Genomic DNA, 55719 nt, shown 5'->3' with positions numbered 1-55719 from the left:
GATCACAGCAGCCATATGCTGCTGATGATGCCGCTGATCGGCCTTGGGCTGGCGTTTGGGGCACGTCTGCACGTGATGGAGAAGGTCGGCGCCGGGGTAGGCTTCGCCAGTATTACCACCATCGGCATCATGTTCGGACAGAACATGCACCCGGACAGCGACCTGGTGTTCAGCGATCTGTACCGCATCACCTCCGTCACCTTCGCGCTGGTGGTCACCCTGACGATGGTCTTTCTGGTGCACCTGATCCTGAACCGCTTCGAGGCGACGCGCTACGTTATCGCGCCGCCAAAAGCGGATTAGTGCGCTAGCACGGCGGGCAGTTGCGAGAGTAAAAACAGGATCAGACCAATCGTCCCGCCTACCAGGGTGCCGTTTACGCGGATAAACTGTAGGTCTTTGCCTATGTTAAGCTCGATCTGGCGTGACATATCTTTGGCGTCCCAGCTTTTCACCGTGTCGCTGATATGGCGCGTCAGGAACGCCGCAAAATCCGGCGCGACACGGTGCGCCGCCTGTTCCAGATGCTCGTTCAGCGACGCGCGCAGGCTGGCATCATTCGACAGCGTCTCACCAAACCACAGCCCGGCGTTGGCAATGCGCTGTTTCACGCGCGAGTCCTCGCTTTGCATATCAGTCTTTAACCACTGGCGAAGGTCGGCCCACATTTCACCCAGATAACGGTTAAACGCTTCATCATTCTTCAGATAGTGCTTGATGTTGTCGGCTTTGGCCGCCATCTCCGGGTCGTTTTTCAGGTTGTCGATAAACTTCAGCGTGGCGCGATCAAATGCCCGGCGGATCTGGTGCGTACGGTCGTGGCTGATATCGTCCAGCAGCGTGTTGACCGCGTTCGACACCATCTCTGCGCTCTGATCGCCCAGCCACTCGGTGGGCAGCACCATCGCCTTGCGGGGATGCTCGGTTTTGAGCCAGTGGACGATCTGGTCAGAGATAAACTCCCGCGTGCTTTCCCGCTGAATCAGCGTTATCAGGCGGTTGATGATGGCGTCCAGCAGCACCTGATGGCGGTTGTTTTTAGTCATGCTTTCCAGCATCACGGCGCTGGTTTCGGTGAAATCGACCTTGTCGATAGCCTTATGCACCGCGCGTTTGAGCAGGCGCTGAATGCGCCCGTCGTCGGTCAGCTCAAGAAAACCGCTCATCACCTGCATCAGATGCAGCCCGACGCGCTGGGCGTTGTCGGGCTTGCTGAACCAGGCGCCAATCATCTGCGCCGGCTCGTAGCGGCGAATTAACGCGACCAGAGACTGGGTATCCAGAAACTTCTCCTGCACGAACTGGCCGAGATTGTCGCCAATCCGGTCCTTATTGCGCGGGATGATTGCCGTATGGCGTGAAATGAACGGAATGGGCACCCTGCGAAACAGCGCGACGACGGCAAACCAGTCAGCCAGCGCGCCGACCATCGCCGCCTCGGCAATGGCCTTCACGCCGCGTACCCAGAAGGTTTGCGGCAGGAACAGGGTGGTGATAAAGGTCGCAGCGGCAATCAGCAGCAGCGACAGCGCCAGAAGCTTGGCGCGTTTGAGTTCAGCTATTTTTTCCATGGGTTAAGGATAGAGTGAGACGGGGGGAATGTGCAAAAACCGCCACAGCACCCACCCGCCAAACCCCATCAGCACCACGCCCGCCGTGCGCTCAATCCACCACAGCGAACGGCTAAGCTTCTGTTGCACCGCCGATAGCCCCATCATCGACACCAGCGCCAGATCCCACGCCAGCACCACCATCACCATCCAGACGCCGCAGGTCGCCTGCTGAAGCAGCGTGACGTCCGGCCCGAGTAACGCCGTCATCAGCGCCAGGTAGAACAGCGCATTTTTCGGATTTAACAGCGCCGACCCCAGCCCCAGCAGGATCTGCTTCATCAGAGAAGGACACCGCTGTCGGGTTTCTGCAAGCGCCAGCGCCTGCGGTTGGCTGCGCACCAGATGCGAGCCGATCCACAGCAGATACAGCGCCCCGCAAAGCGCTATCAGCGTAAACAGCCAGGCAAACTGGCGCAGTGCGCTCCAGCCGATAATTACCAGTAAGATATACAGCCCGTTACCCGCGGCGATACCGAAGCACAACCCGGCGCTGCCGCGCAGTCGGTAGCGCGCGGCGTAGCCCACCAGCAGGAAGAAGTCCGGGCCCGGGCTTAACAGGGCGACAAAATGCGCCAGCGCCAGGGCGAGAAAAGCGGAAGGGAAGAACAGTTCCATAGCAACCTCGGTTAACAATCTGAGGTCAGCCTACGGTGATGCAAACGCTATTTATTGTCAGATATTGATCGGCCTGTCGCATACTGACGCGGCGTGGCCGCGGTATAGCTGACAAAGGTCTTATGAAAATGGCTCTGGTCGGCAAACCCGCTCTGGTAGCCGACGTCGGCAATGTCGTCTCCGGCACGTAGCCGCGCTTTGGCGAACTCCACGCGGGAGACGTTGAGAAAGCTGACCGGCGTCAGGCCGGTGTCCTGCCGGAAGGTGCGGATCAGCGTCTCCTTGCGCAGCGAGAATCGTTGGGCAAGGTCGTCAAGCGAAGGTGGTGCGGCCAGGTCGGCAAGAAATGCCTGCTGAAGGTGCTGACTGGTTGAGCGAAGCGCATCTGCGTTTTCCACACAGCGGGGAAGGGCTGAAAGCAGCGTGTCCACGGAGGCAGGCGACATCGCCTCAACGATATCAAGGTAGCGCTTAAAGAGCGCAGGGTCGCGAATCACCTGGAGCGCCAGAGGAAGAGCGGTGTCGTTATAGAGCATATGGTAGCTGCGCGGTTGCCCATTGACGGGGTTGCAGCTGTGCGGCGCGTAAGCCGGGATGACAATGAGGTCCCCGGGGTTGAGGATGTATTCTCTGTCATGACACACGCAGCAGGTCTGACCTTCCACAATCGCGCCGATGGAGAGCTGCGGATGACAATGACGCTTATAGGCCTGCGTGCTCTGCCACGTACTGCGCAGCTCTAGACCTGCGGCGCGATGAAAGGTCTGGCGGATGTGGCGGGTATCAGTCATAAGAGCTCCAGTGATGAGCTTTTTTTATACCATGTATGCGCCTGCCCTGGCAGCGCCTTACTAAGAACCTTCCGTATATACCCAACTTTACCTTCATAGCCAGTCACATTGACTACCCTTAATACCCTAAGCGGTAAAACAAGGAGATTCGATATGGCTTACCAGACAGTAAATCCTGCCACCAACCAGCTCATCAAAGAATACCCCTCACATACCGACGCGGATATTGAAGCGGCGCTGAAGGCGGCCGATGCGCTCTATCATTCGGACTGGGCGAAAGGCGACATCAGCCAGCGCCTGCCGGTGCTGCATAAGCTTGCCGACCTGATCGACGAGCGCACCGAGGAGCTGGCGAAAATTGCCAGTCAGGAGATGGGTAAGCTCATCGAACAAAGCCGCGGTGAAGTGAAGCTGTGCGCGCAAATCGCCCGCTATTATGCGGACAATGCGAAGCAGTTCCTGGCCCCGGTGAAGTATCCGTCTGAATTCGGGGAAGCGTGGGTGGAACATCACCCCATCGGCGTGCTGATGGCCGTAGAGCCGTGGAACTTCCCGTACTATCAGCTGATGCGCGTTCTGGCGCCAAACCTGGCGGCGGGTAACCCGGTGATCGCCAAGCACGCCAGCATCGTGCCGCACTGTGCCGAGACCTTTGCCCATCTGGTACGTGAAGCTGGCGCGCCGGAAGGGGCGTGGACCAACCTGTTTATCTCGTCCGATCAGGTAGCGAACATCATCGCCGACGATCGCGTACAGGGGGCGGCGCTGACCGGTTCTGAAAAAGCGGGTAGCGTGGTTGCGGCGCAGGCAGCGAAGCACATCAAAAAATCGACCCTTGAACTGGGCGGAAACGACGTGTTCGTGGTGCTGGACGATGCAGACCTGGAGAAGGCCGTGAAGATCGGCGTTAACGCGCGGCTTAATAACGCCGGGCAGGTCTGTACCGCGGCGAAGCGCTTTATCCTGCACGAGAGCATCGCAGACGCGTTCCTCGAGAAATTCACCGAGGCGTTTAAGCAGGTGAAGATCGGCGATCCGCTGGACGAAAGCACCACGCTGGGGCCGCTGTCATCGAAAGATGCGCTTGAAACGTTGACCAAACAGGTTAACGAGGCGGTCAAAAACGGCGCCACGCTGCACTATGGCGGCAAGCCGGTGCAGCGCGACGGGAGCTTCTTTGAGCCGACGATCCTGACGAACATCTCGCGCGACAACCCGGCGTACTTCGAAGAGTTCTTCGGCCCGGTGGCGCAGATGTACGTGGTAAAAAACGACGACGAGGCGGTCGCGCTGGCTAACGACTCACACTACGGTCTGGGCGGCGCGGTGTTCAGCCAGGATATCGAGCGCGCGAAGAAGATGGCGTCGCGTATCGAAACGGGGATGGTGTACATCAACTGGCTCACCGATACCGCGCCGGAGCTGCCGTTCGGCGGCGTGAAGCGCTCCGGTTACGGACGCGAGCTGTCGGACCTGGGGATCAAAGAGTTTGTGAACCAGAAGCTGGTGGTGGTGCGTAAGTGACGTAGTAATAAAAAACCTGCCGAAGGGCAGGTTTTTTTATCTATCAGGTGGCTTAGAAGCTCACGCCACCGCCAACATATGCGCCGTCAATCAGCGTGTGGTTTGGACGACCGTCTTTGCCATCAACGCTCACGTGGCGGTAGCCCACTTTCAGCGTAACCGGTTTGACCGGGGTCCAGCTTACGCCGCCGTTAGCTTCAACGTAGTTCTTCACGCTGTTGTTCAGGCCGTCTGGGGCAACGTAGCCTTCACCGAATACCCTGATGCTGTCGGTCAGGGCAACGTTCACACCACCGCCGACCGGGAACGCCACGCCGTTATCGCCTTTCTTCGGGCCAACGTAGAGGGCCTTAGCGCCTGCGTTCAGCATCACCGGGCCGACCTCGAAGTTGTAGCCTGCACCCACGCCACCGGTCGTGGTGCCGTCGTCGGTATTTTTCAGCCAGTTACCTTCGGTGTACAGACCAGAGGTAGATTTGCCCATTTCCACATTCAGGTTGGTAAAGTTTTTACCCTGCTCAATGCTGCCGCCCATTGCCAGTGCGGAGCCCGATACGGCGGTGAGTGCAGAAAGGATGAGAACGTTAAGCTTTTTCATGAGTGTTTCCTCGTCATCAAATTAATCTGAGGGCACCTTAACAAGGGATGTTTACGACTGCAAATGTGATGGGTATCGCAATTATATGCTGATTTTGTTGGGTTTTTTAACCTTAAATGTTGATGAGATGTTTGTAAGGCAAATCGTCAATCCCCAATCCATTCGCGTTTAGGGAAAGTTTATATTGTTGGCTAAACGTTTAATGAACGAGGTGAAGAAAGCCGTTTGAGGTGAATTAATTAAGTTTCTAATAATTTCCAAAAATATTTCAGCTGTCACAGATAAAGACAGAGGTTTACATTTCTGGTGACTGCTATACGTATTTCTTTGCCGATCCGCTGCCTTTACATGTCATTTTTCTGACACGTTTCTTCATTACGTTGTTGGCTTCACTTACTGGATGCTAACAATATGAAAAGAAAAATCATTCCTGTGCTAATCGGTTGTGCGCTCTCTTTCTCTGCCCTGGCGGGACAGCCAACCGCGGAGCGCTACGTCGTCAGCTTCCCCGAAGGCTCGCATGTCAAATACAGCGGTGCGTTTGCCAGCGCGTTTCCGAACGGGCTTCCTGTGGGGGTGGGTTCTGGTTTGCTGTTCACCGGCAAGCAGGGCGATACCCTGACCTTCGTGACCGTGACCGATCGCGGTCCAAACGCCGACGCGCCAAAGAAAGGCAAAAACGAAGCCAAAATTTTTGTTACGCCGGATTTCGCTCCGCTGCTGATGTCCATCCGCGTCCAGAACGGCAAAGCGGAGGCCGTGGATGCCCGCCCGCTGCATGATGATAAAGGCGAAATTAACGGCCTGCCGCTGGAAAGCGGCGTGATTGGCTCGACCAATGAAGTGGCGTTCAGCGACACCTTAAACGTGCTCAAAGGCGATAACCGCGGTCTGGATACGGAAGGCATCACGCCGGACGGGAAGGGCGGTTACTGGCTGTGCGATGAGTATGGTCCGTTCCTGATCAATATCGACAGCAAAGGGAAAATCCTCGCGATCCACGGCCCGCAGGCGGCGGAAGGGGAGAAATCCATTGCGGGCGGTCTGCCAAACATCATCAAATGGCGCCAGGCGAACCGTGGCTTTGAGGGCCTGACCCGAATGCCGGACGGGCGTATTATCGCCGCCGTGCAAAGCACGCTGGATATCGACGGTAAGAGCAAAAAGCAGGCGCTGTTTACGCGTCTGGTTAGCTTCGATCCGGCGACCGGGAAAACCGCGATGTACGGTTACCCCGTTGACAGCGCGGCCTACAGCAAAAACAGCGACGCTAAAATCGGCGATATCGTGGCGCTGGATAACCACACTATCCTGCTGATTGAACAGGGTGAGGATAAAAACGACGCGATGCGTAACCTCATCTACAAGGTGGATCTGAGCAAAGCGAGCGACCTGACCGCCTTCGACAAGCCGGGCGAGTACCCGGAGTTTGATGATGAGAAAACCCTGGCGCAGCGCGGCATTACCCTTGCTGCAAAAACGCAGGTCGTCGATCTGCGTGCTCTGGGCTGGCAGCAGGAAAAGGCCGAAGGGCTGGCGCTGATCGACGGCAAACGACTTGCGGTGGCGAACGATAACGACTTTGGCGTGAAGGTCGCGATGCAGAACCCGGTCGAGGGCAAGAAGCTGAAGGATTATCGGGTAAACGCGGAAGGCAAGCTGACGCTGGATGATAAACCGGTGGAGACTACGCTCAGCGTGACGCCGCTGAAGAAGCCGGAATCTGACAGCGAGCTGTGGATTGTGACGCTGCCGGAGGCGTTGAAATAGTACCTGGGTTTACCCCTCTCCCCAAAGGGGAGAGGGGATTGTTCGGTGCGGTTATTTCTTCAGCCCCGCAAACGCCGCCCGAATCTCCTCTTCCGGCAGCTGTATTCCAATAAACACCATCACGCTGTGCGGCGCTTCATCGCCCCATGGGCGATCCCAGTCGGCGCTGTACAGGCGCTGTACGCCCTGAAACAGCAGGCGGTTCGGTTCGCCGTCGATCCAAAGCATCCCTTTGTAACGCAGCAGCTTGTCGGCAAACGACAGCAGCAGGTTCTCCATCACGCGGGAGGCTTCGCTGATGTCCACCGGGTAGTCCAGCTCCACCACAATCGACGCCACGTCGTTTTGCCTGTCTCCCATAAAGTGGAAGCGCGGTTTCGTGGTGACGTTCTCTTCCAGCATAAAGCCGTTGGTATTGAACAGCTGTGACAGGTTGATATCGCCGTGCGTTACCGTGTAAATCGGCGCGCGCGAGTTAATGCGCGTCAGGCGCTCGCGGAGTTTTTCGCTGTCGCCTGCCACGTCGGTTTTGGTCAGCAGAATGCGGTCGGCGTAGCCCACCTGGGACTGGGCAATGGTGAACTGGTTCATCTGCTCGTCGGCGTGGACCGTGTCTACCAGGGCAATCACCCCGTCCAGCAGGTAGCGCTGGCAAAGAATATCGTGCGAGAAAAAGGTCTGAATAATCGGGCCGGGGTCGGCCATGCCGGTGCACTCGATCACCAGGCGGTCGAAGTCGATGTCACCGCGATCGCGGCTGTCGAGCAGGTCCAGCAGGGCGTCTTCCAGCTCGTTAGATCGGGTGCAGCAGATGCAGCCGTTGGTCAGGGTTTTGATTTGCGTGGCGCGGTCTCCGATTAATTGATCGTCAACGGAGACTTCGCCAAATTCGTTTTCGATGACGGCGATTTTGAAGCCGTGCTGCTCGTTCAGGATGTGGCGCAGCAGGGTGGTTTTACCGGCGCCGAGGAAACCGGTCAGCAGGGTAACGGCAATCGGGGTCATGGTCTCTCCTTTAGCAGCAGCGGACGCCGCCTTCTCCACTTCCGCCATAGCGCGCTTCCTGACGCTCGCGGAAGAATTCGGTGTAGGTCATGTACGGCTTATCCGGATGGTTAGTCTTCATATGCTCAACGTAGTTGTCATAGTCCGGAATGCCAATCAGCATCTTCGCCGCCTGACCGAGGTATTTTTTTGCTTCGCCTAAGTTACCAAACATAATGCATCCTGATAAGAAAAAGCCCGGCGGCGCGCAGCGATCCGGGCCTACAGTGACAGGCTTAATTAATGGTGGGAAGAGGTCTTCACGCCGCCTTCCGGCACCGGCACGTACGGGGTCTCTTTATCCGTACGGCCTTCGGCGTTGCGCACTTTCATCCAGGTTTTGATGCCGTAGAAGATAATGCTGTACACCACCACCAGGAACAGAATGCTCAGACCCGCGTTGGTGTAGTTGTTCACCACGATATGGTTCATGTTGGCAATCTGCTGCGCGGTCAGATCCGCGCCGCCTGCGGCAATCTTCTCTTTGTACTGGTTAGCCATGAAGAAGAAGCCTTCCAGCTGCGGGTTGGTGCTGAACAGCTTCAGACCCAGCGCCCAGGTGGTGCAGAGCAGCAGCCACAGCGCAGGAACCACGGTCACCCAGATGTATTCGGTGCGTTTCATCTTCACGAGAACAACGGTGCCCAGCACCAGAGCTACGGCTGCGAGCATCTGGTTAGAGATGCCGAACAGCGGCCACAGGCTTTTCACGCCGCCCAGCGGGTCTACAACGCCCTGATACAGCAGGTAACCCCACAGGCCTACGCAGCCCGCCGTACCCAGAACACCCGCCACCAGAGAGTCGGTTTTCTTCAGGAACGGCACGAAGTTGCCCAGCAGATCCTGCAACATAAAGCGGCCTGCACGGGTACCGGCGTCCAGCGCGGTCAGGATGAACAGCGCTTCGAACAGAATACCGAAGTGGTACCAGAAGCCCATGTCCGCCCACGGCAGCACTTTGTGGAACACGTGTGCGATACCTACTGCCAGCGTCGGCGCGCCACCGGCACGGTTCAGTACGGACGGTTCGCCGATGTCTTTCGCGGTCTGCATGATCTGCTCAGGCGAGATCACAAAGCCCCAGGAGCTGACGGTTGCCGCCGCGTGTGCGCTGGCCTCTTTCAGCTGGGCCATGATCAGCGCGGTATTTTCGCCGCCCATCTCATGCAGGTTTGGCATGGTGATGCCGAGACCCGCCGGTGGCGTGTTCATCGCGAAGTACAGGCCTGGCTCGATAATCGACGCCGCTACCAGCGCCATGATCGCCACGAAGGACTCCATCAGCATCGCGCCGTAACCGATAAAGCGCGCGTCGGTTTCGTTGGCCATCAGCTTCGGCGTGGTGCCGGAAGCGATCAGCGCATGGAAGCCTGAAACGGCGCCGCAGGCGATGGTGATAAACAGGAACGGGAACAGGGCGCCTTTCCACAGCGGACCGGTACCGTCAATGTACTGGGTCACCGCCGGCATTTTCAGCTCCGGGTTGATGATCACAATCCCGATCGCCAGCCCGACGATCACGCCGATTTTCAGGAAGGTTGCCAGGTAGTCACGCGGAGCCAGAATCAGCCATACCGGCAGCAGGGCGGAAACGAACGCGTAACCGATCAGCGCGAAGGTGATGGTGGTGTCCTTGAAGGTCAGCGCCGGGCCCCAGTACGGATCGTGCGCAATCACGCCGCCGAAGTAGATCGAGGCGACCAGCAACACGATACCGATGACCGACACTTCGCCCACGCGGCCCGGGCGCAGAAAGCGCATGTAGATGCCCATGAACAGCGCAATCGGTACGGTCGAGCAGACGGTGAAGACGCCCCACGGACTTTCGGCCAGCGCTTTCACCACGATCAGCGCCAGCACCGCGAGGATGATGATCATGATCAGGAAGCAGCCGAAGAGGGCAATAGTGCCCGGCACGCGGCCCATCTCTTCTTTGATCATCTCGCCCAGCGACGAACCGTTACGGCGCGAGGAGATAAACAGCACCATAAAGTCCTGCACCGCCCCCGCCAGCACCACGCCCGCCAGCAGCCAGAGCGTACCCGGCAGGTAGCCCATCTGGGCGGCCAGCACCGGACCGACCAGCGGACCCGCGCCTGCAATGGCGGCAAAGTGGTGACCAAACAGCACGTAGCGGTTGGTTGGCACGTAGTTCAGACCGTCATTGTTAATGACCGCCGGGGTGGCGCGCGTCGGGTCGAGCTTCATGACCTTTTGCGCGATGTATAAGCTGTAGTAGCGATAAGCCACAAGGTAGACAGAAACCGACGCGACCACGATCCACAGGGCGCTGACGTGCTCGCCCCGGCGCAATGCGACAACCGCCAGACAGAAAGCACCGAGGATCCCGAGTAAGGCCCAGGGCACGTGCTTGAGTAGTTTTTTAGTATCCATAGTAAGACCTGGTTTTTTATGTAAAGAAAAAAGGGTCAGGGTTCGTTGTGAGGAGGTATTGATTAATGCTGGAGCGATCGTGCCAGATCCCCGCGCGCGTAAAGCACGGTAAATGGGTGAGTGGTTGAAAGCGATGCGTGAGCGGTCAAAAGCGGGGGCGAGTGGTTAAGGCTCACCCCCGGCGGAAAGAAATATGTGATTGAGATCACTAAGGATAATCTGGCGCTTCGGGGCGTGGCCGTTCACGCCTGTGCGGAAACGCAGCGCTTTTTGTGCAATCGGATCAAACCGTGGCTTCCATCTCCATCATCACCGGGTGGAAACGGCGTTTGAAGTAGATCAGGCCGTGCCCCTCGCTGCTGAGAATGATGTTTTTTATTTCCACGAGATAGACCAGATGGGTGCCGATAGTTTGCACCTGGGTTATCTCCCCTTCCAGACTTGCCAGCGCGCCTTTCAGCACCGGCTGCGCCAGCGGGCCTTTCTGCCAGCAGGAGAGCGCAAAGCGCTCCTCCATGGCCATGCCCGTCATCCCGGCAAAGTGGCGGGCCATGATCTCCTGCTCGTGGTTCAGCACGTTCACGCACAGTTTGCCGTTGCCCTGAAAGACCGGGTTCATGGCGCTGTTGGCGTTGATGCAGACCATGACCGAGGGGGGAGTATCCGTTACCGAACAGACCGCGGTGGCGGTAATACCGCAGCGACCGGCGTCGCCCTCGGTGGTGACCACATTGACCGCCGCCGACAGGCTGGCCATCGCGTCGCGAAAACGCAGGCGTTCTTCAGATTGCATTGAAACCTCCCGCTGCGTTATTTCAGCAGCTTATCCAGCATGTTGATATCAGTGTTGTTGTGCAGGTGCGGCACGGTCCAGCCGTGCTGGTCGTACTCGGACATGCAGCGGTCAACCATCGCCATCATCTTGTCCATGTTGCCGGAGCTTTGCGCCTGACGCAGGCATTGCAGGCGGATCTCGTCCTGGCTTCCGGAGTAGTTAATCTCGTACAGCTCGTGGCGACCGCCAAATTCGCTGCCGATGGCGTCCCACATCAGTTTCAGAATCTTGATGCGCTCGACGTGATCCATCCCGTTGGAGCCGCGCACGTACTTCGCCAGATACTGGTCGATCTGCGGGTTGTTCAGGTCCCGCGCGCTGGACGGCAGGTAGATCAGCCCGGAGGTCACGTTGCGTTCGATGATGTTCTTGATCTTCGCGTAGGCCATTGGCGCCATCACGCGGTAGGTCTGCAATGCCGCGTGGTCAGGCAGGTACGCCCCGTTTACCCACGGCGTCGCTTCGGAGCACATGGAGTCGCTCAACGCCCAGAACATGTTGCGCCACGCCACCACTTCGCCGAGATCCGCCTGCACGCCGCGAAACTCCAGTGTACCGGTGCACTCCAGGGATTTCTTCAGCAGGGCGGTGATGAAGTCGAGCTTCACCGCCAGGCGCACGCAGGCCTGAAGCGGGTACATACGGGCGAAGCCACCCTCCATCGTCCAGCGACGGCAGCGGTCAAAATCGCGGTAAATCAGCACGTTTTCCCACGGGATCAGCACGTGATCCATCACCAGAATGGCGTCGTTCTCGTCGAAGCGGCTGGAGAGCGGATAGTCATACGGGGAGCCGGTTGCGCCTGCCACCATCTCGTACGAGGCGCGGGAGATCAGCTTCACCCCTTCGGCGTCCATGGGGGCGACGAACATCAGCGCGAAGTCCGGGTTTTCGCCCATCACCTGCGCGGAGCCAAAACCGATCATGTTGTAGTGGGTCAACGCCGAGTTGGTCGCCACCACCTTCGCGCCGCTGACAACGATCCCGGCGTCGGTCTCTTTCTCCAGCTTGATGTAAACGTCCTTCACCTCGTCCGCCGGCTTATGGCGATCGATCGGCGGGTTGACGATGGCGTGGTTAAAGTACAGGCCGGTTTCCTGAATGCGGATGTACCAGTTGCGGGCGTTCTGCTCGAACTGACCGTAGAAGGCAGGGTTCGCTCCCAGCGCGCAGCCGAACGCCGCTTTGTAGTCCGGCGTGCGCCCCATCCAGCCGTAGCTCAGGCGCGACCACTCGGCGATGGCGTCGCGCTGCTGGCGCAGGTCGTCGGCGCTTTTCGCCACGCGGAAAAATTTGTGGGTGTAGCCGCCGCTGCCGGTGTCGGTGCCCCAGCACAGCGTATCCTGCATGTCTGGCTTGTGCAGGGCGTCGTACATCTGGGCGATGGACGCCGCCGCATTGCGAAATGCCGGGTGGGTAGTGACGTCCTTAACGCGCTCGCCGTAGATATAAATCTCACGGCCATCTTGCAGGCTTTTTAAATACTCTTCGCCGTTTAACGGACGTTTGGTATCAGCGCGGAAATCTTCAGGCTTCATAGGGACCTCGTATCGGAAGATGATTGTTAAATTTATGTTTTGTTTTTGTTGTTTAATTGAAGCGTGAGAGGGGCGGAACGTGAAGGGACGATTGGGACAACGGCGGGTACTTTTCGGGCGGGATTGGGATTTGTGATCTGTGCGGGTTTTTGGCGGGTGGCGCTGCGCTTACCCGCCCTACAGACCGCGATGCGCTCAGGAAACCGGTACTTTCTGCGCCCGATACGCGCTGGGCGAGCAGCCCGTCAGGCGACTGAAAAACCGGGCGAAATAGGCCGGATCTTTAAATCCCAGCTGCCAGGCAATCTCGCTGACCGCGCTGTCGGAAAACAGCAGCAGACGCCTGGCCTCGCGCAGCTGCCGGTCGAAGATCAGCCGTTTCGGCGAGCGGTTGGCGAAGCGGCGGCAGATGTCCGTCAGGCGGGATTCGGTGAGGTGCAGTTCGCTGGCGTATTCCGGCACCGTCCAGTGCTGGTGATAGTGGGTGTCGATCAGCTGGGTAAAGCGCTGAAACAGCTTCAGCTCGCCGCGCATGCCGCTGGCCGCGTGGTCGTCGAGCTTCGCGTTGCGCAGCAGCAGGGTAAAGACCGCCTGCGCCAGAAGGACCAGCGTATGCTCACGGCCCGGCAGCTGCGCCGTGGATTCCCGGGCGATGAGCTGCCAGTAGTGCTTCAGCGCCGTCAGCTCGTCAGGCTTGTCGGCAAGCGACAGACAGATCCCCGGCAGGCCGAACGCTTCCCGCGTGCCGGGGTAGAGCACCTCCAGCAGCGGCCAGATGAGATCCTCGCGCACCGTCAGCACGTGCCCGTCGCTGTCGGATTCGGTGATAAACGCGTGCGGCACCGACGGCGGCGTCAGCACAAACAACGGCGCCTGCACCGAATAGCGGTGGTCGTCGAGCTGGAGCTCAATCTGCCCGGTGTCGAGAAAGTGCATCTGAAAGTACTGGTCGTGACGGTGCGCCTGCATGTCGCGACCAAAAAAGGCCGCCATGCGCGCGAACGACTGATAGTGCACGTCGTCGGTGCCCAGGCTTTCGTCGTACTCCTTGCTGATATCAATGTTGGCGATAGGGCTCTGGCACATGCTCGTTCCTCTGTTGAACCCGCTGCGTCATCGGGATGCGCGTCAGCACCAGCGCGCCGACCACCAGCAGACCCGCCACGAACCACAGCCCGGAGCTGAAGCTGCCGGTCGCGTCGCGCAGGATCCCAATCAGCAGCGGGCTGACGGCGGATCCGACGTTACCGATGGCGTTGATCACCGCCAGCGCCACCGCGCGGGATTGCAGGCTAATAACCCGATCCGGCGTGGTCCAGAATATCGCCATGGCGGTAAACGATCCGGTTGAGGCCATGATGATGCCAAGCAGCTGGATCAGGCTGTGATCGGTCGCGGAGGCCAGCATCCATCCCGCCGCTGCAAACAGGTACGGCAGGATGGTGTGCTTTTTTCGCTCTTTCAGCCTGTCGGAGCGGCGACTCCACCAGATCATCCCGAGGATGGTACAAAACTGCGGGATCGCCGCCAGCAGGCCAATCACGATATTACTGCTGCCGGTGTTGAAGCTTTGCAGGATCTGCGGCGTCCAGATGTTGATCGCACTCAGCGTATTGGTCAGACAGAAGTAGGCCAGCGTGTAGAGCAGCACGGCGGGCGTAAGCACCTCACGAAGCGTCGATCGCGGCGTGACGGATTGGGCGATGGCGACCTCCTGCTCGCGCGCGATCATCGTTTTCAGCGCCTGCTTTTCGTCCTCATCCAGCCAGGTGGCCTGATCCGGCGTGTCGTTGAGGTAAAACCAGGTCACCACGCCGAGCACCACCGACGGCAACCCCTCCAGCAGAAACAGCCATTGCCAGCCCTTCAGGTTCCACAGCCCGTCCATCGCCAGAATATACCCGGAGAGGATCGAGCCAAGCATCATGGTCACCGGCATGGCGATCATAAACAGCGCGTTGGCGCGGGCGCGGTGATAGGCCGGAAACCACCAGGTGAGATAGACCAAAATCCCCGGCAGGAAACCGGCTTCGGCAATGCCCACCAGCATGCGCAGGACGTAAAGCGTTTCGGGGCTGGTGGCGAACATGGTGCAGGTAGAGGCGATGCCCCACACCACCATGATCCCGGCGATCCAGCGGCGTGCGCCGACCTTCGCCAGCATGATGTTGCTGGGGATCCCGCACAGCACGTAGGTGACGTAAAACAGCGTCGCGGCCAGGCCAAACATGGTCGACGTGAGGCCCAGATCTTTGCCCATCGTCAGCCCGGCAAAGCCGATGTTGATGCGATCGAGAAACGAGAAAACAAACAGGATAAAGAGAAACACGATCAAACGACGGAACAGCTTATTTATTGCGCGATGTTCTACATCTTTATTATGCAGGGTTGAGGTCGTCATGTTGCGCTCCACATCGTACGTTTAGTAGACGGATTTATTGTTATCAACTGCTGTGATGACGTCGGTAAAGCGGGCCGCCAGCGCTTCGGCGCTGCGGGCGAGCAGGGTGGTATCCACGCCGACCGCCACAAACAATGCGCCGAGGCTGAGATAGCGTTTCGCCAGCTGTTCATTCGCCATCAGGATGCCGGGCGCTTTGCCCGCCGCACGGATCTGCGCGATCGCCTGCTCGATGGCGGCCTGCACCTCCGGGTGCTGCGGATTGCCGGCAAAGCCCATATCGGCGCTCAGATCCGCCGGGCCGATAAACACGCCGTCGACGCCTTCCACGTCCAGGATCTGCGGCAGGTTTTTCAGCGCCTCGCGGGTTTCGATCTGCACCAGCACGCACATAGCGTCGTTAGCCTGATGCAGATAGTCCGGGATGCGGTTCCAGCGCGACGCGCGCGCCAGGGCGCTGCCGACGCCGCGAATGCCCGCAGGCGGGTAGCGGGTGGCGCTTACCGCCAGCCGCGCCTCGTCAGCGTTTTGCACCATCGGCACCAGCAGGGTTTGCGCCCCCACGTCCAGCAGCTGCTTGATCTGCACCGGATCGTTCCACGACGGGCGCACTACCGGCTGGCTGGGATAGGGGGCGATAGCCTGTAACTGAGTTAACACGGTCTGCACGCTGTTCGGCGCGTGCTCGCCGTCGATCAGCAGCCAGTCAAAACCGGCCCCGGCCAGCAGCTCTGCGCTATAGCTGCTGGTCAGCCCCAGCCATAAACCGATTTGCGGGCGGCCCGCCTTCAGCGCCGCTTTGAATGCGTTTTGCATGGTCGCCTCCTTATACAAAGCGACAGCTGATGGAGCCCATGTTGCCGTAGTCAACATGGAAGGTGTCGCCTCTGCTGGCGGCAACCGGACGGGTAAACGAGCCGCCGAGGATGATTTGTCCGGGCTCAAGCTGCACGTCGTACGGCGCGAGCTTGTTCGCCAGCCACGCCACGCCGTTCGCCGGGTGGTTAAGCACGCCCGCGGCGACGCCGGTCTCTTCGATCACGCCGTTGCGGTAGAGCAGGGCGGAGATCCAACGCAAATCCAGCGCGTCGGGCTTAATCGGACGACCGCCGAGGATCACCCCGGCGTTGGCGGCGTTGTCGGAGATGGTGTCGAACACCTTGCGCGGGCGCTGGGTCTCCGGATCAACGTTGTGGCAGCGGGCGTCGATCAGCTCCAGCGCGGGGATGACGTAGTCCGTGGCGTTGTAAACGTCGAAGATCGTGCAGTTCGGGCCGCGCAGCGGTTTTGCCAGTACGAAGGCCAGCTCCACTTCGATACGCGGGACGATAAAGCGATCGACGGGGATGTCGCTGCCGTCGTGGAAGAACATGTCGTCCAGCAGCGCGCCGTAGTCCGGCTCGCTAATCTGCGAGCTGGCCTGCATCGCTTTCGAGGTGAGGCCAATCTTGTGGCCTTTCAGCACGCGGCCTTCGGCAATTTTCAGGCTCACCCATTCGCGCTGTACGGCGTAGGCGTCTTCGATGGTGATCTCCGGGTACTCCAGCGAGATCGCGCGGATCTGCTCCCGGGACTGTTCCGCCTGATGCAGGCGGTGGGCGATCAGGGTATGGGTGTGTTTATCGAGCATGGCGATATCCTGTTTTTGCCGGGTGGCGCATAGCGATCCCGGCCTACGTTCTTGGCCGTTGTAGGCCCGGTAAGCGAAGCGCCACCGGGCGAGCAGACGGCTACTTAAACAACGCGTGCACGTTGTTTTGTTTGTAGTTGAGCGTCGGATCGAGTTCTTCCATGGCGAACGACAGTGCGAGATAGCGCTCCGCCATCAGCGCCGCGAAATGGGTTTTGATCAGCGTAAACAGCATCTCCCCCACGGCTTCCCGGCTCTCCAGGCTCCGGCCCGCGCCGATCTTCAGCGTCATATGCACAAAGGCGTAATCATGCTTACCGTCCGCCATCTGCCAGGTGTCCAGCCAGTGGGCGCGGCTGCGAATGCCGCCGAGCGGGAAGATCCCCGTGGCGGCCAGCGCCTCGTTCACTTTGGCGAACAGCCCCGGCAGGTCGGCCTGCGCGCGGAGGTTGTCGGTACATTCAGCAATAAAGTGCGGCATAACGACTCCTTAAGCGGGCAGTGGGAAAACGGCGTTAACCTGGCCGGTGCCGGAGCTGGCGAACAGCTCAGTGAGGAACTCCACCTTGCCGTCGTATTTATCCCAGCCCAGCATCCCCAGCAGCATCACCGTGTCGTGCATGTTGCCCTCGCCGTAGCAATAGTCGGCATACTCCGGCAGCATGCTGCAAAACTCTTTAAACTGGCCTTCACGCCACAGCTTGACCACGCGCTCGTCCATCTGGCGGTCAAACTCGCGGGTGTAGCTGTTCATTCCTTCCTCGGCGCGCTGGTCGTCGATAAACCTGTGCGACAGCGAGCCGCTGGCGAGCACCGCCACGGTGCCGTCGTACTTTTCGATGGCGCTGACGATGGCCTCGCCCAGCCTGCGGCTGTCGGCGAAGTCGTGAACCGTGCAGAACGCCGAGATGGAGATCACTTTGAAGTGCTTATCCGCGTTCATGTAGCGCATCGGCACCAGGGTGCCGTACTCCAGCTTGAGGCTCGGGATGTTGTGCGCCTTGGCACGTACGCCGAGCTTCACCGCTTCGTCGGCGATCAGCTGCCCGAGCTCCGGGTTGCCGTCGTAGTCGTAGGTCATGTCGCGGATAAAGTGCGGCAGCTCGTTGCTGGTGTAGACGCCCGAAAAATGATCCGCACAGTTGATGTGGTACGCGCTGTTCACCAGCCAGTGGGTGTCGAACACGATGATGGTGTCCACGCCCAGCTCGCGGCAGCGCTTGCTGATCTCTTTATGCCCGTCGATGGCCGACTGGCGGCAGCCGTGGTTTTTCCCCGGCAGCTCGGAAAGATACATCGACGGTACGTGGGTGATTTTTGCCGCTAACGCTAGCTTGCCCATTGTCAGATCCCCCATTTTGGAATCGGATGGTCGCCCATGGAGATGCAGACGTTCTTCATCTCCGCGAACACTTCAAAGCTGTATTCGCCGCCTTCGCGCCCGGTGCCGGAGGCCTTCACGCCGCCAAACGGCTGGCGCAGGTCGCGCACGTTCTGGGTGTTCACGAACACCATGCCCGCTTCAATGCTGCGCGCCAGACGGAGCACCTTGCTGACGTCCTGGGTCCAGATGTACGACGCCAGGCCGTACTCCACGTCGTTCGCCAGACGCAGGCCTTCCGCCTCGTCCTTAAACGGCAGCAGGCAGGCCACCGGCCCGAAGATCTCCTCCTGCGCCACGCGCATGCGGTTGTCGACGTCCGCCAGCACCGTCGGGCGCAGGAAGTTGCCGCCTTTCAGGTGTGCAGGCAGATCCGTCGGTTTGTCCGGGCCGCCCGCCAGCAGGGTGGCGCCTTCCTCGATGCCGAGGCGGATATAGCCGGAGACTTTCTCCCAGTGCTGCTGGCTGATGAGCGCGCCAATCTGGGTGTTCGGATCGGTCGGATCGCCCACGCGCAGGCGATTGGCGCGTTCGGTAAAGCGTTTGACGAACTCCGGGTAAATGCTCTGCTGGATGAAGATGCGCGAGCCCGCGGTGCAGCGCTCCCCGTTGATGGAGAAGATGGTGAACAGCGCGGCGTCCAGCGCGCGCTCGATGTCCGCATCTTCAAAAATCAGCACCGGGGATTTGCCGCCCAGCTCCATGGAATATTTCTTCAGCCCGGCGTTTTTCATAATGTTGCGCCCGGTGGCGGTGCCGCCGGTGAAGGAGACGGCGCGCACGTCGTGGTGGCGCACCAGCGCGTCGCCTGCCGTCGCCCCGTAGCCCTGCACCACGTTCAGCACGCCCGCCGGAATGCCCGCCTCCAGCGCCAGCTCGCCCAGTCGGTCGGCGGTCAGCGGCGAGAGTTCAGACATCTTCAGTACCGCGGTGTTGCCCAGCGCCAGGCACGGCGCGACCTTCCAGGTGGCGGTCATAAACGGCACGTTCCACGGCGACACCAGCGCGCAGACGCCCACCGGTTGCACCAGCGTGTAGTTGAGCATCTTGTCGTCGACCGGGTAGGTTTTGCCGTTCATCTGCTGGCACACCTCAGCGAAAAACTCGAAGTTGTGCGAGGCGCGCGGAATGAGCACGTTTTTGGTCTGATGGATCGGCAGGCCGGTGTCGGCGGTTTCCATTGCGGCAATGTCCGGCACGTTCTGGTCAATCAGTTCGCCCAGGCGACGCATCAGGCGCGCGCGCTCCTTCATCGGCAGGTTGGCCCATTTCGGGAACGCCTCTTTAGCGGCGGCAACGGCCTGATGAATTTCCGCTTCACCGCCGGAGGCGACTTCTGCTAATACCTCGCCGGAGGCCGGGTTAGTGGTGTGGAAGTACTCACTTCCGGCGACGTTTTTACCGTTGATCCAGTGGTTAATCTTTTTCATTTTGCTGTCTCCTCGCTGACAATCCGGTTCACCAGGCGGCCCACGCCTTCCACTTCCACCACCACTTCATCGCCCGGCACCACGTCGGACAGCCCCTTCGGCGTGCCGGTGGCGATCATGTCGCCCGGCTGTAGGGTCATAAAATCGCTCAGATACGCAATCAGGTAAGGAATGCTGAAAATGAGATCGGCGGTGGTGCCTTCCTGACGCAGTTCGCCGTTGACGTAAGTGCGAAGACGGAGGTTGTGCGGGTCAGGGATGGCTTCTTTTGGCACGATGTTCGGGCTGATGGGGGTTAATCCGTCGCGGCTTTTGACCCGCAGGTTCGGGCGGTAGTAGTTTTCCAGGTAGTCGCGGATGGCGTAGTCGTTGCAGACCGTATAGCCCGCAACGTAATCCATCGCCTCGGCTTCGCTCACCTTACGCGCGGTTTTACCGATAACCACCACCAGCTCCGCCTCGTAGTGCATGTATTCGATATTGTTCGGGCGCACCGAGGTCTGGTTGTCGCCGTTAAAGGTGTTCGGCGCTTTGATAAACACCAGCGGTTCGGTGGGCGGTTTGAAGTCCAGCTCGCTGGCATGATCGGCGTAGTTAAGACCGAGGGCGAACAGCGTGGCGTGTTCAGGCGTGCGGTGGGCAAGGGCGACGTCGCGCTCGTTCACTACCGGGTTTTCCAGCGGCGGGAAACCTTCTGCAAGAATGCGTACCCGATCGCCCGGGCGGATCTCCACGCGGCTTTGCGGCGTGCCGAGCAATATCGTATCGCCGGGGTTGAGGGTGGCGAATTCGCTCAGGGCGCTCAGCAGTTCGGCAGCGCTGCGGTGCAAATCGGCGGTGTTCCAGTGGTCCGCTTCGCGGCCGTTGATCTCGGTGATGATAGTCAGGTTGTCCACGTTATCAACGGCGACAGGCTCGCCGAGCGGGCAAAATCCATCCCGGCATTTGGCCTTAATGGCCGGGCGATAAAAGCTCTCCTCCGGCAGGCTGATTTCGTTGGCCAGCGCATACCCGGCGATGTACGCCGCCGCCTCTTCAGCGCGTACTTTGCTGGCGGTTTTTCCCACCACCAGCGCCACCGTCGCACCGCTTAACACCGTTTCCCCCTGCGGAAAAGGAATCGGTTCGCCTGCGCGGATAACGGTGTTATGTGGCTTGATAAACCACACCGCCGTTTTTGGCGGCACGTTATAGGGGGCTTTTTCAAACGCCTCTGCCCAGGCAGCACGCTGGCTCTGGTGGTTTAGCGCCACGGCAAAAACAGTACCTTTCATTCCCATACTCCTCAGACCGGATATCCGGTTTGGATTTCATTAATATGTTAATGATCTGGTTTTATGCTTTTGCCGAACGTTTCGCAATCAGAAGTGAATAATTTGTGATATGAGTAACAATAAATTTACATGAACAGGTAAATGTATCATTGAATCAATGCATTATAAAAATCGCGTTGTTTCTGTTAGACTTTTTAGGTAAAAACGTGCTGTTGATAAAAGCATCTGTTTTGAATTGTTTACTTGTTAATGATGTAAGGGGAAGGCTATGCATGATTCATTAACCATCGCGCTGTTGCAGGCACGTGAAGCGGCGATGGGCTACTTCCGCCCGATAGTGAAGCAGCATAATCTGACCGAGCAGCAGTGGCGTATCGTCCGCGTGCTGGCCGAGCATCCCTCCATGGATTTTCACAATCTGGCGTTTCGCACCTGCATTTTGCGCCCGAGCCTGACCGGCATTCTGACGCGCATGGAGCGCGACGGTCTGGTGCTGCGCTTAAAGCCTGTGAACGACCAGCGCAAGCTGTACGTGTCGCTGACGAAAGAAGGTAACGCGCTGTACCAGCGTGCTCAGGCGCAGGTGGAAGAGGCGTACCAGCAGATTGAGGCGGAATATACGCCGGAGAAGATGAAGCAGCTCACAGCGCTGCTGGAAGAGTTTATTGAACTCGGAAACCGACATATCGCCGCGCGGGACGAAGCGTAAAAACCCTAAATTCCAGGATGATTTTCGTAAAGTTTTCTCATGCCAGGCCGAATATTCTGTATCTGCCTGAGGAAAGAGAAAACATGTTAAACCGAATCAAGATTGTCACCAGCTTACTGCTGGTTTTAGCGATATTTGGCCTTTTACAACTCACGTCCGGTGGTCTTTTCTTCAATGCCCTGAAGCATGACAAAGAGAATTTCACCGTCCTGCAAACCATTCGACAGCAACAATCCACCCTGAACGGTAGCTGGGTGGCGCTGCTGCAAACCCGTAATACCCTGAACCGTGCGGGTATCCGCTACATGATGGATCAGAACAATATCGGCAGCGGCTCTACCGTCGCCGAGCTGATGCAAATTGCGTCTGCGTCCCTGAAGCAGGCGGAAAAAAACTGGGCGGATTACGAAGCGCTGCCGCGCGACCCGCGTCAGAGCGACGCTGCGGCGCTGGAGATTAAACGTAATTACGATATCTACCACGGCGCGCTGGCCGAGCTGATCCAGCTGCTGGGGGCAGGCAAGATCAATGCGTTCTTCGACCAGCCGACCCAGAGCTATCAGGACGGCTTTGAGAAGCAGTACGTCGCCTACCTGCAACAGAACGACGCGCTGTACCAGACCGCGGTTGAAGACAGCAACAGCTCTTACCGCCAGGCTATCTGGGTGCTGATTAGCGTGCTGGTTGCCGTGCTGGTGGTGATTGTCGCCGTCTGGCTGGGCATTAAGCAGGCGCTGATATCGCCGCTGAACCGTCTGATCGACAGCATTCGTCATATCGCCAGCGGCGACCTGGTGAAGCGCATCGACGTGGAAGGCTCCAACGAGATGGGCGAGCTGGCCGACTCCCTGCGCCATATGCAGGGTGAACTGGTGCGTACCGTGGGTGACGTGCGTAACGGCGCAAACGCCATTTACAGCGGCGCGAGCGAGATCTCGATGGGTAATAACGATCTCTCATCCCGTACCGAGCAGCAGGCTGCCTCTCTGGAAGAGACAGCGGCGAGCATGGAACAGCTGACTGCCACCGTGAAGCAGAACGCCGAGAACGCCCGTCAGGCGAGCAACCTGGCGCTGAGCGCCTCTGAGACGGCGCAAAAAGGCGGTAAAGTGGTGGATAACGTGGTGCAGACCATGCGCGACATCGCCGGTAGTTCGCAGAAGATTGCCGATATTATCAGCGTAATCGACGGCATTGCCTTCCAGACCAACATTCTGGCGCTGAACGCGGCGGTAGAAGCGGCGCGTGCGGGCGAGCAGGGCCGCGGCTTCGCAGTGGTTGCGGGTGAAGTGCGAAACCTGGCGCAGCGTAGCGCCCAGGCGGCGCGCGAGATCAAGAGCCTGATTGAGGACTCCGTTGGCCGGGTGGAAGTGGGTTCAACGCTGGTGGAAAGCGCCGGTGAAACCATGGGTGAAATCGTGAATGCGGTTACCCGCGTGACGGACATCATGGGCGAGATTGCCTCTGCGTCTGACGAGCAGAGCCGCGGTATCGACCAGGTCGGCCTGGCGGTGGCGGAGATGGATCGCGTGACCCAGCAGAACGCCTCGCTGGTGGAAGAGTCTGCGGCGGCGGCGGCGGCACTGGAAGAGCAGGCGAGCCGTCTGACGCAGGCCGTTGCGGTGTTCCGTATTCAGCAGGAGCAGATGAAGGCGCGCGAGTTCGCCTCCGCGAAAAGCGTTGCCGCACCGGTGATAGCGCGTAAACCGGCGACCGCAGATGCGGGTGATAACTGGGAAACGTTCTGATCGCGTACGGTTTGCCGGGTGGCGGCTACGCCTGACCCGGCCTACGGTGTGGGAACGCGTTTTTTGTAGGCCCGGTAAGCGCAGCGCCACCGGGCGATTTTACAGAGGCAGGCGCATGGCGCAGCGGGAATCATACGCTAAACCGTGCGCCGCCTCTTCTTCACGTTTCTGACGCAGCGCCGGCGTCAGCGTTATCATCATGTCAAACCCCAGATGCGCATAGAACGGCGCGTTCCACGGGACATCACGAAACGTCGTTAACGTCAGCGAGGCGAGCCCCAGCGCGCGGGCACGCTCTGCAACACGGTTAATCAACCGGCGTCCGATCCCCTGTCCCTGCCAGTCCAGATCAACCGAGAGTTCCACGATAAACAGCGATGATGGATGAGCTTCGGCGAGAATAAAGCCCACCGGGCACCCGTCAGCCAGCGCCAGCCAGCTTAATCCCCGCGCGGCATAGCCAAGGTGATCTTCAACGGCAATTACGTCGCCGTCGGCAAGCCACGCCAGCTCAGGAACGTCGCGAAACCGCTGCCCCGCCGCGCGTTCGATCGCGGGCAGGGCGGTTGCGTCATCGCCGGTAGTGGGGCGGATTTCAATGTTCATGGCGGGAAGTATAGCCTGAGCGACCGCTATTACTCCGAGCAAACCAGCACCGGCGAGTAAAAATTGCTGATCACCAGCGCGCTCTGCGGCGTGCGCTCTATCGTCAGGAGCCTTTTTTTCCCCAGCGTCAGGCCCGCGACGTACTTTTCAAACACCCCCGGCGGCATGGCGTCATGGCTGAAGCGCTCCACTTTTTGAATAATAATTTCATACAGCTCTCCCTCCACGTGCCGCCATTTAAACATCTCCTGACGAGAAACCTCCCAGCTTTTCGGGGCATTCTCGACAGTGCCGTTCAGCGTGATGTAGCCGGTTTTATCCGGGTGAAAACGCATTATGATCTCCCCGTTGAACGTGAATTCATGGTTGTCGCGCCTGTCGGAGAAGGTCAGGTTGCCATCGCAGGCCACCGACAGCGGGGGCGTGTAGTAATACCACGCCAGCGCGGCGCCCAGAAGCAGCAGATTGAGGACCAGTATTAGCCACACTTTTTTGTGTTTCATATCACCACTCGTAATAGTAAAGCGTACGACAGGCGCTGGCTTTATCGTGCGTGAGCGAGCACTGGGAAAGCACCAGCCGCCCTTCATGGCCGTAGAAAAGCGTTCTCTGAATGTGCATGTAAAAGATCGAATTTTTCAGACACGGGAGATGACCGTCCTGCTGGAGCTTTTGCGCAAGGGCAATCGCCCTGTCGTGGAACACATCCGCCAGCGGCGTAAAGGTGTAAACCGGACACGTGTCGATATGGGTAAGCAGGTGAATTTCACTCTGCGGAGCATCTGGCTTAACGGCCGTTATCCAGACGCACAGCGCAATAATCGCCAGCGTGAGCGCGCCGCAGAACAGCAGTTCCGGACGAACGCGCCGTGTCGGTTTCGCCGTTTCGCCCGCCGGCGCCTCTTCCTCCAGTGCCGTGACCGAAACGTCCGCGCAGAGCATAAAGCCCGTTTTCGGCACCGTGACGATAAACAGCACGTCGGGAACCAGGCTGGCCAGCATTTTGCGCAAGATGCTGATGTACTGGTTTAACGAGTTGTTGGATCCCTGAAGCCCGCGCCGATCCCAGACCTCATGGAGGAACGTTTCCCGTTCGACGACGTTCCCGTGATGCTTCACCAGCAGCTTCAGGATGGTATTGGCCGTACAGGTGAGGATCTGCGCATCCTCGTCCGGCGCATTAACAGGAGCAATGGTACCGTCCTCGTCGTTGTAAACGAGGGCGTCAGCAAGCAGGTATTTCATAAATTGTTGTAATAAAGCCAGAGATATTCAATTAAAAAAAACAGGCATTACGCCTGAGTAAACAGCGTTGTTGGTTATTTTAGCGCCACTGTTACCGATAACATTGATCCAGACGGTTTTTTTGGTGAGTTTAATAAGTCAGCGTGACTATCACGTCGTCAATAAACTCACCCGTCCCGCTCAGCGCCTGGGCCGGAACCTCCCCGTAAACGGTGAAGTCCTGCGTGCCGCCGGCGGGGTTGGTGACGTTCAGCGTATCGCCGCTGCTTTGATCGCCCCAGCGCTGTGTCGCTCCTGCATCCTGCCAGAGCCCATAGCGCAGGCACTGCCCCTCATCGTTGCAAAGCTGCCGCCAGTCGCCGCTGGCATGATTGCCTTTCCCCATAGCAAGCGTGAATGCGGTTCCGGCCGGGCAGCGCGTGGTGAGGGTCGCCGTCGAGCGCGTGGGGCGCAGCGCGGTGGTGCTGGTCAGGGTGCCGAAGTTCAGCGGGGTAACACGCTCTATGTAACATCCTTCGCTGATTTCGGCCTGGGCATTGCTCCCGCCCTGCACCTGTTCCCCCTCCGCAGAGCCGTCTGCACAGCTTTGCAGGGCATCCTGGCGGGTGGCGCTGTGCCAGGCGATGCGCAGGTTCATGTTGTAGTTGTAATAGTGGGTCGCGGGGAGCTGGCTTTGCCCCGCCGGCAGGGTGGCGATAAGCGGAAAGCTGCCGCTGACGCTGGCGTTGCTTCCCGCAGTAATGGTCTGCTGAATGAGATCTCCGCGGCTGGCGGGGCCCAGCTCCTGCGATCGCGCGAGGCCGTTAAGCAGGCGAAACAGCAGGGTGTACTGCTTTCCCTCCTGGTCGCCCGTCGAGAGCATCTGAAAGGGCGGGGCGTCGATGCTGCTCAGACAGACGTTGATGTACTCTGCCGTGCCGAAGTTATCGGCCTGACAGCTAAACTTTACCTCGGTGTTGGTCGAGGCGGCGTTACCCGGCACGACGTTGCCGAAGTTAATCACTGCGGGGGAGGTAATCCAGCACGCTGCCGCCATCGCCTTCATGGACAGCACAAGCAACAATGTTAACGGCGTTTTTATTGACACAGCTGTTCTCCAATATTGATTACGGTTGACGCGGTGCGCGGGGCCGGAAGCGTGACCCGGCACTCGCCTTCACCGGTTTTCACCACCAGCTCGCCGGGCAGGGGCGGATCTTCAAGCCAGATAAACCCGTCGCGACCCACGATAGTGGCACCGTGTGGCGTTGAAATGACGCTGCCCAGCGGCAGCGGCTGGCGGCGCCTGTCGACCAGCCGGGCCTGAACCGTCACGGCGCGGTGGACGTTAAAATCGACTTTTACCGCGCTGCTGTTGCCCGGTCTGGCATACATGTCGGTGACGGGAGCGATGACGTCGGGCGGCAGATCCAGCGGATCGATGCTGACTTTGCTGTTGTGATAGCGCGGCAGGTCGGTCAGCAGAAGGTATCCTTTCTCATCGGTCTCGCCCGCCCGGCGGTTTTCCAGCATCACCGGCACGTGCCCGATGCCGCGCGTGGAGACCAGTGCCAGGCCCTGCTGGCTGTAGCGTAAAGCGTGCAGGCTGTTGTCCAGCAGCGTCAGGCTGCCTTCGGCCGAGGCGTACTGGTTGACCGCGTTAGTGCTCTGCTCCAGCCCGACGTGCCACTCTCCGGCGCGGCCAAGGTAGCCCACGTCTGCATACCTTTCCCGGTTTTGGCCAAAGCCCTGCCCCAGCTGCCAGGACCAGCCGCCCGTCTGATTGTCTGGCTGGTGGCGATAGTCCACGCGCGGCCTCTCCCGGCTGGCCTGAACCGAGAGGGTATTCTGGCGGCCCAGCGGGACGGAGAGCATAAGCTGGATGTTGCTCGACCCGTCCGTAAACGAGCGGGTATAGCTCAGCGTGGTAGAGAGATGGGCCGGGAGCGAAACGGACCAGGAGGCATTGAGATAGCGCTGCCGGTTGCCCTGTATATTTTGCTGCACCCAGCCCGCACCCAGCGTGCCGAAGTGGGGAAATGCGTGGCTGACCCATACGCTGTCGCTGCGTCGGACGGGCTCGGCCCCGCTCATGCGAGCGTTATCGGCGAAGGCAGCGTCGGTGCGAACGGTGCTGGCGGAAAGCCCCGTCCCGCTGCCGTTCCACTGCCAGCCGATGCCCCACTGCATCCCCTTACCGTAGGTGCTGTCGCTCAGGGCGACGTGCGGGCTGAGAATGCCCGCACTGGGGGAGATCAGCCAGTCCGCGCCTGTTCCCACGTTGCGCAGCTTTCGCTGCTGTTCCGTATGCAGCGCCAGCGTTAGCTGGTTGTTCACGCCATAGCGCCAGCCGGCGTCGAGCATCGGCGAGGCGGCATAATCATCGGAGCGCAGCGAATAGTTTTGCCGCATCCAGCCGATGTCCAGCGAGCCGCTGCTGAGCCCCTCCGCCAGCATTCCCGGCGCGCCGTACAAATCGAGCTGAACGGTGCGCCGCTGGCCGTTGATGTCGGTAATCACCACCTGCGCCTGCCCGCTGCCGGTAAAGGCGGGCAGGGTATCGAGCAGAAAATCTCCTGGCGTTACCTGCTGGCTGCTCTGCTTAAGGCCGTCGATGTAAAGATCGACCGTTGAAGGCAACACGGCCGTGTCACTGTAACGGCTGCGCGGTTCGGTGTTGAGCTGCGGATTGAGCTCAAAGTTGCGCGCCCAGTGCAGCCCGCCGAAGCGGACCTGGCGGCTCCAGCGGGTGCCGGTAGTGATGCTGTCCCCCAGGGCCAGGCTGGTCAGCGAGTCTGTGTAATCCCGCTGCCAGCGGGTTTCAAGGCGCGTATGGGTGGGGCGACCCGCGCTGTTTTCCTCCCCGGCATGGCTGGAAAAGCTGCTGCTGAACAGGCCGGGCAGCGGCCCGGAGGCGGACAGCGTGGTTTGCGCGTTAAGCTGGCGTTTTCCCTCGGACTCGCTGGCATAGAGCGCGTACCCGAGCGTAAAAGCGCTGACGGGCTGCGCTTCAGAATAGCGGTACTGCGAGGGAGGCCTCCCGAACGTCACGTGCTGCTGACCCTCAAGCGCCTTCGCCTCGGCGCTGATGGACACCTGCTGCGAAAGCACGTCGAGGCTGACCTTCAGGCCCGGCAGGGACGTGAGTTCAACCCACTCGCTGCGGCCTTCCGGGGCACGAAGCCCCAGCTTTGCGATGTCGCTGCGGCCAATCCATAGTGCGTCGCCCTCTACGCGGCAAGCCCACAGCTCGCCGCGCGGGGCGTGGTTTACGGTAATGGCCAGCCACTGAACGGCGTCAACCGGAGGTTCAGCCCGGGCTGCTGGCAGCATGAGCGGTAGCCAAAGCAGGAGCGCGAGCAGCGAGCGGGCGCAGTGGGATCTGGCTGGCATGGCGATCGTCATTGATGTAGGCGCGTAACGCGCTGAGCGCGTGGCGTGGAGTTTGCTTAAGCGGCACAAGTGCGGTCTGTCCCGGCAGCACATAGCCCGCCAGTCCTTTGACTGCGGCAGCAACCTGCCCGTCGGCCGTCAGCACCTGAAGGTGGCTGAGGCGAATATGGCGGTTTCCGGCGTTATAGCAGCGCAGCGTGGCCGGAATGTCGGCCTGTTCGCAGCTCAGGACAGCCTGGCTGACGGGTGTTGTCTGGCTTCCGGCAATGAAGACCGGAATCGAGTAGCGCAGCAGGAAGTGGACCGCGCTGGGGTTGGCCGCACGGGACGCGGCGTCTGGCAGCTCATCGATGATCAGCCGGTAGCTTTGCTCCTGTTCATGAGCACCCGGCTGCATCACGATAATACGCACCAGTTGCTGCTGGCCCGGCGCCAGCGAGGTCATCGCCGGGCTGCTGACGACTTCCTCGGTCGCTTCCAGCACATCCTTGCCGTTTTTCTGGGACCATTCGTACACCCGTATCTGAGCGTGGATGGCCGTTTTCCCGCTGTTCGTGAGGTAAACGGCCGTTGCGCGTTGACCGCTCTGCATGTCGAGCGTCACGGGCGCGACCTGAAGCGTGGCGGCCAGCGCGTAGCGTGACAGCAGCGCCAGCATCATGAGCCAGATAATGAAGCAGGGAAGAAAGCGACGCACGATCAGTACTCCAGGTTTAAGGTCACATCGTCGCTGTAGGTACCCGCCTGGGCAGTCGTCAGGGCGCCCGCATCAATCACGCCATACAGCGTCTCTTCCTGTTTCATCCCGTTGCCGGTATCGGTGAGCCCCCCGGTGCCGGTGATTTGCGTCTGTTTGCCTTCGTCAGCAAACAGCTTCCACGCAATCTTTTGCGCGCCCGTTTCGCCGTTTTCCGGCTTCAGCCAGAAGGTGCCGTTCTCGCTGCTGTCGCTGCTGGTCGCGGAAAGCGTGAACGGGGTACCGTTGGTGCAGACGATATCAACCTGCGTCCTGGCCTCAATTTCACCGGCTTCATCCGTACCGTGGCGCGAGAAGTTAAGATCGTTGGCGTTGAGGGTGCAGGACTTTACCACCTCCAGTGAGACGTGCATCGTCGCGCTCGCGGTGCTGTTGTCTGCGGCGATCGCAGCGGCAGGAAGCAGGAGAACTGAACAACATACAGCGGTGGAGATAATTCTCATGATTGTATTTCCTAACGTGATTAACGGTGCATTGACAAAGAAGAGGACTGTGCGTCCAGCAGGCAGAGCTTTCGATGAAACTCCGCCAGGGTATGGCAGCAAAATTTGTTCATCGCGTTACGCTTGTGGGTGTAGATCGTTTTTGGCGATTTATTAAGGATTTGCGCGATACGTGCCGGGCTAAATCCTTTATGAAACAGCATGCAAACCCGCATCTCCTGATACGTCAGCGTGGCGGTGTTTTCGAAGGTGAAGGTCGTGTCGCTAAAGCAGTGGCTGAGTTGGGCAAGCGATACATTGTCCGCCACCGCTCTCGCCCGCTCGCCGCGCAGGAAGGCGTTGACGTCGCTGACCCGGTCCGCATCGGTAAATACCAGCCAGTCCGCGCCGGCATGCGTATCCAGCAGGCGCTCCTGTAGGCAAACAAGCCCTTCCGGGCTCGTGTTTTTGATCCAGTACATATCAGGGCGAGGGGTGACCGCCGTCGAGATGAGCCACTCGAGACCAAGCCATAAATAGGTGTTTTCGCTCAGGACGATGACCTGATAGCCAGCGTTAACGATACAGGACGTCACGATCTGCCCCACAGATAACCCTGGCCGTAATCGGCCGCGCTGGCGCGGGCCAGTGCGAAATCACCCGCGGTTTCGATGCCTTCTATCAACACCTTGCCGCCGAGACGTTTGCACTGGCGGGTGAGTTGCAGAAACTTTTCCCGCTCAGTGCGTCCGCTCCAGAAGGTATGCTTGTCAATTTTTACGCCACAGAAGCGGATCTGGCTGGCAAGCAGGTCGGGAAGAATGTCTTCGCACACATCGTCGGCCCACACTTCTATTCCCCACTGGTGCAGCGTGGTGATGCACGTCCGCAGGGCCCGGCTTTGCGTATCGTCAAGGTGTACCAGCCTGTGAAGATCGGTGACTTCGATAGCAAGCCTCTCCGGGCTGGGCGTCTCTTCTTTCAACCTGTCCAGGAAGTCCGTTTCCAGCAGCAGATCCGTCGTCGCGTTGAGATAATATTTGTCGCCCGCTTCGCAGAACATGGCATGACGAAGCTGCGCAAAGAAATGCGCTTTACGCTGCGTCGCGGACATTGAGCAAAAATAGTCTTCGAGATCGACGTGAGGCATCGCCGTCGACAATACCTCCCAGGCAATGACGTTTTCGCTGCGCAGTGCCCGGATGGATTCGAACTTGTAGCCGGTTAGCATGATAAAAGTGCGTAACGCTCCGTGGTGAATTCAGAAGCTGCACATTTTATAAATGATGAATTTGGCGGGATATTTATAAATAAAAATTGCTTATATATGGTGTTTTAATCTAATTTATAAACATTATAAAGGATTATATAATTTCATAAGTGCCCGGCTGGAAGCCGGGCTTTGCGCGCATTAGCCGTTGTTTTTGACGATTTTGATTTCCACCATGCCGATCCCAAGCTGGCGCGGGGCATGGCCGAGGATATTTCCTTCGTTAGTGGACTGCGGGTCTGGCGGCACGATCACCAGCGTATTGCTGCGCGAGGGATTATCAAAATGCAGCGTGCTGGTGGAGACATCATTGCCCAGCGTCAACATCTGTTCTTTATCGCCGACGCGCACCGGAATAGGGCGGTTTGCATTGGGACCAAATGCCCTGGCGGTGATCACCAGATCGAATTTTTCCGGCAGTGGATGGGTATATTCAATTTTCACCTCATCCCCCAGCTGTGCGTTAGACCAGCGCCCCCAGGATTCGGGACGCGAAATTCCGCTGAACTGCTTCACCTCTTCCGGCGCGCCGGCAACATTGAAGATGAAGCTGTCAGCTTTGTAGCGAATGTCGTTGTCGACGATTTTCAACAGGTCAACGTTGCGCTGATAGCGTGCGGTATCAATGACCGTATCGTTAAACGCGGTTTTTCCCTGCCACTGCGGCTTGTCAACGTGTTGCACGGTCTGCTCACCGCCAAGTTGCCCCTGAGAAACGCACCAGTCGGTGGACAGCGACAGCTGTTGCGACCAGAGTTGACCCATTTTGTAGCACCTGTCGACCCAGACGAAATTATCGCGCGGGGCGAATTCCGCCAGCTGGAAGCGCAGCGGCGCGGAGTATTCGCTTTCCGGCAGCGGCTCGACGCGCTTATCCGACACGCGAAGCAGCAGAGGCAGGCGGAAATGGCTACCGGAGAAGGCGATCGTTTTTTTATCCCGATCGATGGTGAAATCGTTTATCTCTTTCGGGAAGTTCCACAGGCGAATGATATCCGGCTTCCAGGCGAGGATTTTTTCCTTCATGTTGAGGAAGATTTCCGACAAGGACTGTCCTGACAGCGTGCTGCGGCCCAGGCCGATAAAGTTGTCGCCGCCCAGAATGTCGAGCACGGTAGCACCGTTATCCATCGAGTTACGCTTAGCGGCAATGACCTCCTGCTGCGGTTTATCGCCGCGCAGTATAAAGAACAGGTTGCTGCGATCGTGCTTGTTCAGCTCATCCCAGGCGCTGTTTTTCATCGCCAGATGGTCAGACGACACGACGATGACCGTATTTTTGAAATAGGGCGACGCTTTAATTTTCTCGATTAACGCCGCGATATGCTCCTGGCTACAGGTTACGGCGCTGAAGGACTTATTGTTTTTGCCGTCTATTTCGTAGCTCTTACGCTTACAGGTGCGCGAGACGAAACCATCCGGGTGGTGCGTGTCAACGGTCAGTGCAAACAGCGAGAAGCGTTTACCGGCGCGAGAAAGCTCCTCAAATTTCTTCCAGGTTTCATCCAGAACGGTATCGTCGTAAAAGCCCCAGTCGTTGCGGTAAGCCGGATCGGCCACGGTAATTTTCAGCTCTTCGGAACCGTACAGGTGATCGAAACCGTGGGATTTCAGGAACACGTCTTTCCCGGCGAAGCGCAGGTTAGCGCCCTGCATAAAGTAGTTTTCATAGCCCGAGTTTTTCAGGATATCGCCGAGGCATACGTTCTGCGGGAAGAAGCTCGACATTGAGGCGGAGGCATTACCCTCAAACGGGGCGAACAGTGGGATGCCGCACTGGGAGGCCACCATCCCGGCAATGGTGTAATCCGTGCCGGGCAGCTGCGCGGTGTGGCTGAAGTCGAGGCCCTGATTCTTCAGCGCGCCAAGCTCCGGCGTCAGGTTCGGAAACGCCTCGTTGTCAAACCAGGTGCGCTCCAGACTCTCCCCGTAGATGTAGACCAGGTTGAGTGTGGGGTTGTCGATTTTTTTCGCCGGCTCTTTGTAGTAGGCCACGAAGTCCGGATCGCCATCGCGCGACTGGGATTTTACCAGCTCGGTAATCTGATGGAAGGCCGGGCTGGCATCCACGGAGGCCAGCGCCAGGCACAGCGCCAGCAGGCTGTAGCCATGATGGTGAGGGCGGTGACGGCGACGGCGCAGCACCCAGGCCAGCGCAGCGAAAATGCCCACCAGCGCGACCACCAGCCCCAGGCCGGGGAGAATGTATTTGCCCACGCCTGCGCCGGTGAGACTGTTCGTCAGGGTGTAGAGCACCGCGTCGTTAATACCGTCGCCGGTAAAGTAATCGCTGGCATATAAGGTAATGTTTAAAACAATAAAAATGCCGAGCACGACCAGGGTGGCAACAAACCACCAGGTGTGACGACCGGCTTTCCAGGCATAAACGCCGATGGATGCCAGAAAAAGGACAAGGGATAGTAACTCTGACAACAGCAGATCCTCATCATGCCAGACGCTTAGCCGGCTAATAGCTTATTTTTTGGGTAATACACTGTAATTGCGATGTCGCTTAGCTGCAATTTTAGTGTCACGAAAGTGTGCTGTGGTTAGGATTTGGTTTATAAAACCGGTTTTTTGAGGACGGTCGCATCCTGACAGACAGACGCTGAGGCGGTAGAGAAGGTAAAAAATGCACGCTTCACGCCGCGCTGAAGGACTAACGTCATAAACGCGGCGTGTTGTGGCAGAAAACGGGGGTCAGGAGAGGAAATTAACGCCCTGTTTCAGCACCAGATCGCAGGCTTTTGTTTTCACCTGTTTTGCCAGAGAGGAATTTCCAAGGGTGCTCAGGTTCAGCTGCTGACCATTTTGCGCGTTCAGCAGGCCCTGAATACCGTCCATATAGTTGGTATCCGCTTTCTGCTCCTGGGTGTCCAGGCCCAGCTTGCCCAGCACCTGATTCTTAATGTTTTCGGTATCGGTCACGGACGCCAGCTTCTGCTTCGCACAGTATTCCAGGATGCCCGCTGCGTTGTTCATCGTGCCGGCGCTCAGGCTCTGGGAACTGTTGCCCAGCAGGCCGGTGAGGGAAGCAGCGGACAGCCCGCCCTGAGACGTGCCGCTCTCTTTGGTTAACGCATTCGCCGCGCTGGAAAGCGACTCCTGCCATGAAGCGGCCTGCGCTGCGCCAGCCACCAGCAGGGCGCCAGAAAGAATGCTGATAAGAAACTGTTTTTTCATAATGACTTACTCAATAGGGCCGGAAGGGGCTCCAGTATATACCTCTGCTCCTCCGGCGCTCCCTGGAAATGTCTTAATACTCTTTGCCGGTGACGCGGCTGCGGTAGCTGTCCCAGTCGAAGATGACGTACAGGCTGTTGCCCAGCTTCATGCGGTCCATCACCCGCTCGCCCAGCAGGCGGGTCATCTCGTCGATATTGTGGTTCGTCAGCATACCGGTGGGGCGTTTTGACGACGAACGGCGATCGACAATCTGGTTGATGATCACTTTTTCGTAGCGGGATTCGGTCTGGACGCCGATCTCGTCGATCACCAGCAGATCCACGTTACTTAAATCATTCAGCAACTGCTCTTCGCTGGTTTCGCGGTTGCTGAAGGTGTCCTTCATGGCTGACATGATGTCGGCCACGGTGATAATCAGCACTGATTTCCCGCGCAGCAGCAGCTCGTTGCAGATAGCGGCCGCCAGGTGATTTTTCCCGGTGCCGGGCTTGCCGCTAAAGATGAAGCTGGCGATGTTGCCGTCAAATTCATCCACGTACTGGCGCGCCTGGTTAAGGGCGTTCATCTGCCCCTGCGATTCGACCTTATAATTGTCGAAGGAGCAGTTCTGGTGCAGGGGGCGAATGCCCGAGCGGTTAAAGGTGCGCTGCATTTTCATCGCGCGGTTTTCGCGGGCGAGGGCAGCCGCACGGATTTCACCCTGCTCTTTTTGCCACGCCAGCAGCTCTTCACCGGTGGTGAAGGCGGGCTTCACGTTAGCTGGCATCATCTTCTGCAAACGTTTCATCAGGTCGCCGACGTTTTTCATTTCGCACCTCGGAATCCATCAGGAATTTTTTTGTCCGGTTCTGAAAAGGCATTGATATCACGTTTTGGCTGGCCGTTGGTGCTGGCGCGGTTGATTTGCAGGCTGCGCGCAAGCTTTTGCTGCCACTGAACGTGGTGGAATACTTTCCCTTCAGCCTGCCAGTAAGCGGTAAAGGCCGCCAGCTCTTCCGGCGTCGCGGGCTGCGAGAGGGCTATTCCCCATAAGGCCGCCTGGCGCTGAAAATCGGCATCCGGCTGCCAGCCAGCGTACATGGGAAATTTCCCCATCGGCACGGTCACCGGGGCGCTGGTGGGTTCGTCAAAAAACTGATTATCCAGCATAACGTCACTTGCCGGACGCGAGAGCCTCGCTTCAATGTCCAGAAGCTGCGCCAGACGTTCCGGCGTGACCGCATAAAACGCCGGGGCGTTGTCGGCAAATACCGCGAGCGTGCCGCCTTCGGCGCGCGTCAACGCACCGCGAGGGTCGCGCATAAAGGCATCAATGCCAGCAATGCTGGTGGTCAGGATTCTGGAGGACATAACACTTTCTCAACTGATTACTACGGGCGTGATTGAGGGTTATGGTAGCACAGAGAGAGGGGAGGTAAGGAGAGGATTTCCCCGGTAGCGCAGCGCCACCGGGGCAACAATTACAGGCGCTGTTTACGCGATGATGTTGAGCGTCACGTCGATATTGCCGCGCGTTGCGTTAGAGTACGGGCATACGATGTGGGCGGCATCCACCAGCTTTTTGGCTTCCGCAGCGTCCATCCCTTCAACGTGGATGTTCAGCTTCGCTTCGATACCGAAACCGGTTGGCAGCGGCCCGATCCCCACTTCGCCTTCAATAAAAGCGTCTTTTGGCAGGGCGAATTTGTCGCGGGCTGCAACGAACTTCATCGCGCCCAGGAAGCAGGCAGAGTAGCCCGCCGCGAACAGCTGCTCAGGGTTAGTGACTTCTCCCCCCATGCCGCCCATCTCTTTTGGCACGCCCAGCTTGACGTCCAGGACGCCATCGGAAGAGGTTGCGCGACCGTCACGGCCTCCGGTTGCTTTGGCTTTGGCAGTGTAGACAACTTTTTCTAAAGACATGGCAGGTTCCTCATCTTGTGTTTAAGTGTGCTATTAAATAGCGCGCGATGTATATGGTTAAAAATAGACGCGTAAAGTATAGCCTTACGCGCGATGCAGCTGTTGGCGCAGCAGTTCGAGCTGTTGTTTAAGTGCCAGCATGGTGTCGGTATCACACTGCGCGGCGCAGCCCACGGCATGCGGGATCGTCACGGCCTGCTGTTGCAGATCCCGACCCGCGTCGCTCAGGGTGACGGCAACCTGACGTTCGTCCTGACGGGAGCGCTGGCGGGAGATCAGTCCTGCGCTTTCCAGGCGTTTCAGCAGGGGCGTCAGCGTGGCAGAATCCAGAAACAGCCGCTCGCCAATGTCCGACACCGTAATATCATCCTGCTCCCACAGCACCAGCATCACCAGGTATTGCGGATAGGTCAGGTTAAGCGGTGCCAGCAGCTGCCGGTACAGCTTGTTAAGCGCCAGGTTTGCCGAATAGAGGGCAAAACAGAGCTGGTTATCCAGCAGAAGCGCATGAGTGGTGTCGTTCGTTTTTGTGTCCATGAAATGAATATAGATAGTGCGCGATACAATTGCAAGCGATTTTATTATACACGCGGACGTTTACGGTAAAGCCATAATCCGGGTATCGACAGACCGATTGAGAGCGCGCCCACAATCGACGAGGCCTTGAGGAAGTTGCTCAGGAGCAGAATCATTTGAGGTTCGCTGTAGCCAAAGTGGCTGATTTTTACGGCGGAAATCATTGCCGTATAGGCCGAAATGCCCGGGAACATAGGAATGACTGCCGCCACGGTGAACACCTTCGGGTGTGCCAGATACCAGCGTGACCACTGGATACCGATGCTGCCGACCAGCATGGCGGCGATAAACGTCGACCATTCGATATTAAAGCCCGCGGTCATCATCACCATACGCGAGCCGTGGCCAATGGCGCCGAGCAGCGCGCACCAGGGTAACGCACGCTGTGGGACGTTAAACACCATCGCAAATCCAACGGCGGGAAGGGCTGCCAGAAGCATGTCCTGCGCCAGTGCGAGCAGAAAATCTATCACGCCCATCCGCGTAACCCCCACATCGTCATTGCCATGACCACCCCGATACAGGTTGCCAGCGTCAGCAGGCTGGCTATCGCCCAGCGCGCCAGACCGGTGTTGATATGGCCTTTAAACATATCGGCGACCGCGTTGATTAAGGGAAAACCCGGCACCAGCAGCAATACGCTGGCGGCCATCGCAACCGTAGGCGTGCTGGCGAAGACGGGCTGGCGTAGCAGCAGACCGGAGACGGTTGTCGCCACAAAGGCCGTAATGCAGAAGTTAATCTGCGGATGCAGCTGCCTGTGCGTCAGAAGCTGGCGGACGTACATCGCGATGCTGCTGGCAAAGAAAGTCACCACCGCGCCGTCCCACCCACCGTCGTTGAGCTTACAGAAGCAGGCGCAGGACAGCCCCACCATCAAAACAACCAGCCAGCGCGGATAGCGCAGGGGGTTGATTTGGTTGAAACGTTTTTCTATCTCCCGGAGATCGAGCAGCTTGTGTTCGGCAAGGATCACGATGTGCTGCACTTCCGTTACCACGTGCATGTTAATGCCGCGATCGTGATTTTTACGCGTGGAGGTCAGGCACTGTCCGTCCTTAATGGTGGTCAGCACAATGGCATTTGACGAGATGGAACTCTCAACGCTGTCCATCCCCAGCGCCAGCCCGAGGCGCGTGGAAAGTTCTTCAACAAGGGCGCTTTCGGCTCCGTGCTGTAAGAGAAAAAGCCCGCACTGAATACATAGCCGCGTTGCGGCACGCTGCGTAGACCGATCTGCCTGCATGAAACGCCCTGAAAAGAAGAGAGATTGCTTACTTTTAACACAAAGTGCGGTGCCCGTTGTGCTGGGCCAGATCAAGATTTGTGCGATTGGCAGCGCGTCTGAAGTCGGGAAGAGAAAGCGTATTTTATTTATTTAATGAATATAAACGAAGAACATATATAAACAGTATATTAAGTATTTCTAATTTCATATTGTCGATATTTTCAGGTGCTTTTAATTAAATATTTATGGTCTTTGTGCGATATTAAGCCTGTATTGGGCGTTTCATAACCCATGTGACATATTTTAGAAATTGCGAGTATTAAGCCATTTTGTACTCAGGGATGCAGACGTGTTTAACCTCGTAGGGTTTTCACGTTATTAAATTAATGTATTAAAGACATGGAGGGTCTATGTTGCCATTGAATGGTAAACACGGAGTTGTGATCAGTAGAGTACCCGTAATGCAAAATGGGTTAGGGGGCGTCATGACGCGCCATTTTCCCGATTTTGAGATCACGTACTGCCGTTCGATGCAGGAGTTGACGCTACTCCAGCTGCGTCGCGCTGGGGTCGTTATTGCCGATATTTCGGGTGAATATCGTAATCCGCGTGGCACGCTTGAGCAGTATTATGGATTAATGAATCAGTACCGGGATATTCACTGGATTTTCCTTGTCTCGCGACCTCTTTATCCGCTTGCGGTAGAGCTTCTTATGCGCCCGGAAAGCACGCTGCTTTCGGATATGGAACCAATTGAAGGCGTTATTAACGCTATTCGCGCGGGCAGTGAACGTGCCGAGCGAATAAGCCAGACGTTATTAATACCAGAAAATCCTGATATTGAAGAAGAGAGTGAGCAAACGATCGCGCTCACCTACTCTGAACGTAAGGTGTTGCGTTTATTAGGTAAAGGTTGGGGAATCAACCAAATAGCCACGCTGCTGAATAAAAGTAATAAAACGATCAGTGCACAGAAAAACAGTGCAATGCGCCGCTTATCATTGCGCAGCAATGCCGATATGTACGCGTGGATAAGCAGTACTCAGGGTATGCGAGAACTCAGTTTAATGTCGGCTTATGGAGAGTTTGAGGAATGGAAAAGACCACTGCAACAAAACATATCGCCGTCATCGAAAGTTGCTCAATGAGTGCTGTGGGGCTGAGGCATCTCTTTGCGATGCCCGCCCTGAGCCATTACCAGGTGCATTTGTTTAGCAGATTCGACAGCTTCAAAGCGGCGCTCTCGGAAATCTCATTCTTTGCGGTAATTTATTCATTGTCTGATGAGCGTGAGGAGCGGCGAAACTGTCTGGCCTGTTTGCGGGATCTCACCTTCACCCACAGCGACGTCCAGCGTATCGTGCTGGCTTCGGATGAAATGGAGGCGAGGCTGGTCAGCCATCTTTCGCCTTCTCGCTTACATGGGATCATCAGTAAATCGGTTCCGCTAAAGCACTTATTGGAGGGGCTGGAGACACTGCTCAGCGAAACACATCAGGTGAATGACAACGTGTTTAATCATTGGTATGTGAGCCAGAATCGCATGCTAAGCCCAACCGAAAGAGCCATTCTGCGCTATATGTCATCGGGTTTTTCGATCCCTGAAATAGCGGCACAGCTTGAACGCAATATTAAAACCATTCGGGCGCATAAATTTAACGCAATGGTAAAGCTGGGCGTCAATTCTGACGTGGGATTGCTGGATGCGGCGGATATCCTGGCGCATCTTCCCGTCAGGGAAGTGCGTCGTTCCGCTCTCACCGTTCCTTCATTCTCTTAGCGTTAAGAGGTGCGCCAGAGTGCTTCTGGCGCAACGTTCAAATACAGACATCAACCCATTTTGCTGCGGTCAGTTCCGCCATTCTGTCGGGCGAGATACGTACCGCGCTGTGGATGGCACCCGCTGCGGGTAACACTTCCGCATACTGTTTTAATGTGATGTCACAGTACACAGAGAGAGGGTTTTCCAGCCCGAAAGGGCAAACGCCGCCCACAGGATGACCCGTCAGGGTGACGACCTCATCGCTGCTGAGCATGCGGGCTTTTGCACCGAATGTCTCTTTGAGCTTTTTGTTATCAAGACGCGCATCGCCTTTTGCGACCACCAGAATCACGTCATTTTTAATCTTCAGTGATAGCGTTTTGGCAATCTGGCCGGGTTCAACGTTGTGCGCGGCAGCAGCAAGTGCAACAGTCGCTGTGCTTTGATTAAGCTCAATGATCTCTATATCCGGAGCGTGTTCGGCGAAAAACTGCTGTACAGACTGCAAACTCATTGATTCCTCCTGACAAATATCCTGCGTAATCTGTCATAAGAATTTAGTCGCTGTAAATATCCCTTAAGTAACAAATATTGGTCAGGGTCGATTTCTGGATCGTCTTCACATTCACAGAAACCGGTTACAGTAACCGGTTGCAGAGCGTGATGCAGAGATTAATACTGAGGGTGTAACTTCCCCTGTATCTAATAATAAGAGCTAATTATGAAACCATTCCGTTTGAGCAGTACCGCGGGTACACGATCCGGCAAGGTTGTGACGCTGAATTATGGAACAACGTGTGACGTGAGAACGTCCGAAACGAACGTCTGACAGGAGATCTGCTATGTCTGCCAACCATGCTGCATTTAATCTGATTTTCCGCTTCGTTGAGAATTACGTCAGCCCCGTTGCCGGGCGGATCTCTTCTCAGCGTCATGTGATGGCGATTCGCGACGGGTTCATCTCGGCGATGCCGTTTATGATCGTGGGTTCGTTTTTGTTAGTGTTCGCTTATCCTCCTTTTTCGCCTGATACCACCTGGGGTTTTGCCCGTGCCTGGCTGGATATGGCGAAGCAGTTTGAAGGACAAATTCTGACGCCGTTTGATATGACGATGGGCGTGATGTCCCTTTATATCTGTGCGGCTATCGCCTACAACCTGGGCAAACATTACGTTAAAACCCATCAGTTGGATCCTTTCATGTGCGCCATGCTGTCGCTAATGGCGTTTTTGCTGGTGGCGGCTCCTAAAACCAAAGGCGCTTTGCCGGTCGATAGCCTGGGAGGGACCGGGATTTTCACCGCGATTCTGGTGGCGATTTATTGCGTTGAGATGATGCGTTTTCTGAAGGCACACAACATCGGGATCCGCCTGCCGGACCAGGTTCCGCCGATGATCAAAAACTCGTTTGACCTGCTGATCCCGGTACTGGTGGTGGTATTGACGCTTTATCCGCTGAGCCTGCTGATCCAGTCGCAGTTCGGCATGCTGATCCCGCAGGCCATTATGTCGATCTTTAAGCCGCTGGTCTCTGCGGCTGACTCGTTGCCTGCCATCCTGCTGGCGGTGCTGATTGGCCACCTGCTGTGGTTTGCCGGGATACACGGCGCAGCGATTGTCTCCGGGATGCTGCAAATGTTCTGGCTGACCAACCTGGGGGCGAACCAGACCGCGCTGGCCGCGAGCCTGCCTTTGCCACACATCTTTATGGAGGCCTTCTGGACGTTCTTTATCGTTATCGGTGGGTCAGGCGCGACGATGGGGCTGGTGTTCTGCTACCTGCGCAGCCGCTCCGCGCACCTGCGTTCGATTGGCCGCCTCAGCGTGGTGCCGAGCATATTCAACATCAATGAACCGGTGATTTTTGGCACGCCGATTGTGATGAACCCGGTGTTCTTTATTCCTTTCCTGCTGGCACCGATGGTCAACGCCGTGCTGGCCTGGGCAGCGATGAAGTTTGATCTGATTGGTCGCGTGATTTCCGTGGTGCCGTGGACGGCGCCGGCGCCGGTTGGTGCGGCCTGGGCGCTGGGCTGGGATTTCCGCGCCGCCATTCTGGTGCTTGTCCTGGCCTGCGTTTCCGCCATTATCTATTTCCCGTTCTTCAAGGTGTACGAGAAGCAGCTGCTTCAGCAGGAAGCGGAAGAAGCACAGCGTAACGGGGAAGAGGAAAATCAGCAGATAGCGTAGGTAAAAGCAAAACGGCAACGCAGGTTGCCGTTTTTAGTGTTTGTTGCTTCTCCCCCGTGGGTGAGGGCAACAGGCCGGGCCAAACTACTTAAGCGTACAATCGCCGCACTGCTGCACGTCCGGCAGACGGTAGCGCTGACAGCAAGTACGACGCACCAGAAGTCCCTCACGCGGAACGACGGTGCGGTAAAGAGGGTTATCCCGTCCATTCGAAAGCTGTTTGGCAAAGAAACAGCTCTGACGCAGCGCATCCACTTTTTCGTCGCCGAGCAGCGGCTTCATCTCCGTCAAATACCAGTGGATAAGATATCCGGTATTACTCCAGATCAGTTTGCCGTTAATCTCTCCGGTCGCTTCCAGGGCATCCACTACCGGAATCAGCGCGCGCGTAATCAGCGATTCCATACGCGCCTGCGCAGACAGGTGCATCGCGCTGCGATCCTCATGCACGTCAATCCAGAAACAGGCAGCGCGCCCGGTTTCATGAAATTCGACGTGGAAATGCTCCGAAGAGAGATCAAGCATGGTTTCCTGGGTCAACAATGCCATCATGATCGGCGGCACCATCAGCCCGATGTACCACTGAGCCCAGAGGGAAAGCAGCGGTTTGTTTTCCCGCGCAAGCGTAGGCTGATTACGGTAGATATGATCGGAATAGGTCGCCAGAAGAGAGCGCAGCTCGGCAGGACGTTGCCACTGGGACAGCGTCAGAGCATGATGCGGGGGGGCTTCATCCAGCTTGATGAAATCCAGAAGATGGGCGCGCGTTACGGCGATTTTTTCCCGAATGGCGTCCGCAAGCGTCGTCTCCCCGGCGGAGAGTGGAGCGCGCCAGAGCAGGGGCTCAACGATGTGTGCAGTACGAGTCGCCATAGTGTGGATTACAAATCTAAATGATAATGATTGCCAATCCTAACTATAGATAAAACCGAGCGCAAGAGATTTATCCCGGCTCTGTGAGGGGGGTCAGGCGATATGCAGCTCTTCGCTCATCAGAATGCTGTTACGTCCCATGTGCTTGGCTTCATAGAGGGCTTTATCGGCTTTCGCCAGCGCACCCTCAACGTCTTCACCTTCGTACAAGGCAATCCCAATACTGATGGTCACGTTAGTGGCCACGCTTTCGTTAAACATGTGGGGGATTTTTAGATCGTAAACTTTCTGGCGTATGCGTTCTGCCGTCTGGCGTGCTTGCTCCAGCGGGATGTTACTCAACAGAACCATAAATTCTTCCCCGCCAAACCGGGCGACCACGTCGCGTGAACGCACTGCATCGCGGATCGCTGCCGAGACCCGGATCAACGCCTGATCGCCCATCATATGGCCGTAATGATCGTTATAGGCTTTAAAATGGTCGATATCCATCAGCAGCACGAAGTGCTCGCCGCCGTCGGGCGTGGGGAGATTCTCCAGCCGGCTTTGCAGCCCGCGACGATTATACAAGCCGGTCAGCGGGTCCATCATGCTGAGATCTGTCAGGGTTTCGCGCTCCTCCAGCAGCTCAGAGAGCAGCTCCTGAGCGAAACGGTCGTTGCGCCGCTGGATCACGTGATGAATGCCAATGGCGACCATGGGCAGCGCGAAGAAATAGGTCATTCTCAGCCAGTTTTCGGCGGGGCTTAACCACAAGCAGATAATAAACGCGGGTAATGAATGTAGCGTAAATGCTTTGATATTACTGGCAAACGCCAGAGCCCCTATAAAAAGCACCGTTAAAAGCGCCATCATTAAAAACGGCGCGCGATCGTGCGTGATAACCAAAAATTTAGAGACGATCTGCCAGGACCATAAAAAGCCGAAAATCGCGGAAACTGCGGGAATATTTATTTTCCGCGCGCTGTTTTTCCAGTGCCAGATGAGTAAGCTCGTGCTGATAGTCAATACGGCAACCAGAGGCACCGATAACACGCGCACGGAATAGAGCGGGTTTGTTATCGAGAACAGCGCTGAGGCGGCATTCAGAAATAAAAATAAACGTAAAGATAACTGATATTTCTTGTTGACCAAAGACAGCCAGGATTGTGATGTCATATGCGTGCGTTTTTATTAAAACTCAATTAAAACAATGCGCCAGGCGTTATTTATTCGTTATGGATGCAAGGAAATTGAATTCTTATTATCAGAAAAACTTTATAGAAAGTTAACAGGTGTGCAATTTATCACCTTACACATTCTCTGTCATTATGGGAAAGCGAATGTCGAGGCAATTTGTGCCCGCGCATGCTGACAGGTGATAATTATTATCATATGATATTGGTTATCATTATCAGTGCGAGAGGATAAACCATGTTGAGCAAAGCGCTGGGAAGTGGGTGGGGGATATTACTGCCTGGTGTCATCATTGGCGGCCTGACGTTTGCCGATCTCTCCATTGACGTCTGGAAGGCGATCATTGTTTCAGGGCTGCTGGTGACGTCTGCGATGATCTGGCATAAACAGCTTCGGCATTACGTGCTGCTGCCATCTTGCGTTGCGCTGGTCAGTGGAATACTGGTGATTTTGATGAGTCTGAAATAGCCGGGAAAAACAAGAGGTACTGCCGGAGGGATGTAAGATAATTGGTGCGAGGGGGGGGACTTGAACCCCCACGTCCGTAAGGACACTAACACCTGAAGCTAGCGCGTCTACCAATTCCGCCACCTTCGCATACCATCGACACTGTAAAAGTATCGTAACCACGGAGGCGCATTCTAGATGTTTTCAGCTTTACGTCAACAGAAAATTGCGCACGTTGTTTTGATTGCTGCAAAAATGGGCGATGGCAGCGTCAGCCATCGCCGGACAAAGGCGGGGTTTACTTTTTCGCCTGGCGCGTCATTACGGTGCGATACACCTTAAAGCGGCCCGTCTGGGCGATCACCTCGTGGAAGCCAAAGGTTTCATCCAGCACTTTCGGATAGGCCAGGAAGGCGTTCGCCACGATACGCAGCTCGCCGCCGCTGTTAAGGTGACGGGTTGCGCCACGGATCAGCGTTTGCGCCGCTTCAAGGCTGGTCTCCATCCCGTCGTGGAACGGCGGGTTAGAGATGATCATATCAAAGCGGCCGGTCACGTCGGAGAAGACGTTGCTGGCAATAACGTCGCCTTCGATACCGTTCGCCGCAAGCGTGGCGCGGCTGGCTTCCACCGCCGGAGCGCTCACGTCACACAGGGTTAAACGCACCTTCGGCGAGTGGCTGGCGAGAACCGTTGACAGCACGCCCGCGCCACAGCCAACGTCCAGCACCTTGCCTTTGGTGTGCGGCGTCAGGGTGGACAGCAGCAGCTTGCTGCCTGTATCGAGCGCGTCACGGCTGAATACGCCCGGCAGCGTTTTGATGGTGAGGCCGTCGAGCTGATACTCGTCCCAGAAGGTGTCGGCATCAAAGGTTGTCTGTTTTTCCAGACGGCCATGATACAGGCCGCAGCGACGGGCGCTGTCGATTTTCGTCAGCGGCGCGTAGGCTTCGAGCATCTGCTCTGCGCTACGCACTCCGCTGCGGTTTTCACCGACGACGAAAATATCGCAGCCGACCGGCAGCAGAGAAAGCAGGTTCATCAGCTGGAACTGGGCTTCCGGTTTGTTCTTCGGCCAGTAGTAAATGAGCGTATCGCAGTCAGCAATATCGCTCTGCTCCGCCACCAGGCTAAAGCGCGCGCGCTCGCCCATCTGGCGGCTCAGCACCTGCCAGTGGTGGTAGTACTGGGTGTGGGCACGGCTTTCAGCACAGTCGAAACGCGCGGGCAGGTCATCCTGCATATCTCCGGCAAACAGAATACGGCTTTCTTCGAAATCATCACTGTGACGCAGCAAGACTTCACTTGCCGGGGTAAATGCAGACATGAATTGTTCCTCAATAAACTCAGGCGGGGATTATAGTAGGTAGATGGCGCAGTTTCGACACATTTGCTATATTTGCGCGCCTGAGAGACAGGAGTTTTCGCTATGACATCCCGACGAGACTGGCAGTTGCAGCAGCTGGGCATTACCCAGTGGGCTTTGCGTCGCCCGACGGCGTTGCGGGGCGAAATCGCCATCTCCATCCCGGCGCATGTCCGCCTGGTGATGGTGGCAGACGCGCCGCCTGCACTGAATGAACCCCTGATTGAGGATGTCCTTCGCAGCCTGAAGGTGACAAACGATCAGGTATTACAGCTGGCGCCCGAAAGCGTCGCGATGCTTCCCCCTGACAGCCGCTGTAACAGCTGGCGAATCGGGGCGGTGGATGAGCTACCCCTTGAAGGCAGCCAGATCAGCTCGCCAGCGCTGGACGAACTGAAAGCCAACCCACAGGCGCGTAGCGCGCTATGGCAACAAATTTGCGAATATGAACACGATTTCTTCCCTCACGACGGCTGACCTGACCACCGCGTTCGCGATTGAAACCCGCGCCCATGCCTTTCCGTGGAGCGAAAAGACGTTTGCCAGCAATCAGGGCGAACGCTATTTAAATCTGCGCCTGGACGTGGACGGCACCCTGGCCGCGTTTGCCATTACGCAGGTTGTTCTGGACGAAGCGACGCTGTTTAATATCGCGGTCGATCCCGCTTTCCAGCGCCGCGGGTTGGGCAGAGAACTGCTTGAGCACCTCATTCGTGAGCTGGAAACCCGTGACGTTTTCACTCTGTGGCTGGAGGTGCGCGCGTCTAATGTCGCCGCCATCGCACTTTATGAAAGCTTAGGCTTTAACGAGGCGACCATCCGCCGTAACTACTACCCCACCGCAGAGGGACGTGAAGACGCCATTATCATGGCTCTGCCGATTGGATAACGAAAATAAGGTTGTAACGATGAAATGGGACTGGATTTTCTTTGATGCCGACGAAACGCTGTTTACATTTGACTCGTTCGGCGGCCTACAGCGGATGTTTCTCGACTATAGCGTGACCTTCACCGCTGAAGATTTTCAGGACTATCAGGCGGTGAATAAACCGCTGTGGGTGGACTACCAGAACGGAGCCATCACTGCGTTACAGCTTCAGCATCAGCGTTTTGACGCGTGGGCGGAGCGGTTAAAAGTCAGTCCAGGGGCGCTGAACGAGGCGTTCCTGAATGCGATGGCGGATATCTGCGCGCCGCTGCCCGGCGCCGTTTCCCTTCTGGATTCGCTCAAAGGAAAGGTGAAGCTTGGGATCATCACCAACGGCTTTACCGCGCTTCAGCAGATCCGCCTTGAGCGTACCGGTCTGCGCGATCATTTCGACGCGCTGGTGATCTCCGAGCAGGTGGGCGTACCGAAGCCGGATCCGCGTATTTTCGATTATGCGCTGGTGCAGGCTGGCAATCCTGACCGCGATCGCGTGCTAATGGTGGGCGATACCGCAGAATCTGATATTCTGGGTGGTATGAGATCGGGTCTGTCGACCGTCTGGCTGAACGCGCATGGTCGCGAGCTGCCGGAAGGCATCGAGCCGACATGGACCGTCACGTCATTGAACGAACTGGAGCAGCTCCTGTGTAAACAATGATTGCCTGCCCCCTGTTGATGGGTAAAATAGCCGCATTTTTCGTATTCCATGATGCGCGGCCTGCTGCCGCGCCTACCTAAGAAGAATTGATTATGACGTTGTCTCCTTATCTGCAAGAGGTGGCCAAACGCCGCACTTTTGCCATTATCTCGCACCCGGATGCCGGTAAAACGACCATCACCGAGAAGGTGTTGCTGTTCGGACAGGCGATCCAGACCGCGGGTACCGTTAAAGGCCGTGGCTCCAGCCAGCATGCAAAATCTGACTGGATGGAGATGGAAAAGCAGCGTGGTATTTCGATTACCACCTCCGTGATGCAGTTCCCGTATCACGACTGCCTGGTGAACCTGCTGGACACCCCGGGGCACGAAGACTTCTCCGAAGATACCTACCGTACCCTGACGGCGGTGGACTGCTGCCTGATGGTGATCGACGCCGCGAAAGGTGTTGAAGATCGTACCCGCAAGCTGATGGAAGTGACCCGTCTGCGCGATACGCCGATCCTCACCTTTATGAACAAACTTGACCGTGACATCCGTGATCCGATGGAGCTGATGGATGAAGTGGAAAACGAGCTGAAGATCGCCTGCGCGCCCATCACCTGGCCGATTGGCTGCGGCAAGCTGTTCAAAGGGGTTTATCACCTCTATAAAGACGAAACCTACCTGTACCAGACCGGTAAGGGCCACACCATTCAGGAAGTCCGTATTGTAAAAGGTCTGGACAACCCGGAGCTGGACGCCGCCGTCGGTGAAGAGCTGGCCGCCCAGCTGCGCGATGAGCTGGAGCTGGTGCAAGGCGCCTCTCACGAGTTCGACAGAGAGCTGTTCCTGAGCGGTGAAATTACCCCGGTCTTCTTCGGTACCGCCCTCGGCAACTTCGGCGTTGACCATATGCTTGACGGTCTGGTTGAGTGGGCCCCGCAGCCGATGCCGCGCAAAACCGATACCCGTGAAGTCGAAGCGAAGGAAGAGAAGTTCTCCGGCTTCGTCTTTAAAATTCAGGCCAACATGGACCCGAAACACCGCGACCGCGTCGCCTTTATGCGCGTAGTGTCCGGTAAATACGAGAAGGGCATGAAGCTGCGTCAGGTGCGTATCGGCAAAGACGTAGTGATCTCCGACGCGCTGACCTTCATGGCGGGCGACCGTTCGCACGTGGAAGAAGCCTATCCGGGCGATATCATTGGTTTGCACAACCACGGTACCATTCAGATTGGCGATACCTTCACGCAGGGCGAAATGATGAAGTTCACCGGTATCCCGAACTTCGCGCCGGAACTGTTCCGCCGCATTCGCCTGCGCGATCCGCTGAAGCAGAAGCAGCTGCTGAAAGGCCTGGTTCAGCTTTCCGAAGAGGGGGCTGTACAGGTGTTCCGCCCAATCGCCAACAACGATCTGATCGTGGGCGCGGTGGGTGTGCTTCAGTTTGACGTGGTGGTTGCCCGTCTTAAGAGCGAGTACAACGTGGAAGCGATTTACGAATCGGTGAACGTGGCGACCGCGCGCTGGGTTGAGTGTTCAGACGTGAAGAAATTCGAAGAATTTAAGCGTAAGAACGAAGTTCAGCTGGCGCTGGATGGCGGCGATAATCTGACCTATATCGCCCCAACCATGGTGAACCTGAACCTGACGCAGGAACGTTATCCTGACGTTCAGTTCCGCAAAACGCGCGAGCATTAATTCCCTCTCAGAGCACGGCAGCCGCCGTGCTCTTCTTTAATTCCTGTGTTATTAAACCCTTGCGGAATGTTCTTAATTCAACGCAATTTTTCGCTATTCGTTCGTTTTTTCCCCAATTCTGAATGCACCCCCGTAATTGTGATCTATATTTAACTCAGTGTTTAGCACCGGGCATGGATGAATTAACTGTTCAATGCATGTCCACTGGTTCTCCATTTCGCCCGTGTGTTAATTCGCAATATATAAAACCAAGATTTAGGGAAGTATGTCGCCCAAATAACGGGCAAAACACAGGAATAAATCGATGAATATGACAAGACTGAAGATTTCTAAAACTCTGCTGGCTGTAACGTTGGGTAGTGTCCTGGTAAGCGGTTCTGCTCTGGCGGAAACCAGCACCATGGATAAAGCGCAAAATACCGCCAATACCGCAGGGGAAAAAATCGATAGCTCTATGAATAAAGTCGGTAATTTCATGGATGACAGCTCTATCACAGCAAAAGTGAAAGCCGCACTGGTGGATCATGAATCCATTAAGAGCACCGATATTTCTGTTAAAACCGACAACAAGGTTGTCACCCTGAGCGGTTTCGTTGAAAGCCAGACCCAGGCCGAAGAGGCCGTTAAAGTGGCCAAAGGCGTTGAGGGCGTAAGCTCCGTCAGCGACAAACTGCACGTACGTGACAGCAAAGAGTCTTCGGTGAAGGGTTATGCCGGAGATGCAGCAACTACCAGCGAAATCAAAGCTAAACTGTTAGCGGACGACATCGTGCCATCCCGTATGGTGAAAGTTGAAACCACCGATGGTGTGGTCCAGCTGTCCGGTACGGTTGAGAACCAGGCACAAAGCGATCGTGCTGAATCAATTGCGAAAGCGATTGATGGTGTGAAAAGCGTTAAAAATGATCTGAAAACGAAGTAAAGCAGCACCACTCGCCCGTCTGGCTTAAAGCCGCGGGCGAAATAAAAACGACTCTGGAAAAACGCCGGTGAGTGGCCTGAGCGCTCACGTTTAGCGGCCGACATTAACTATGGTAAAGGAGAGGCTTATGTTTCGTTGGGGCATTATATTTCTGGTTATCGCGTTAATTGCCGCCGCATTGGGCTTTGGTGGACTGGCGGGTACCGCGGCATGGGCAGCGAAAATTGTCTTCGTCGTCGGTATTATTCTGTTCCTGGTGAGCCTGTTTACGGGTCGACGTCGCCCGTAGCAAACGCAATATTCATTAAACAAACTCAAGCCAGTCCTCGTGACTGGCTTTTTCTCGTTTGAGAACCGGCAGGGATCTGCGTTACTGTGTCTGAACTTAATAATGAAAACAGGAAGGCAGAGGTGGGGCAGCGAATTCCCGTGACGCTCGGCAATATTGCGCCGCTGACGTTAAAACCATTCTATGCAGGCCAGCTTGCGCTGGTCTGTGAAGGGGGCGGACAACGCGGTATTTTCACAGCAGGTGTGCTGGACGAATTTATGCGCGCTGAGTTTAACCCGTTCGATCTCTATTTCGGCACCTCTGCCGGGGCGCAGAATCTCTCTGCCTATGTCTGTAACCAGCCCGGCTATGCGCGCAAAGTGATTATGCGCTACACCACCTCCAAAGCGTTCTTCAACCCGGTACGTTTCGTGCGCGGCGGGAACCTGATCGATCTCGACTGGCTGCTGGATACCACCTCCAGCCAGATGCCGCTGGCCATGGATACCGCTTCACGACTGTTCGATACCGGAAAAGAGTTCTGGATGTGCGCCAGCCGCGGCGACGACTATTCGCCGGGTTACTTTTCGCCGCAGAAAGAGAACTGGCTGGATATCATCCGCGCCTCCAGCGCGATCCCCGGTTTCTACCGCACCGGCGCGCTGCTTGAGGGGATCAGCTATCTTGATGGCGGTATTAGCGACGCGGTGCCGGTACAGGAGGCGGCGCGGCGCGGGGCGAACACCATTGTGGTGATCCGCACGGTGCCTTCGCAGATGTATTACACCCCACAGTGGTTTAAGCGTATGGAACGCTGGCTGGGCGACAGCAGCCTGCAACCGCTGGTAAATATCGCAAAGCAGCATGAAACGACCTACGGCGCGATGCAGCGCTTTATTGAAAAACCCCCGGGCAAGCTGCGCATCTTTGAAATTTATCCGCCTAAGCCGCTGCTGAGCATGGCGCTGGGCAGCCGGCTGCCTGCGTTGCGTATGGACTACAAAACGGGGCGGCTGTGCGGGCGTTACTTCCTGGCGACCGTCGGGAAAATGCTGGCCGAGCAACCGCCTCTTCATCGGCATAAAAGCATCATATTGCCGCCCGCCGTTGTGGCCAATGACGCGGTGGCGATGCCGCTGGTGGATGCGCCGCAGGCCAACGATAGCCTACTCGATAACGAGGATCTGGCGTGACGCACTGCTTTATCGATACCCATTGCCACTTTGATTTTCCCCCGTTTAGCGGTGAGGAAGCAGTAAGTATCGCGCGCGCGGCTCAGGCCGGCGTGAGGGCCATTATTGTCCCGGCTATTGAGGCGGCGAGATTTGAGAACGTCCTGGAACTTGCCCGCGTTCACGATGCGCTGTACGCCGCGCTGGGTCTGCATCCGATCGTGATTGAGCACCATCTTGATGAACATATCGACAGGCTGGATGCCACGCTGCAAAACGCAGATAAGAAGCTGGTTGCCATCGGAGAGATCGGCCTCGATCTCTATCGTGAAGATCCGCAGTTTGAACGCCAGCAGACGATCCTGGATGCGCAGCTCCGGCTGGCAAAGCGCCACGATCTGCCGGTGATCCTCCACTCCAGACGTACCCATGACAAACTGGCGATGCACCTGAAGCGCATCGATTTGCCGCGCACGGGCGTGGTCCACGGTTTCGCCGGCAGCCTTCAGCAGGCGCAGCGTTTTATCGGGCTGGGCTATAAGATTGGCGTCGGCGGCACCATCACCTATCCGCGAGCCAGCAAAACCCGCGACGTGATGGCGCAACTCCCCCTGTCTTCGCTCCTGCTGGAAACGGATGCGCCTGACATGCCGCTGAATGGTTTTCAGGGCCAGCCCAACCGCCCGGAGCAGGCGGCGCGCGTTTTTGACGTGCTGTGTGAACTGCGTCAGGAGCCTGAAGAGGTGATTGCCGGCGCGCTGCTGGAAAATACGCGCGCGGTCTTTGGCATCACGCTATAGATAAAGGGCCGGGCGGATCACCGTAATGTGCTGCTGCTCCAGCGCCCGCACCAGCGGCTCGACGTCCTCCGGCGTGGCGCTCCGCCATCGTGCCGCCTCCCCGTAAACACCATGGGCATGAAACGCGTTGATCCGCACCGGAACCTTCCCTAAGGAGTGGATAAAAGCGGTCAGCGATGGCAGATGTTGCAGATAATCACACCGATCGGGGATCGCCAGCAGGCGCAGCTCCGTCAGGCGATGACGATCGGCCAGCCAGCGTATGCTCTGCTTGATCAGCGGATTTTCGCGCCCGGTCAGAAAACGGTGATGCTCATTGCCCCAGGCTTTCAGATCCACCATCGCGCCGTCAAACACCGGTAGCAGCTTTTGCCAGCCGGTTTCGCTTAACAGGCCGTTGCTGTCTACCAGGCACGTCAGATGGCGCAGGGACGGATCGGCTTTGATCGCGGTGAACAGCGCCACCACAAACGGCAGCTGTGTGGTGGCTTCACCCCCGCTGACGGTCACGCCCTCGATAAAAGGCGCGGATGTGCGGACCCGGGCGAGGATCTCCTCGACGCTGTAGCGCTGCGCCATCGGCGTCGCCTGCTGCGGACACAGGTGCAGACAGGTGTCGCACTGCTGACAGTGACTCTCCTGCCACCAGACGCGCCCGGCCTGAAGAGTCAGCGCGTCATGAGGGCAGTGAGGAACGCACTCGCCGCAGTCGTTGCAGCGCCCTATCGTCCACGGATTGTGGCAGGTTTTGCAGCGCAGGTTACAGCCCTGGAGGAACAGCGCCAGGCGGCTACCCGGTCCGTCCACGCAGGAGAAGGGGATGACCTGACTAACTAAAGCGCATCTGCTGTTCATGGCTAATCACGCGCGGCTGACGTTCCAGAATACGGGTATTGCGCGCGGCCTCCTCGCCGAGCCAGGTAGTGTTGGTGCGCGATCCTTCCTCGCGGTATTTCTCCAGATCCGACAAGCGAACCATATACCCGGTAACGCGTACCAGGTCGTTTCCGGCCACATTCGCGGTGAACTCACGCATACCGGCATTGAACGCCCCCAGGCACAGCTGCACCACCGCCTGAGGATTGCGTTTGACTGTCTCATCCAGGGTAAGAATATCGCTGATCCCCGAGTGATAGTGTTTATGGTGCGGCGCTACGGCGAGCAGGTGGCTGATGGGATCCGGCTCGTCACCGTACGGCAGACGCGCCCCCGGCGTGGTGCCCGAATCGGAGCTGATGCCTGACTGGGCATGCAGCATTGCGCGATGCTGCCAGCCGTGTTTCACCGGCGTGTTTTCAACAAACGCCGCAAGCTGTTCACTGATGCGGTAGCCCAGCGCATTGGCCTGCTCGCTTTTACCGTACCGTCCCGCTATGCCTGCTTTCTCGCACAGCACGTTCACCGCTTCGGCCAGGCCGTACATGCCAAACATCGGCACAAAACGATCGGCATCAATCAGCCCCTCTTTCACCAGGAAGCTATTCTCAAAGAAGCCGGACTGCTCATATAAAAAATCGCAGCGCGCATCGATTATTGCGATTTGCTGCTGACAGTAGTGGGGCAGGGTACGGGTGAAAAAGTCTTCCGGGGAGTGGCTGTGCTCCGCGATCGCTTTCAGGTTAAGGCGCACCAGCGTGCTGCCGCCGCCCGCGAGCGGCAGGGAGTTGTAACAGCTCACCACGCCATAGCGACCTTTTGTGAAAATTTTATCATTTACCGGACCGTTGGAAATATGCGGCTTGCTGCACTCACAAATGTTTTTCGCCACGCTCAGCAGCAAATCGTCGGGGGTAACGTCCGGGTCGTAGATAAAGGTCAAATTCGGTGCAACCTGCTTCAGTTCAGCATCTGCGCGCAGAATGGCGCGGGTGACGGGCGTATCCGCCGGGCCGATATTGGCATGCATAAAGGCGTCTGGCAGGGTGCGGTCCAGATAGCGCCAGAAACGTTTTATTCGGCTATCGATTTCATCCTGTGTTAGAATTTTAACATAAGGGCTGAGGATTTCATCAAGCTGGCCCAGATAGACCGGCATGGACGTGACGGACGGAACGTGGTGGTAAAGGATAGTGAGCAGCGAGAGGGCATCATCCAGATCGTTCGCCCCTTCCAGCTCCAGCCATTCTGAACCGTTAGCCAGGAATTTAGCGTAATCCGGCAGCACGTAGCGCGGTTTGTAAGGCGCATGGCCTTCGAACATGTCGCAGATAAATCCCTCATCCAGCGCGGCGCGTGCCGCCTCTGGCAGAGCGGGATAGGGCAGATTGTTTTCCGCTTCCAGCGCCAGAAAATGACGTTTTTGTTCCGGGGTTAACACCGGGCTTGTCACAATGTGCTGGCATCGTTGTTGCAGGGCGTCGGGCATGTTCAACTTCCTTGAGGGTTCTGCGGATGGTGAACGAATTGTAGAAAGCCAGCCCGTTGGCGCTTTTGATCCGACAGGGGGTATCGCTGCTTTAGTCAGCGGTTGACGCATGAAAATTTGAAGAAGATCTCATTACAGTAATGCAAATTTGCACACAGTTTTCATTAACTGTGATGAATGTCGAAGTGTAGAGGCGGGTGAATGTTAGAATACTCACAGACCCGCAAGGTAAAATTGATACGGCACTGCCGTTGGAGAATGTTATGACCGATTTAACTGCAAGCAGCCTGCGCGCGTTGAAGCTGATGGACCTGACCACCCTGAACGATGACGACACTAATGAAAAAGTCATCGCCCTGTGCCATCAGGCGAAAACGCCAGTGGGTAACACCGCCGCCGTTTGTATCTACCCGCGCTTTATCCCGATTGCCCGCAAAACGCTGAAAGAGCAGGGCACGCCGGACGTGCGCATTGCAACCGTGACTAACTTCCCGCACGGCAATGACGACATTGAGATTGCGCTGGCGGAAACCCGCGCGGCGATTGCCTACGGCGCAGACGAAGTTGACGTGGTCTTCCCGTACCGCGCGCTGATTGCCGGCAACGAGCAGGTTGGCTTTGACCTGGTGAAAGCCTGTAAAGACGCCTGTGCGGCGGCAAACGTGCTGCTGAAAGTGATCATCGAAACCGGCGAGCTAAAAGAAGAAGCGCTGATTCGTAAAGCATCTGAAATCTCCATCAACGCTGGCGCAGATTTCATCAAAACCTCTACCGGTAAAGTGCCCGTCAACGCCACGCCGGAAAGCGCGCGCATCATGATGGAAGTCATTCGCGATATGGGCGTATCCAAAACCGTTGGCTTCAAACCTGCGGGCGGCGTACGTACCGCCGAAGACGCGCAGCAGTTCCTGGCGATTGCCGACGAACTGTTTGGCGCTGAGTGGGCTGACTCCCGCCACTACCGCTTCGGCGCGTCCAGCCTGCTGGCCAGCCTGCTGAAGGCGCTGGGTCACGGCGACGGTAAGAGCGCAAGCAGCTACTGATTGCCAGACAATGCCGGATGACGCTTCGCTTATCCGGCCCACAGGATCGTAGGGCGGGTAAGCGTAGCGCCACCCGCCACAACTCCCCCGATTCCGCATGGAGGTTACCGTGTTTCTCGCACAAGAAATTATTCGTAAAAAACGTGATGGTCTTGCTTTAAGCGACGAAGAGATCCGCTTCTTCATCAACGGCATTCGTGACAACA

General features: G+C 57.3%; 59 protein-coding genes and 1 tRNA gene (2 of these 60 only partly in view). 19 read left to right on the top strand and 41 right to left on the bottom strand.

The features are described from left to right. Window positions 1–303: the end of a DUF2955 domain-containing protein gene (locus A3466_RS12265; RefSeq protein ID WP_063450771.1), read on the top strand. 774 nt of this gene lie to the left of the window's left edge; 303 of the gene's 1077 nt are visible here — the last part of the coding sequence; its start codon lies off the left edge, out of view; it ends in the stop codon at window positions 301–303. Here the strand turns inward: A3466_RS12265 and A3466_RS12260 are convergent. Genes A3466_RS12260 through A3466_RS12250 form a run of 3 tightly spaced genes read right to left on the bottom strand, consistent with a single transcriptional unit; the run spans window position 300 to window position 3019 of the window. Further along, a complete protein-coding gene (locus tag A3466_RS12260) occupies window positions 300–1571 on the bottom strand; it encodes a DUF445 domain-containing protein (protein WP_063450770.1) in 1272 nt (423 codons plus the stop codon). The two genes, A3466_RS12265 and A3466_RS12260, sit on opposite strands and share 4 nt — an antisense overlap. Window positions 1572–1574: 3 nt before the next feature. Continuing rightward, window positions 1575–2228, bottom strand: coding sequence for a LysE family translocator (locus A3466_RS12255; protein WP_063450769.1), 654 nt, complete (start codon window positions 2226–2228; stop codon window positions 1575–1577). A gap of 47 nt (window positions 2229–2275) precedes the next feature. After that, the gene (locus A3466_RS12250) at window positions 2276–3019 is read right to left on the bottom strand and encodes a helix-turn-helix transcriptional regulator (RefSeq protein ID WP_063450768.1); all 744 of its coding nucleotides are present in this window, start codon (window positions 3017–3019) and stop codon (window positions 2276–2278) included. 153 nt (window positions 3020–3172) lie between these two features. Here A3466_RS12250 and A3466_RS12245 point away from each other — a divergent pair, with 153 nt between their 5' ends. After that, window positions 3173–4543, top strand: a complete 1371-nt coding sequence (locus tag A3466_RS12245; RefSeq protein ID WP_063450767.1) for an NAD-dependent succinate-semialdehyde dehydrogenase — start codon at window positions 3173–3175, stop codon at window positions 4541–4543. 52 nt (window positions 4544–4595) lie between these two features. Here A3466_RS12245 and A3466_RS12240 read toward each other — a convergent pair whose 3' ends face one another. Further along, window positions 4596–5141, bottom strand: a complete 546-nt coding sequence (locus tag A3466_RS12240) for a YfaZ family outer membrane protein (RefSeq protein ID WP_063450766.1) — start codon at window positions 5139–5141, stop codon at window positions 4596–4598. 411 nt (window positions 5142–5552) lie between these two features. Between A3466_RS12240 and A3466_RS12235 the strand changes: the two genes are divergently transcribed. Continuing rightward, entirely contained in the window at window positions 5553–6911 is a 1359-nt protein-coding gene (locus tag A3466_RS12235) for an esterase-like activity of phytase family protein (protein ID WP_063450765.1), read from the top strand. 51 nt (window positions 6912–6962) lie between these two features. On the opposite strand, the gene yjiA is transcribed toward A3466_RS12235, so the two are convergent. The 13 genes from yjiA to hpaG all read right to left on the bottom strand — a co-directional run bounded on the left by yjiA (window position 6963) and on the right by hpaG (window position 20838). Continuing rightward, on the bottom strand, window positions 6963–7916 hold the full coding sequence (gene yjiA / locus A3466_RS12230) for a GTPase (protein ID WP_063450764.1): 954 nt from the start codon (window positions 7914–7916) through the stop codon (window positions 6963–6965). 10 nt (window positions 7917–7926) lie between these two features. Beyond that, a complete protein-coding gene (locus A3466_RS12225; protein ID WP_003856610.1) occupies window positions 7927–8130 on the bottom strand; it encodes a YbdD/YjiX family protein in 204 nt (67 codons plus the stop codon). A gap of 65 nt (window positions 8131–8195) precedes the next feature. Further along, the gene (locus tag A3466_RS12220; protein ID WP_063450763.1) at window positions 8196–10349 is read right to left on the bottom strand and encodes a carbon starvation CstA family protein; all 2154 of its coding nucleotides are present in this window, start codon (window positions 10347–10349) and stop codon (window positions 8196–8198) included. 283 nt (window positions 10350–10632) lie between these two features. Next, window positions 10633–11142 carry a 4-hydroxyphenylacetate 3-monooxygenase reductase subunit gene (locus A3466_RS12215; RefSeq protein WP_063450762.1) on the bottom strand — a complete coding sequence of 170 codons (510 nt, stop codon included), beginning with the start codon at window positions 11140–11142 and terminating at the stop codon, window positions 10633–10635. 17 nt (window positions 11143–11159) lie between these two features. Further along, window positions 11160–12722 carry a 4-hydroxyphenylacetate 3-monooxygenase, oxygenase component gene (hpaB, locus tag A3466_RS12210; protein WP_063450761.1) on the bottom strand — a complete coding sequence of 521 codons (1563 nt, stop codon included), beginning with the start codon at window positions 12720–12722 and terminating at the stop codon, window positions 11160–11162. Window positions 12723–12917: 195 nt separating this feature from the next. Further along, window positions 12918–13808, bottom strand: coding sequence for a 4-hydroxyphenylacetate catabolism regulatory protein HpaA (gene hpaA / locus A3466_RS12205; protein WP_063450760.1), 891 nt, complete (start codon window positions 13806–13808; stop codon window positions 12918–12920). Beyond that, the gene (gene hpaX, locus A3466_RS12200) at window positions 13780–15123 is read right to left on the bottom strand and encodes a 4-hydroxyphenylacetate permease (RefSeq protein ID WP_063450759.1); all 1344 of its coding nucleotides are present in this window, start codon (window positions 15121–15123) and stop codon (window positions 13780–13782) included. The genes hpaA and hpaX overlap by 29 nt, the downstream gene beginning before the upstream one ends. Window positions 15124–15144: 21 nt before the next feature. Beyond that, complete coding sequence (hpaI, locus tag A3466_RS12195) at window positions 15145–15939, bottom strand: 4-hydroxy-2-oxoheptanedioate aldolase (RefSeq protein WP_063450758.1); 795 nt, start codon at window positions 15937–15939, stop codon at window positions 15145–15147. A 10-nt stretch (window positions 15940–15949) separates the two neighbouring features. Continuing rightward, window positions 15950–16753 (bottom strand): 2-oxo-hept-4-ene-1,7-dioate hydratase, encoded by an 804-nt coding sequence (hpaH, locus tag A3466_RS12190; protein WP_045259529.1) that lies wholly within the window; start codon window positions 16751–16753, stop codon window positions 15950–15952. Between the two features lie 100 nt (window positions 16754–16853). After that, a complete protein-coding gene (locus A3466_RS12185) occupies window positions 16854–17234 on the bottom strand; it encodes a 5-carboxymethyl-2-hydroxymuconate Delta-isomerase (protein WP_063450757.1) in 381 nt (126 codons plus the stop codon). Window positions 17235–17243: 9 nt separating this feature from the next. Then, complete coding sequence (gene hpaD, locus A3466_RS12180) at window positions 17244–18095, bottom strand: 3,4-dihydroxyphenylacetate 2,3-dioxygenase (protein ID WP_041911312.1); 852 nt, start codon at window positions 18093–18095, stop codon at window positions 17244–17246. A 2-nt stretch (window positions 18096–18097) separates the two neighbouring features. After that, window positions 18098–19564: a 5-carboxymethyl-2-hydroxymuconate semialdehyde dehydrogenase gene (hpaE, locus tag A3466_RS12175; RefSeq protein ID WP_063450756.1), complete on the bottom strand. Its 1467-nt coding sequence runs from the start codon at window positions 19562–19564 to the stop codon at window positions 18098–18100. Beyond that, entirely contained in the window at window positions 19561–20838 is a 1278-nt protein-coding gene (gene hpaG, locus A3466_RS12170; protein WP_063450755.1) for a 4-hydroxyphenylacetate degradation bifunctional isomerase/decarboxylase, read from the bottom strand. The genes hpaE and hpaG overlap by 4 nt, the downstream gene beginning before the upstream one ends. A 268-nt stretch (window positions 20839–21106) precedes the next feature. On the opposite strand from hpaG, the gene hpaR reads away from it, so the two are divergent. Continuing rightward, window positions 21107–21547, top strand: coding sequence for a homoprotocatechuate degradation operon regulator HpaR (gene hpaR / locus A3466_RS12165; RefSeq protein WP_063450754.1), 441 nt, complete (start codon window positions 21107–21109; stop codon window positions 21545–21547). An 83-nt stretch (window positions 21548–21630) separates the two neighbouring features. Beyond that, window positions 21631–23295, top strand: coding sequence for a methyl-accepting chemotaxis protein (gene tsr / locus A3466_RS12160; protein ID WP_063450753.1), 1665 nt, complete (start codon window positions 21631–21633; stop codon window positions 23293–23295). 99 nt (window positions 23296–23394) lie between these two features. On the opposite strand, the gene A3466_RS12155 is transcribed toward tsr, so the two are convergent. From A3466_RS12155 to A3466_RS12075, 17 genes are all read right to left on the bottom strand, one after another. Then, window positions 23395–23901: a GNAT family N-acetyltransferase gene (locus tag A3466_RS12155; protein WP_063450752.1), complete on the bottom strand. Its 507-nt coding sequence runs from the start codon at window positions 23899–23901 to the stop codon at window positions 23395–23397. A gap of 29 nt (window positions 23902–23930) precedes the next feature. Then, window positions 23931–24404, bottom strand: a complete 474-nt coding sequence (locus tag A3466_RS12150; protein WP_063450751.1) for a hypothetical protein — start codon at window positions 24402–24404, stop codon at window positions 23931–23933. Between the two features lies 1 nt (window position 24405). After that, the gene (locus A3466_RS12145; protein ID WP_063450750.1) at window positions 24406–25146 is read right to left on the bottom strand and encodes a transcriptional regulator; all 741 of its coding nucleotides are present in this window, start codon (window positions 25144–25146) and stop codon (window positions 24406–24408) included. Between the two features lie 130 nt (window positions 25147–25276). Continuing rightward, the gene (locus tag A3466_RS12140) at window positions 25277–26233 is read right to left on the bottom strand and encodes a Csu type fimbrial protein (protein ID WP_063450749.1); all 957 of its coding nucleotides are present in this window, start codon (window positions 26231–26233) and stop codon (window positions 25277–25279) included. Further along, window positions 26224–28518, bottom strand: a complete 2295-nt coding sequence (locus A3466_RS12135; RefSeq protein WP_245167744.1) for a fimbria/pilus outer membrane usher protein — start codon at window positions 28516–28518, stop codon at window positions 26224–26226. The genes A3466_RS12140 and A3466_RS12135 overlap by 10 nt, the downstream gene beginning before the upstream one ends. Continuing rightward, complete coding sequence (locus tag A3466_RS12130) at window positions 28436–29215, bottom strand: fimbrial biogenesis chaperone (protein WP_063450748.1); 780 nt, start codon at window positions 29213–29215, stop codon at window positions 28436–28438. The genes A3466_RS12135 and A3466_RS12130 overlap by 83 nt, the downstream gene beginning before the upstream one ends. Window positions 29216–29217: 2 nt before the next feature. Beyond that, window positions 29218–29718 (bottom strand): Csu type fimbrial protein, encoded by a 501-nt coding sequence (locus A3466_RS12125; protein ID WP_063450747.1) that lies wholly within the window; start codon window positions 29716–29718, stop codon window positions 29218–29220. A 20-nt stretch (window positions 29719–29738) separates the two neighbouring features. Beyond that, complete coding sequence (locus tag A3466_RS12120; protein WP_063450971.1) at window positions 29739–30293, bottom strand: helix-turn-helix transcriptional regulator; 555 nt, start codon at window positions 30291–30293, stop codon at window positions 29739–29741. Further along, entirely contained in the window at window positions 30290–30928 is a 639-nt protein-coding gene (locus tag A3466_RS12115; protein WP_063450746.1) for an EAL domain-containing protein, read from the bottom strand. Before A3466_RS12115 ends, A3466_RS12120 begins: the two co-directional genes overlap by 4 nt. Before the next feature lie 180 nt (window positions 30929–31108). Further along, window positions 31109–33400, bottom strand: coding sequence for a phosphatidylglycerol--membrane-oligosaccharide glycerophosphotransferase (gene opgB, locus A3466_RS12110; RefSeq protein ID WP_063450745.1), 2292 nt, complete (start codon window positions 33398–33400; stop codon window positions 31109–31111). 267 nt (window positions 33401–33667) lie between these two features. After that, window positions 33668–34150, bottom strand: coding sequence for a DUF2501 domain-containing protein (locus A3466_RS12105; protein WP_063450744.1), 483 nt, complete (start codon window positions 34148–34150; stop codon window positions 33668–33670). A gap of 73 nt (window positions 34151–34223) precedes the next feature. Further along, a complete protein-coding gene (gene dnaC, locus A3466_RS12100) occupies window positions 34224–34961 on the bottom strand; it encodes a DNA replication protein DnaC (protein WP_063450743.1) in 738 nt (245 codons plus the stop codon). Further along, window positions 34958–35503, bottom strand: a complete 546-nt coding sequence (gene dnaT, locus A3466_RS12095; protein WP_063450742.1) for a primosomal protein DnaT — start codon at window positions 35501–35503, stop codon at window positions 34958–34960. Before dnaT ends, dnaC begins: the two co-directional genes overlap by 4 nt. 123 nt (window positions 35504–35626) lie before the next feature. Continuing rightward, window positions 35627–36055: an organic hydroperoxide resistance protein gene (locus A3466_RS12090; RefSeq protein WP_003856578.1), complete on the bottom strand. Its 429-nt coding sequence runs from the start codon at window positions 36053–36055 to the stop codon at window positions 35627–35629. An 84-nt stretch (window positions 36056–36139) separates the two neighbouring features. Then, the gene (locus A3466_RS12085; RefSeq protein WP_063450741.1) at window positions 36140–36592 is read right to left on the bottom strand and encodes a MarR family winged helix-turn-helix transcriptional regulator; all 453 of its coding nucleotides are present in this window, start codon (window positions 36590–36592) and stop codon (window positions 36140–36142) included. 44 nt (window positions 36593–36636) lie between these two features. Continuing rightward, a complete protein-coding gene (locus tag A3466_RS12080) occupies window positions 36637–37110 on the bottom strand; it encodes a threonine/serine exporter (RefSeq protein ID WP_063450740.1) in 474 nt (157 codons plus the stop codon). Next, entirely contained in the window at window positions 37101–37877 is a 777-nt protein-coding gene (locus tag A3466_RS12075; RefSeq protein ID WP_063450739.1) for a threonine/serine ThrE exporter family protein, read from the bottom strand. The genes A3466_RS12080 and A3466_RS12075 overlap by 10 nt, the downstream gene beginning before the upstream one ends. 392 nt (window positions 37878–38269) lie before the next feature. On the opposite strand from A3466_RS12075, the gene A3466_RS12070 reads away from it, so the two are divergent. Beyond that, window positions 38270–39007, top strand: coding sequence for a helix-turn-helix transcriptional regulator (locus A3466_RS12070; RefSeq protein WP_063450738.1), 738 nt, complete (start codon window positions 38270–38272; stop codon window positions 39005–39007). Then, entirely contained in the window at window positions 39004–39639 is a 636-nt protein-coding gene (gene bglJ, locus A3466_RS12065) for a DNA-binding transcriptional activator BglJ (RefSeq protein ID WP_063450737.1), read from the top strand. Before A3466_RS12070 ends, bglJ begins: the two co-directional genes overlap by 4 nt. Before the next feature lie 37 nt (window positions 39640–39676). On the opposite strand, the gene A3466_RS12060 is transcribed toward bglJ, so the two are convergent. Continuing rightward, the gene (locus A3466_RS12060; protein WP_003856572.1) at window positions 39677–40135 is read right to left on the bottom strand and encodes a YbaK/EbsC family protein; all 459 of its coding nucleotides are present in this window, start codon (window positions 40133–40135) and stop codon (window positions 39677–39679) included. 328 nt (window positions 40136–40463) lie between these two features. On the opposite strand from A3466_RS12060, the gene A3466_RS12055 reads away from it, so the two are divergent. Then, window positions 40464–41810 carry a PTS sugar transporter subunit IIC gene (locus A3466_RS12055; RefSeq protein ID WP_063450736.1) on the top strand — a complete coding sequence of 449 codons (1347 nt, stop codon included), beginning with the start codon at window positions 40464–40466 and terminating at the stop codon, window positions 41808–41810. An 84-nt stretch (window positions 41811–41894) separates the two neighbouring features. Here the strand turns inward: A3466_RS12055 and fhuF are convergent, their stop codons facing one another. Together fhuF and A3466_RS12045 are read right to left on the bottom strand one after the other, a co-directional pair. Next, window positions 41895–42683 carry a siderophore-iron reductase FhuF gene (gene fhuF, locus A3466_RS12050; protein WP_063450735.1) on the bottom strand — a complete coding sequence of 263 codons (789 nt, stop codon included), beginning with the start codon at window positions 42681–42683 and terminating at the stop codon, window positions 41895–41897. Between the two features lie 93 nt (window positions 42684–42776). Further along, window positions 42777–43841, bottom strand: coding sequence for a GGDEF domain-containing protein (locus A3466_RS12045; RefSeq protein WP_063450734.1), 1065 nt, complete (start codon window positions 43839–43841; stop codon window positions 42777–42779). 255 nt (window positions 43842–44096) lie between these two features. Between A3466_RS12045 and A3466_RS12040 the strand changes: the two genes are divergently transcribed. Next, a complete protein-coding gene (locus A3466_RS12040; protein ID WP_063450733.1) occupies window positions 44097–44327 on the top strand; it encodes a DUF1435 domain-containing protein in 231 nt (76 codons plus the stop codon). A gap of 42 nt (window positions 44328–44369) precedes the next feature. Here A3466_RS12040 and A3466_RS12035 read toward each other — a convergent pair. Beyond that, window positions 44370–44456, bottom strand: a tRNA-Leu gene (locus A3466_RS12035). A 148-nt stretch (window positions 44457–44604) separates the two neighbouring features. Then, window positions 44605–45633 (bottom strand): 16S rRNA (guanine(1207)-N(2))-methyltransferase RsmC, encoded by a 1029-nt coding sequence (gene rsmC / locus A3466_RS12030; protein WP_063450732.1) that lies wholly within the window; start codon window positions 45631–45633, stop codon window positions 44605–44607. A 102-nt stretch (window positions 45634–45735) separates the two neighbouring features. On the opposite strand from rsmC, the gene A3466_RS12025 reads away from it, so the two are divergent. From A3466_RS12025 to A3466_RS11990, 8 genes are all read left to right on the top strand, one after another. Further along, complete coding sequence (locus A3466_RS12025; RefSeq protein WP_063450731.1) at window positions 45736–46149, top strand: DNA polymerase III subunit psi; 414 nt, start codon at window positions 45736–45738, stop codon at window positions 46147–46149. Continuing rightward, a complete protein-coding gene (rimI, locus tag A3466_RS12020; protein WP_063450730.1) occupies window positions 46118–46561 on the top strand; it encodes a ribosomal protein S18-alanine N-acetyltransferase in 444 nt (147 codons plus the stop codon). Before A3466_RS12025 ends, rimI begins: the two co-directional genes overlap by 32 nt. Before the next feature lie 19 nt (window positions 46562–46580). Continuing rightward, window positions 46581–47258, top strand: coding sequence for a pyrimidine 5'-nucleotidase (yjjG, locus tag A3466_RS12015; protein WP_063450729.1), 678 nt, complete (start codon window positions 46581–46583; stop codon window positions 47256–47258). A 92-nt stretch (window positions 47259–47350) separates the two neighbouring features. Next, window positions 47351–48940 (top strand): peptide chain release factor 3, encoded by a 1590-nt coding sequence (gene prfC / locus A3466_RS12010; protein WP_063450728.1) that lies wholly within the window; start codon window positions 47351–47353, stop codon window positions 48938–48940. Window positions 48941–49244: 304 nt separating this feature from the next. Beyond that, window positions 49245–49862 carry a molecular chaperone OsmY gene (gene osmY, locus A3466_RS12005; protein ID WP_063450727.1) on the top strand — a complete coding sequence of 206 codons (618 nt, stop codon included), beginning with the start codon at window positions 49245–49247 and terminating at the stop codon, window positions 49860–49862. 127 nt (window positions 49863–49989) lie between these two features. Next, entirely contained in the window at window positions 49990–50151 is a 162-nt protein-coding gene (locus A3466_RS12000; protein WP_003856556.1) for a DUF1328 domain-containing protein, read from the top strand. A gap of 122 nt (window positions 50152–50273) precedes the next feature. Beyond that, entirely contained in the window at window positions 50274–51326 is a 1053-nt protein-coding gene (locus A3466_RS11995; RefSeq protein ID WP_063450726.1) for a patatin-like phospholipase family protein, read from the top strand. Next, the gene (locus A3466_RS11990) at window positions 51323–52105 is read left to right on the top strand and encodes a TatD family hydrolase (RefSeq protein ID WP_063450725.1); all 783 of its coding nucleotides are present in this window, start codon (window positions 51323–51325) and stop codon (window positions 52103–52105) included. The genes A3466_RS11995 and A3466_RS11990 overlap by 4 nt, the downstream gene beginning before the upstream one ends. Here A3466_RS11990 and A3466_RS11985 read toward each other — a convergent pair. Together A3466_RS11985 and A3466_RS11980 are read right to left on the bottom strand one after the other, a co-directional pair. Next, window positions 52100–52960 carry a YjjW family glycine radical enzyme activase gene (locus tag A3466_RS11985; RefSeq protein ID WP_063450724.1) on the bottom strand — a complete coding sequence of 287 codons (861 nt, stop codon included), beginning with the start codon at window positions 52958–52960 and terminating at the stop codon, window positions 52100–52102. The two genes, A3466_RS11990 and A3466_RS11985, sit on opposite strands and share 6 nt — an antisense overlap. Beyond that, window positions 52935–54470, bottom strand: coding sequence for a YjjI family glycine radical enzyme (locus A3466_RS11980; protein ID WP_063450723.1), 1536 nt, complete (start codon window positions 54468–54470; stop codon window positions 52935–52937). Before A3466_RS11980 ends, A3466_RS11985 begins: the two co-directional genes overlap by 26 nt. Window positions 54471–54733: 263 nt before the next feature. On the opposite strand from A3466_RS11980, the gene deoC reads away from it, so the two are divergent. Further along, window positions 54734–55513 carry a deoxyribose-phosphate aldolase gene (deoC, locus tag A3466_RS11975; RefSeq protein ID WP_063450722.1) on the top strand — a complete coding sequence of 260 codons (780 nt, stop codon included), beginning with the start codon at window positions 54734–54736 and terminating at the stop codon, window positions 55511–55513. Between the two features lie 109 nt (window positions 55514–55622). Then, window positions 55623–55719, top strand: partial view of a thymidine phosphorylase gene (gene deoA / locus A3466_RS11970; protein WP_063450970.1) — the 5' portion only. The gene runs 1226 nt beyond the window's last position; only the first 97 of its 1323 coding nucleotides appear in the window; it begins with the start codon at window positions 55623–55625; its stop codon lies off the right edge, out of view.

Origin of the sequence: Enterobacter genomosp. S (genome assembly GCF_001631805.1) — a bacterium.
Classification (GTDB): domain Bacteria; phylum Pseudomonadota; class Gammaproteobacteria; order Enterobacterales; family Enterobacteriaceae; genus Enterobacter; species Enterobacter quasihormaechei.
This window is presented reverse-complemented; position numbering and strand designations above follow the sequence as displayed.

Bases quoted from the DNA above. Each gene is read 5' to 3' on its own strand.
- A3466_RS12080 (WP_063450740.1), bottom strand. From the start codon at position 37,110: ATGGGCGTGATAGATTTTCTGCTCGCACTGGCGCAGGACATGCTTCTG.
- deoC (WP_063450722.1), top strand. From the start codon at position 54,734: ATGACCGATTTAACTGCAAGCAGCCTGCGCGCGTTGAAGCTGATGGAC.
- tsr (WP_063450753.1), top strand. From the start codon at position 21,631: ATGTTAAACCGAATCAAGATTGTCACCAGCTTACTGCTGGTTTTAGCG.
- A3466_RS12255 (WP_063450769.1), bottom strand. From the start codon at position 2,228: ATGGAACTGTTCTTCCCTTCCGCTTTTCTCGCCCTGGCGCTGGCGCAT.
- hpaI (WP_063450758.1), bottom strand. From the start codon at position 15,939: ATGCAAAACGCATTCAAAGCGGCGCTGAAGGCGGGCCGCCCGCAAATC.
- A3466_RS12220 (WP_063450763.1), bottom strand. From the start codon at position 10,349: ATGGATACTAAAAAACTACTCAAGCACGTGCCCTGGGCCTTACTCGGG.
- A3466_RS12085 (WP_063450741.1), bottom strand. From the start codon at position 36,592: ATGGACACAAAAACGAACGACACCACTCATGCGCTTCTGCTGGATAAC.
- yjiA (WP_063450764.1), bottom strand. From the start codon at position 7,916: ATGACCCCGATTGCCGTTACCCTGCTGACCGGTTTCCTCGGCGCCGGT.
- A3466_RS12105 (WP_063450744.1), bottom strand. From the start codon at position 34,150: ATGAAAAAACAGTTTCTTATCAGCATTCTTTCTGGCGCCCTGCTGGTG.
- A3466_RS12240 (WP_063450766.1), bottom strand. From the start codon at position 5,141: ATGAAAAAGCTTAACGTTCTCATCCTTTCTGCACTCACCGCCGTATCG.
- yjjG (WP_063450729.1), top strand. From the start codon at position 46,581: ATGAAATGGGACTGGATTTTCTTTGATGCCGACGAAACGCTGTTTACA.
- A3466_RS12260 (WP_063450770.1), bottom strand. From the start codon at position 1,571: ATGGAAAAAATAGCTGAACTCAAACGCGCCAAGCTTCTGGCGCTGTCG.
- hpaX (WP_063450759.1), bottom strand. From the start codon at position 15,123: ATGACGACCTCAACCCTGCATAATAAAGATGTAGAACATCGCGCAATA.
- hpaG (WP_063450755.1), bottom strand. From the start codon at position 20,838: ATGAAAGGTACTGTTTTTGCCGTGGCGCTAAACCACCAGAGCCAGCGT.
- A3466_RS12145 (WP_063450750.1), bottom strand. From the start codon at position 25,146: ATGAAATACCTGCTTGCTGACGCCCTCGTTTACAACGACGAGGACGGT.
- hpaD (WP_041911312.1), bottom strand. From the start codon at position 18,095: ATGGGCAAGCTAGCGTTAGCGGCAAAAATCACCCACGTACCGTCGATG.
- osmY (WP_063450727.1), top strand. From the start codon at position 49,245: ATGAATATGACAAGACTGAAGATTTCTAAAACTCTGCTGGCTGTAACG.
- rsmC (WP_063450732.1), bottom strand. From the start codon at position 45,633: ATGTCTGCATTTACCCCGGCAAGTGAAGTCTTGCTGCGTCACAGTGAT.
- A3466_RS12215 (WP_063450762.1), bottom strand. From the start codon at position 11,142: ATGCAATCTGAAGAACGCCTGCGTTTTCGCGACGCGATGGCCAGCCTG.
- fhuF (WP_063450735.1), bottom strand. From the start codon at position 42,683: ATGGCGACTCGTACTGCACACATCGTTGAGCCCCTGCTCTGGCGCGCT.
- A3466_RS12025 (WP_063450731.1), top strand. From the start codon at position 45,736: ATGACATCCCGACGAGACTGGCAGTTGCAGCAGCTGGGCATTACCCAG.
- hpaB (WP_063450761.1), bottom strand. From the start codon at position 12,722: ATGAAGCCTGAAGATTTCCGCGCTGATACCAAACGTCCGTTAAACGGC.
- A3466_RS12040 (WP_063450733.1), top strand. From the start codon at position 44,097: ATGTTGAGCAAAGCGCTGGGAAGTGGGTGGGGGATATTACTGCCTGGT.
- A3466_RS12250 (WP_063450768.1), bottom strand. From the start codon at position 3,019: ATGACTGATACCCGCCACATCCGCCAGACCTTTCATCGCGCCGCAGGT.
- A3466_RS12150 (WP_063450751.1), bottom strand. From the start codon at position 24,404: ATGAAACACAAAAAAGTGTGGCTAATACTGGTCCTCAATCTGCTGCTT.
- hpaE (WP_063450756.1), bottom strand. From the start codon at position 19,564: ATGAAAAAGATTAACCACTGGATCAACGGTAAAAACGTCGCCGGAAGT.
- A3466_RS11985 (WP_063450724.1), bottom strand. From the start codon at position 52,960: ATGAACAGCAGATGCGCTTTAGTTAGTCAGGTCATCCCCTTCTCCTGC.
- hpaH (WP_045259529.1), bottom strand. From the start codon at position 16,753: ATGCTCGATAAACACACCCATACCCTGATCGCCCACCGCCTGCATCAG.
- rimI (WP_063450730.1), top strand. From the start codon at position 46,118: ATGAACACGATTTCTTCCCTCACGACGGCTGACCTGACCACCGCGTTC.
- dnaT (WP_063450742.1), bottom strand. From the start codon at position 35,503: ATGTCCTCCAGAATCCTGACCACCAGCATTGCTGGCATTGATGCCTTT.
- prfC (WP_063450728.1), top strand. From the start codon at position 47,351: ATGACGTTGTCTCCTTATCTGCAAGAGGTGGCCAAACGCCGCACTTTT.
- A3466_RS12235 (WP_063450765.1), top strand. From the start codon at position 5,553: ATGAAAAGAAAAATCATTCCTGTGCTAATCGGTTGTGCGCTCTCTTTC.
- A3466_RS12055 (WP_063450736.1), top strand. From the start codon at position 40,464: ATGTCTGCCAACCATGCTGCATTTAATCTGATTTTCCGCTTCGTTGAG.
- A3466_RS11980 (WP_063450723.1), bottom strand. From the start codon at position 54,470: ATGCCCGACGCCCTGCAACAACGATGCCAGCACATTGTGACAAGCCCG.
- A3466_RS12225 (WP_003856610.1), bottom strand. From the start codon at position 8,130: ATGTTTGGTAACTTAGGCGAAGCAAAAAAATACCTCGGTCAGGCGGCG.
- A3466_RS12125 (WP_063450747.1), bottom strand. From the start codon at position 29,718: ATGAGAATTATCTCCACCGCTGTATGTTGTTCAGTTCTCCTGCTTCCT.
- A3466_RS12060 (WP_003856572.1), bottom strand. From the start codon at position 40,135: ATGAGTTTGCAGTCTGTACAGCAGTTTTTCGCCGAACACGCTCCGGAT.
- A3466_RS12155 (WP_063450752.1), bottom strand. From the start codon at position 23,901: ATGAACATTGAAATCCGCCCCACTACCGGCGATGACGCAACCGCCCTG.
- A3466_RS12070 (WP_063450738.1), top strand. From the start codon at position 38,270: ATGTTGCCATTGAATGGTAAACACGGAGTTGTGATCAGTAGAGTACCC.
- A3466_RS12245 (WP_063450767.1), top strand. From the start codon at position 3,173: ATGGCTTACCAGACAGTAAATCCTGCCACCAACCAGCTCATCAAAGAA.
- A3466_RS12115 (WP_063450746.1), bottom strand. From the start codon at position 30,928: ATGCTAACCGGCTACAAGTTCGAATCCATCCGGGCACTGCGCAGCGAA.
- A3466_RS12000 (WP_003856556.1), top strand. From the start codon at position 49,990: ATGTTTCGTTGGGGCATTATATTTCTGGTTATCGCGTTAATTGCCGCC.
- hpaR (WP_063450754.1), top strand. From the start codon at position 21,107: ATGCATGATTCATTAACCATCGCGCTGTTGCAGGCACGTGAAGCGGCG.
- hpaA (WP_063450760.1), bottom strand. From the start codon at position 13,808: ATGTGCCAGAGCCCTATCGCCAACATTGATATCAGCAAGGAGTACGAC.
- dnaC (WP_063450743.1), bottom strand. From the start codon at position 34,961: ATGAAAAACGTCGGCGACCTGATGAAACGTTTGCAGAAGATGATGCCA.
- A3466_RS12045 (WP_063450734.1), bottom strand. From the start codon at position 43,841: ATGACATCACAATCCTGGCTGTCTTTGGTCAACAAGAAATATCAGTTA.
- A3466_RS12075 (WP_063450739.1), bottom strand. From the start codon at position 37,877: ATGCAGGCAGATCGGTCTACGCAGCGTGCCGCAACGCGGCTATGTATT.
- bglJ (WP_063450737.1), top strand. From the start codon at position 39,004: ATGAGTGCTGTGGGGCTGAGGCATCTCTTTGCGATGCCCGCCCTGAGC.
- A3466_RS12185 (WP_063450757.1), bottom strand. From the start codon at position 17,234: ATGCCGCACTTTATTGCTGAATGTACCGACAACCTCCGCGCGCAGGCC.
- A3466_RS12135 (WP_245167744.1), bottom strand. From the start codon at position 28,518: ATGCCAGCCAGATCCCACTGCGCCCGCTCGCTGCTCGCGCTCCTGCTT.
- A3466_RS12090 (WP_003856578.1), bottom strand. From the start codon at position 36,055: ATGTCTTTAGAAAAAGTTGTCTACACTGCCAAAGCCAAAGCAACCGGA.